At 69.5% G+C, this 43738-nt stretch carries 38 protein-coding genes and 3 pseudogenes; 19 read left to right on the top strand and 22 right to left on the bottom strand.

Features of this window, described 5'->3' with window-relative positions:
• Positions 1-141 precede the first annotated feature (141 nt).
• Both AC07GB_RS37590 and AC07GB_RS37595 read right to left on the bottom strand, forming a co-directional pair.
• Positions 142-498: a Rieske (2Fe-2S) protein gene (locus AC07GB_RS37590; RefSeq protein ID WP_078869065.1), complete on the bottom strand. Its 357-nt coding sequence runs from the start codon at positions 496-498 to the stop codon at positions 142-144.
• Positions 495-656, bottom strand: coding sequence for a hypothetical protein (locus AC07GB_RS37595; RefSeq protein ID WP_170316475.1), 162 nt, complete (start codon positions 654-656; stop codon positions 495-497). Before AC07GB_RS37595 ends, AC07GB_RS37590 begins: the two co-directional genes overlap by 4 nt.
• Before the next feature lie 131 nt (positions 657-787).
• Between AC07GB_RS37595 and AC07GB_RS37600 the strand changes: the two genes are divergently transcribed.
• From AC07GB_RS37600 to AC07GB_RS37610, 3 genes are read left to right on the top strand one after another with little or no spacing between them, the layout of a single operon-like run.
• Complete coding sequence (locus AC07GB_RS37600; protein WP_478853671.1) at positions 788-1777, top strand: helix-turn-helix transcriptional regulator; 990 nt, start codon at positions 788-790, stop codon at positions 1775-1777.
• Positions 1774-2760, top strand: coding sequence for a helix-turn-helix transcriptional regulator (locus AC07GB_RS37605; RefSeq protein ID WP_478853673.1), 987 nt, complete (start codon positions 1774-1776; stop codon positions 2758-2760). Before AC07GB_RS37600 ends, AC07GB_RS37605 begins: the two co-directional genes overlap by 4 nt.
• Positions 2761-2818: 58 nt before the next feature.
• Complete coding sequence (locus AC07GB_RS37610; RefSeq protein WP_478853675.1) at positions 2819-3793, top strand: helix-turn-helix transcriptional regulator; 975 nt, start codon at positions 2819-2821, stop codon at positions 3791-3793.
• Here the strand turns inward: AC07GB_RS37610 and AC07GB_RS37615 are convergent.
• Positions 3790-4209 (bottom strand): hypothetical protein, encoded by a 420-nt coding sequence (locus tag AC07GB_RS37615; RefSeq protein WP_478853677.1) that lies wholly within the window; start codon positions 4207-4209, stop codon positions 3790-3792. The genes AC07GB_RS37610 and AC07GB_RS37615 overlap by 4 nt on opposite strands.
• Before the next feature lie 38 nt (positions 4210-4247).
• On the bottom strand, positions 4248-4919 hold the full coding sequence (locus tag AC07GB_RS37620) for an MmyB family transcriptional regulator (protein ID WP_478853679.1): 672 nt from the start codon (positions 4917-4919) through the stop codon (positions 4248-4250).
• Between the two features lie 414 nt (positions 4920-5333).
• Here AC07GB_RS37620 and AC07GB_RS37625 point away from each other — a divergent pair, with 414 nt between their 5' ends.
• Positions 5334-6377: a helix-turn-helix transcriptional regulator gene (locus tag AC07GB_RS37625; RefSeq protein WP_478853681.1), complete on the top strand. Its 1044-nt coding sequence runs from the start codon at positions 5334-5336 to the stop codon at positions 6375-6377.
• Positions 6374-7441: a helix-turn-helix transcriptional regulator gene (locus AC07GB_RS37630; protein ID WP_478853683.1), complete on the top strand. Its 1068-nt coding sequence runs from the start codon at positions 6374-6376 to the stop codon at positions 7439-7441. Before AC07GB_RS37625 ends, AC07GB_RS37630 begins: the two co-directional genes overlap by 4 nt.
• A 219-nt stretch (positions 7442-7660) precedes the next feature.
• Here AC07GB_RS37630 and AC07GB_RS37635 read toward each other — a convergent pair whose 3' ends face one another.
• On the bottom strand, positions 7661-8167 hold the full coding sequence (locus AC07GB_RS37635; protein WP_478853685.1) for a hypothetical protein: 507 nt from the start codon (positions 8165-8167) through the stop codon (positions 7661-7663).
• Between the two features lie 173 nt (positions 8168-8340).
• Between AC07GB_RS37635 and AC07GB_RS37640 the strand changes: the two genes are divergently transcribed.
• A complete protein-coding gene (locus tag AC07GB_RS37640) occupies positions 8341-9111 on the top strand; it encodes a fibronectin type III domain-containing protein (RefSeq protein ID WP_478853687.1) in 771 nt (256 codons plus the stop codon).
• A 101-nt stretch (positions 9112-9212) separates the two neighbouring features.
• Here the strand turns inward: AC07GB_RS37640 and AC07GB_RS37645 are convergent, their stop codons facing one another.
• The 4 genes from AC07GB_RS37645 to dnaK all read right to left on the bottom strand — a co-directional run bounded on the left by AC07GB_RS37645 (position 9213) and on the right by dnaK (position 13601).
• On the bottom strand, positions 9213-9668 hold the full coding sequence (locus AC07GB_RS37645; RefSeq protein WP_144320071.1) for a heat shock protein transcriptional repressor HspR: 456 nt from the start codon (positions 9666-9668) through the stop codon (positions 9213-9215).
• Between the two features lie 4 nt (positions 9669-9672).
• Complete coding sequence (dnaJ, locus tag AC07GB_RS37650; RefSeq protein WP_478853689.1) at positions 9673-10860, bottom strand: molecular chaperone DnaJ; 1188 nt, start codon at positions 10858-10860, stop codon at positions 9673-9675.
• A 120-nt stretch (positions 10861-10980) separates the two neighbouring features.
• On the bottom strand, positions 10981-11733 hold the full coding sequence (grpE, locus tag AC07GB_RS37655) for a nucleotide exchange factor GrpE (protein WP_478853691.1): 753 nt from the start codon (positions 11731-11733) through the stop codon (positions 10981-10983).
• The gene (dnaK, locus tag AC07GB_RS37660; RefSeq protein WP_478853693.1) at positions 11733-13601 is read right to left on the bottom strand and encodes a molecular chaperone DnaK; all 1869 of its coding nucleotides are present in this window, start codon (positions 13599-13601) and stop codon (positions 11733-11735) included. Before dnaK ends, grpE begins: the two co-directional genes overlap by 1 nt.
• A gap of 313 nt (positions 13602-13914) precedes the next feature.
• Between dnaK and AC07GB_RS37665 the strand changes: the two genes are divergently transcribed.
• The 8 genes from AC07GB_RS37665 (at position 13915) to AC07GB_RS37700 (ending at position 26209) form a co-directional block, all read left to right on the top strand.
• The gene (locus AC07GB_RS37665; RefSeq protein WP_478853695.1) at positions 13915-16191 is read left to right on the top strand and encodes a (Fe-S)-binding protein; all 2277 of its coding nucleotides are present in this window, start codon (positions 13915-13917) and stop codon (positions 16189-16191) included.
• A gap of 139 nt (positions 16192-16330) precedes the next feature.
• Positions 16331-17632: an FG-GAP repeat domain-containing protein gene (locus AC07GB_RS37670; protein ID WP_478853697.1), complete on the top strand. Its 1302-nt coding sequence runs from the start codon at positions 16331-16333 to the stop codon at positions 17630-17632.
• A 101-nt stretch (positions 17633-17733) separates the two neighbouring features.
• Complete coding sequence (locus AC07GB_RS37675) at positions 17734-19161, top strand: FG-GAP and VCBS repeat-containing protein (RefSeq protein WP_478853699.1); 1428 nt, start codon at positions 17734-17736, stop codon at positions 19159-19161.
• A 65-nt stretch (positions 19162-19226) separates the two neighbouring features.
• Positions 19227-20666: an FG-GAP and VCBS repeat-containing protein gene (locus AC07GB_RS37680; RefSeq protein WP_478853701.1), complete on the top strand. Its 1440-nt coding sequence runs from the start codon at positions 19227-19229 to the stop codon at positions 20664-20666.
• A gap of 384 nt (positions 20667-21050) precedes the next feature.
• The gene (locus tag AC07GB_RS37685; RefSeq protein WP_478853703.1) at positions 21051-21620 is read left to right on the top strand and encodes a hypothetical protein; all 570 of its coding nucleotides are present in this window, start codon (positions 21051-21053) and stop codon (positions 21618-21620) included.
• Positions 21621-21754: 134 nt separating this feature from the next.
• Positions 21755-23263 (top strand): FG-GAP and VCBS repeat-containing protein, encoded by a 1509-nt coding sequence (locus tag AC07GB_RS37690; protein WP_478853705.1) that lies wholly within the window; start codon positions 21755-21757, stop codon positions 23261-23263.
• Between the two features lie 257 nt (positions 23264-23520).
• Entirely contained in the window at positions 23521-24999 is a 1479-nt protein-coding gene (locus tag AC07GB_RS37695; RefSeq protein WP_478853707.1) for an FG-GAP-like repeat-containing protein, read from the top strand.
• Positions 25000-25177: 178 nt separating this feature from the next.
• Positions 25178-26209, top strand: coding sequence for a Yip1 family protein (locus AC07GB_RS37700; protein WP_478853709.1), 1032 nt, complete (start codon positions 25178-25180; stop codon positions 26207-26209).
• Between the two features lie 223 nt (positions 26210-26432).
• Here AC07GB_RS37700 and AC07GB_RS37705 read toward each other — a convergent pair whose 3' ends face one another.
• The 10 genes and pseudogenes from AC07GB_RS37705 to AC07GB_RS37750 form a co-directional block, all read right to left on the bottom strand.
• Positions 26433-26936: a hypothetical protein gene (locus tag AC07GB_RS37705; protein WP_478853711.1), complete on the bottom strand. Its 504-nt coding sequence runs from the start codon at positions 26934-26936 to the stop codon at positions 26433-26435.
• A 110-nt stretch (positions 26937-27046) separates the two neighbouring features.
• Positions 27047-28471 carry a recombinase family protein gene (locus tag AC07GB_RS37710; protein WP_478853713.1) on the bottom strand — a complete coding sequence of 475 codons (1425 nt, stop codon included), beginning with the start codon at positions 28469-28471 and terminating at the stop codon, positions 27047-27049.
• Positions 28472-28629: 158 nt separating this feature from the next.
• A pseudogene (locus AC07GB_RS37715) lies at positions 28630-29919 on the bottom strand (replication initiator); the annotation flags it as partial.
• Positions 29920-30055: 136 nt separating this feature from the next.
• Positions 30056-30301, bottom strand: a complete 246-nt coding sequence (locus AC07GB_RS37720; RefSeq protein WP_478853714.1) for a SpdD protein — start codon at positions 30299-30301, stop codon at positions 30056-30058.
• 25 nt (positions 30302-30326) lie between these two features.
• A pseudogene (locus AC07GB_RS37725) lies at positions 30327-30522 on the bottom strand (hypothetical protein).
• A gap of 15 nt (positions 30523-30537) precedes the next feature.
• Positions 30538-30729 (bottom strand): mobile element transfer protein, encoded by a 192-nt coding sequence (locus AC07GB_RS37730; RefSeq protein WP_046260711.1) that lies wholly within the window; start codon positions 30727-30729, stop codon positions 30538-30540.
• A 13-nt stretch (positions 30730-30742) separates the two neighbouring features.
• Complete coding sequence (locus AC07GB_RS37735; protein ID WP_478853716.1) at positions 30743-31369, bottom strand: DUF2637 domain-containing protein; 627 nt, start codon at positions 31367-31369, stop codon at positions 30743-30745.
• An 84-nt stretch (positions 31370-31453) separates the two neighbouring features.
• Positions 31454-32832: pseudogene (locus tag AC07GB_RS37740) on the bottom strand (FtsK/SpoIIIE domain-containing protein).
• Positions 32832-33191, bottom strand: coding sequence for an SCO3933 family regulatory protein (locus tag AC07GB_RS37745; RefSeq protein WP_478853718.1), 360 nt, complete (start codon positions 33189-33191; stop codon positions 32832-32834). The pseudogene AC07GB_RS37740 and the gene AC07GB_RS37745 overlap by 1 nt, the downstream one beginning before the upstream one ends.
• A 169-nt stretch (positions 33192-33360) precedes the next feature.
• Positions 33361-34149, bottom strand: a complete 789-nt coding sequence (locus tag AC07GB_RS37750) for a GntR family transcriptional regulator (RefSeq protein WP_478853720.1) — start codon at positions 34147-34149, stop codon at positions 33361-33363.
• Positions 34150-34256: 107 nt separating this feature from the next.
• On the opposite strand from AC07GB_RS37750, the gene AC07GB_RS37755 reads away from it, so the two are divergent.
• From AC07GB_RS37755 to AC07GB_RS37765, 3 genes are read left to right on the top strand one after another with little or no spacing between them, the layout of a single operon-like run.
• Positions 34257-34664 (top strand): NUDIX hydrolase, encoded by a 408-nt coding sequence (locus tag AC07GB_RS37755; RefSeq protein WP_478853733.1) that lies wholly within the window; start codon positions 34257-34259, stop codon positions 34662-34664.
• A 46-nt stretch (positions 34665-34710) separates the two neighbouring features.
• Positions 34711-35139 (top strand): ATP-binding protein, encoded by a 429-nt coding sequence (locus tag AC07GB_RS37760; RefSeq protein ID WP_478853722.1) that lies wholly within the window; start codon positions 34711-34713, stop codon positions 35137-35139.
• Positions 35133-35528: a hypothetical protein gene (locus AC07GB_RS37765; protein ID WP_478853724.1), complete on the top strand. Its 396-nt coding sequence runs from the start codon at positions 35133-35135 to the stop codon at positions 35526-35528. Before AC07GB_RS37760 ends, AC07GB_RS37765 begins: the two co-directional genes overlap by 7 nt.
• Before the next feature lie 378 nt (positions 35529-35906).
• Here AC07GB_RS37765 and AC07GB_RS37770 read toward each other — a convergent pair whose 3' ends face one another.
• Positions 35907-39761 carry an NACHT domain-containing protein gene (locus tag AC07GB_RS37770; RefSeq protein ID WP_478853726.1) on the bottom strand — a complete coding sequence of 1285 codons (3855 nt, stop codon included), beginning with the start codon at positions 39759-39761 and terminating at the stop codon, positions 35907-35909.
• Positions 39762-40491: 730 nt separating this feature from the next.
• Between AC07GB_RS37770 and AC07GB_RS37775 the strand changes: the two genes are divergently transcribed.
• Both AC07GB_RS37775 and AC07GB_RS37780 read left to right on the top strand, forming a co-directional pair.
• Positions 40492-40848: a hypothetical protein gene (locus AC07GB_RS37775; RefSeq protein ID WP_478853727.1), complete on the top strand. Its 357-nt coding sequence runs from the start codon at positions 40492-40494 to the stop codon at positions 40846-40848.
• 244 nt (positions 40849-41092) lie between these two features.
• Positions 41093-41575 carry a hypothetical protein gene (locus AC07GB_RS37780; RefSeq protein ID WP_478853729.1) on the top strand — a complete coding sequence of 161 codons (483 nt, stop codon included), beginning with the start codon at positions 41093-41095 and terminating at the stop codon, positions 41573-41575.
• Between the two features lie 97 nt (positions 41576-41672).
• On the opposite strand, the gene AC07GB_RS37785 is transcribed toward AC07GB_RS37780, so the two are convergent.
• Together AC07GB_RS37785 and dcd are read right to left on the bottom strand one after the other, a co-directional pair.
• Complete coding sequence (locus AC07GB_RS37785; RefSeq protein ID WP_478853731.1) at positions 41673-42182, bottom strand: phosphoribosyltransferase; 510 nt, start codon at positions 42180-42182, stop codon at positions 41673-41675.
• Positions 42183-42190: 8 nt separating this feature from the next.
• Positions 42191-42766: a dCTP deaminase gene (gene dcd / locus AC07GB_RS37790; protein ID WP_384846959.1), complete on the bottom strand. Its 576-nt coding sequence runs from the start codon at positions 42764-42766 to the stop codon at positions 42191-42193.
• Positions 42767-43738 lie beyond the last annotated feature (972 nt).

Genomic DNA, 43738 nt, shown 5'->3' on the forward strand with positions numbered 1-43738 from the left:
CCCACCCCCCCCCCCCCCCTCCCCCCCCCCCCCACCCCCCACCCCCCCCCCCCCCCCCCCCCCCCCCCCCTTCTCCCCCCCCCCCCCCCCCCCGCTGCTGGGGGAAGCACCTGCGCGATTTACAACGACGGGGGAATCGCGTCAGGCGCTGCGGGGGGTGGCTGTGAGGGGGTCGGAAGCCGCGGAGTGCCGCTCGGCGTCGCGCTTCCGCTTCCCGATCAGCTGGTGGTCACGCTGATCGAGGTTGACGAAGACCATGCCGTAGCGCACGGCGCAGCGCACCGGCTGGGGCGCGCCGCGGGGGCGGCGCAGGCACCGGTAGGCACGGATGTCCTCGTCGTCGTCCCGTACGATGATCACCGGCTCGCCGACCAGGGTGACCATCAACGAGTCACCGGGGTGGGGGATCGCGGTGGCGAGGTCGATGAAGTGCCAGCCCGACCGGTAGGCCGTGGCCATTTCCCGGCGGAAGGTGCGGTCATCGGGAGGCGTACTCATGCCTTGTCACCCGCCGGCGTGATCCAGGCGAGGTCGGACGGCGCGGCTGTGCTCTTCGCCGGGTGGCTCCAGGCGAGATCCATGGCACTCACCGCACCCAGGCCAATCCCTGCGGAGAGAGCGGTCACCAGGACCGCGCGAAGCATGCGCTTGAACATGGTCGGCTTCGTCCTCACTTGGTAGGTTCCTCTCCCCCGGCACAACAAGACGATGTCTCAATCGAGCACGTCAAAGCCACAGGGTGGATGCATCATGTTCCTGCACGTTCAGGACCCTGGGGGGTGGAGAATTGCTCACAACTGACGCTAAACCGACACATCCTCACCCCGAGACCCCACTGTGTGGTGAAGGGGCGAGGCTGTACGCCAGCGCGCTGGGCAACGGGCGGCTCGCACGGGCCGAGGCCGAGAACGCACCGTGCCTTCTGGAGTCCGCGCTCGTGCATCCCGACCCGGATGACGCGGACTGGCTGCGCCCCGTTCCACCGGCCACGGCTTTGGCTCAACGGCTCCACCCCATCGAGCGCGAGATCCAGGACCGCAGGCGGCTCGCGGTCGAACTCACCGACACCTTCGAGCCATTTATGGCCATCCCCACGCGTGTGGAACCCGCGAGCCACGCGATCACGGTATTGGAGGGCGAGGCCCGCATCAACGAGGCGATCGAGCAGGCCACGGCCGAGTGCCGGCACGAGGTCCTGACGGTCCAGCCCGGCGGCGGCCGAAGTGAAGAGAGGTTGAATATCGCGCTCCGGCGCGGGCAGACCATCCTCGACCGCGGCATCTCCATGCGTACGCTCTACCAGCACACCGTCCGGCACAGCCGGGGCACCCTCGCCTACGCGGCCTACATGTCGCACGGCAACGTGCAGATACGCACGCTGGAGGAGGTGATCGACCGACTGATGATCTTCGACCGCAGCGTCGCCATCCTCCCGGCCCGCGCCGACCGCCAGGACGCCCTGGAGATCCGGCACCCCGCCCTGGTCGAATACCTCCTCAAGGTCTTCGAGCAGCAGTGGCAGCAGGCGACGCCCCTGCTCGACGAGGACCCGTACCCGCCCTCCACCGACGGCATCACGGGCGTCCAGCGCTCCATCGCACGCCTGCTCATCGAGGGCCACGTGGACGAGGCGATCGCCCGCCGCCTCGGTATGAACGTGCGCACCTGCCGCGCCCACATAGCCAAGATCGCCGCCGCCCTCGGCAGCGGCAGCCGCGCCCAACTCGGCTACCTGATCGCCCAGTCCGGCATCCTCGGGCAGGACAAGCCGAAATGACCCCCGACCCCCGCAGGCACCCCCACCCGCACGGACCCGACGAGCTGTGCGCGGAGGGCTCCGCCCTCTACACCCGCGCGCTGCGCGAGGGCCGCGTCGCCCAGCGGGACGCCGACTCCACCCCCTGCCTCATCGACTTCGGCCTGCTGCACCCCGACGTCGAGGACATGCGCTGGCTGCGCCCCACCGCCCCCGCCATCGCCCTGCCCCAGCTCCTGCGCGGCATCGAGGACCGCATCGCTCAGCAGCGCCGCCGCGAGGAGCGCCTCACCGCGATGTTCGAGCCCCTGATGGCGCTCGACGCCCGCCAGACCGTGGGCGCCGAGCACCAGGACATCTCCGTCCTCGACGGCTTCGACCGGATCAACGAGGCGATCACCCGGGCCACCGCCGACGCCGCCCACGAGCTGCGCACCGTCCAGCCCGGCGGCGCCCGCTCCCCCGAGATCCTCGCCGACGCGCTCCCGCGCGAGCAGGAGTTCCTGTCCCGCGGCTGCCGCATGCGCACGCTCTACCAGCACACCACCCGTCACTCCCTTCCCGCCCTCGCACACTACGAACAACTGGACGGTGACGTAGAGGTCCGCACGCTCAACGAAGTAACCGAGCGCATGGTCGTCCTCGACCACACGGTGGCATTCATACCGGCCAGCAAGGACCGCACGGCGGCCCTGGAGATACGCCAGCCGGCGATCGTCGACTACCTCATCACCACCTTCGAACGACTGTGGCGCCTCGCGACCCCCATGTACCCGCACGCGGCCCAGCTGCCCGCGGAGAACGGGGTCACGACCCGCCAGCGGGCCATCGCCGAACTCCTCGTCGAAGGCCTCACGGACACGGAGATAGCCGAGCGGCTCGGCATGAACGTGCGTACCGCACGCGAACACATCGCGAAGCTCGCCGCGATCCTCGGCAGCAACAGCCGGGCCCAACTCGGATATCTCATTGGACAGTCAGGAATCCTGAACCAGAATCACTAGCTGCTGAGCGTGGGAGCCGGCGGACCGACGCCGGCGAGCCGTGAGGAGGGGCAGCGACGTGGCGAGGGATCACCGTCCGCACGGCGCCGGGGAACTGTGCGGAGTGGGCAGGAGCACATACGTCCGCGCCCTCCAGGACGGCAGCGTGCCGGCCGCGGCGGCGGACCTGGCCCCCTGCCTGATCGACCTCGGCCTCCTCCACCCCGACCACGGCGACGCCTCCCGGCTGCTGCCCACCGCCCCGTCCGTCGCGCTGCCCCGGCTGCTGCACGCCCTCGACGCCGACGTCACCGACGAACGCGCGCGGCAGCGGCGGCTCGCCGAGGTCTTCGCCCCGCTGATGACGCTCGGGGAGCGGCAGTTCACCGGGGCCCGCGCACCGGGCGCCACGGTCATCAGGGGCGCGCCGCACATCAACGCGGCCATCGACCGGGCCGCGTCCCGTTCGAGCCGGGAGGCCCTGGCCATCCAGCCCGGCGGCAGACGGGCCCAGGAGACCCTGGAGCACGCCCTGCCGCGCGCGGACGGCCTGCTGTCCCGCGGCGGCCGCATGCGCTCGCTCTACCCGCACACGACCCTGCGCGCCTGCCCCGTGTACGCCTACTTCCAGCGGCTCGACGGCGACGTGGAGGCCCGCACCCTGACCGAACTGCCGAACCGGCTGCTCGTGTTCGACCGCTCCGTCGCCTTCATCCCGGCGGGCGAGAGCCGGGACGTGGCCCTGGAGATACACCAGCCAGCCGTCATCTCCTATCTGGTGACCACCTTCAAGCTGCTGTGGCAGCTGGCCACGCCCATGTGGCCGGACGCGGCCCCGCAGCCGCCGCGGCAGGGCATCACGCCCCGCCAGCTCGCGATCGCCGAGCTGCTCACCGAGGGCCTCACCGACACCGAGATCGCCACCCGGCTCGGGATGAACGTCCGCACGGCCCGCGTGCACATCGCCAAGCTGTCGGCCGTCCTGAACAGCCAGAGCCGGGCCCAGCTCGGCTACCTCATCGGGCAGTCGGGCATCCTCGGCGAGCGCGCCTAGATGGCCCGTTGCAGCGGCAGGCCGACCGCGCGCAGGGCCTCGCGGACCACCCGCTCCCCGTCCAGGCTGCCGGCCCCCAGGTCGAGCACCGCCGACTGCTCCCACCGCACCGACGACGGGCGCCCCATGCTCACCCGCCACACCAGGACGGGCGCGGGCCCCTCGCCCCGGGCGTCGAGGGCGATGTTCAGGACCCGCACCACGGAGACCTTCGCCACCACCTGGAGCGGGAAGTCACCGGCGAGGAGCTGTCGGTCGACGACCCAGGTCACCGGGTAGCCGCGGCCGTTGAGGTCGTCGGCGATCGCGTGCACGGCGGCCGCGTGGCCCTCGGGCGTGCGGGGCGCGGCGCTCCGCCCCGCCGCCGCGTCCCGGTCGGAGGGCTCGGCGGGCGTCCGCACCCCGGCTGCCTCCATGTCGCCACCACCTCACCGTTCAGGGCCGTACAGGGCGTTCAGGTCCCGGCCGCTTCGAAGAGCAGGACCACATGGCGCGCTCCCCGCGAGTTCACCGGTTCCGCCACCAGCATCGTGACCGTGCCGGGGCCCCGCGTGGGGTGCCGCAGGGGCCGCGCCTCGTCGTCGGAGCGCGCGCACAGTTCGGCGCTGCGCCGGTAGATGGGCCCGGCGACGCCGTCGCCGAGGACGTCGCGGTGCAGCCGGGCGAGCGTGCGGTTGCCGGGGTGCTGGATGCGGGCGAACCGCAGCTGGTTGAGGACGGCGGGCGCCCACCGCGTCGACCAGTCCATGAGCACGCCCTCCCGGGCCTGCGGGGACAGCGCGACCCAGCGCATCGCGTTCGCGGGCACCGCCCCGCCGGCGAACAGCTCCGCGAACCGCTCGTTGTACGCGACGAGGTCCCACTCGGCGTTCATCACGTACGCCATCTCGCGCTGCCCCGCGACCGCGCGCTGCCAGGCGGCGGCCGACGGCACGGCGATGCCAGCGTCGGGGGACAGCGGGTGCGGCGGGCGCTGGCCGAGCGCGAACAGGTACACCTGCGTGAACTCGTCCTCGGTCATGCGGAGGATGTGGCCGACCTGGCGGAGGTAGTCGTCGCGCGGGGACAGCCGGCCGCTCTCGAATCGGTGATAGGTGCCCACCGACCGGTTCGTGAGCAGGTCCATGTCGGGCTGGGAAAGGCCGGAGACACGCGGGCCGGGGCGGCGCGCCGGTTTGGCGCCCAGCCCGGCTTCCTCGGGCCTGATTCCGGCGCGCAGCCTCCGGAGTATTCCCCGCAGCCCGGTCCCGTCCACCCCTGCCCCCCTTCTCCACGCGCGCGGGCACGCGGTTCCGCGAGCGCGTTCCCTGCACCATAAGCCCAAGGGCGGCACCGACCAACGGAGCCGCCCGCGCGCGGGCGCGCCCCGGCATGACCACGACCGAGGGCGGCCGTTGAAGCCTGAATAATGCGCGGGCGATTGCTAGGAACAGCCCCGCCATTGAAGACAGTTGCCGCGTTGGTCACAATGGTCACTTACGTGCCGCACCGTCATGCGCACACGCTGCGCGGGCCGGATGGGAGGAGCAAGGGGAACGCCGTGCCGGACGGAGCGATGCGCGAGACGGACACCGGCCCTTCGGCCCACCCTCCGCACGGCCACGACACCCTCTGCGAGCAGGCACAGGCGCTGTACGCGCGCGCCCTGCGCGACGGCCGCGTCCCCGCCGACGCCCCCCACGCCGCCTGCCTGCGCCCCTTCGGGCTGCTGCGCGCCGACCCGGCGGGCGACACCGCCTGGCTGCTGCCCGCCGCCCCCGCCGTGGCCCTGCCCCGGCTCCTGGAGGACATCGAGCGGCGCGTGGCGCGGCACCGCGGCCGGGCCGCCCGCCTCGCCGCCGCCTTCGAGCCGTTCATCCGGGCGGAGCCGGCCCCCGACCCGGACTCGGCGGCGGCGCACCTCACCGTCCTCAAGGGCCTGCCCCGGATCAGGACGGCCGTGCGGCAGGCCCTCGCCGACGCGGGCGAGGAACTCCTCGCGGTCCAGCCGAGCCGCCCCAAGCCCGCGCTCCTGCCGCACGACGAGCCCTGGCGCATGGCCGAGTTCGTCGCGCGCGGCGGGCAGCTGCGCACCCTGGCCCAGCCGCCGCTGGCCCCCGCGCCACCGCCCCGGACGCACCCGCTGGGGCCCGCCGCCGACGGCGAGGCCCGCACGCTCGACGAGCTGCCGCCCTGCCTCATCGTCCTCGACCGGCGCGTCGCATTCCTGCCCGCGGCCGCGGGGGACGACCCCGCCGACGAGATCGCCTTCGAGGTGCGCTCGCCCGCGCTCGTCACGTACATCGCGACGGCCTTCGACATCCTCTGGCGGCTCGCGCGGCCCCTGTACCGGGAGGACGCCCCGCCCCTGCCCGACAAGGCGGTCTCACCGGTCCAGCTGGAGATCGCGCGCCTTCTCACCGAAGGCCTCACCGACACGGAAATCGCGAGCCGCACCGGCATGAACGTCCGTACGGTACGCGTCCACATCGCCAAGGTGGCCCAGGTGCTGGGCAGCGCGAGCCGTACGCAACTCGGCTTTCTCATCAGCCGGTCCGGAATACTCGAACGCCCTTCCCCACGGTGTCTCCCGACCGGCCGGTGAACGCCGCGAACGCCTCGGGTGCCTCGGGCGCCTCGGGCGCCTCGGGCGCCTGGGGACGCCACCGCCCGCACGGCCCCGACGCCTGGTGCGCCGCGGGCGCCGTGCTCTACGGCCGGGCCCTGCGTGAAGGCCGCGTCCGCGCCCGCGACGCGGAACACGCGCCCTGCCTCCTCGACTTCGGCCTGCTGCACCCGGACCTCGACGACATGGCGTGGCTGCTGCCCAGCGCGCCCTCGCACGCCCTGCTGCGGCTGCTGCGCGGCATCGACGAGGACGTGGCGCACGAGCGGCGCCGCGAGGCGGACCTGGCCACCGCCTTCGAGCCGTTCCTCGCGCTCGCGCGCCGGGCCGCGGAACAGCCCGGCGTGAGCGCGCCGCCGGACGGCGCCCCGCGGACCAGGGCGCCCGTGATCGCCGTGCACGAGGGCCTGCCCCGCATCGCCGGCGCCGTCCGCCGGGCCGCGGACGCCTGCTCCGACGAGGTCCTGACCGTCCGGCCCGGCGGGTCCCACCGCGTCCGGGACCTGGCCTTGGCGCCGCCGCGCGAGCAGCCGCTGCTGTCCCGGGGCTGCCGCATGCGCACCCTCCACCAGCACACGACCCGGCACGCCTACCCCGTGATCGCCCGCTTCGAGCGTCTGGAGGGCGACGTGGAGGTCCGCACGCTGAACGAGGTCACCGCCCAACTGGTCGTCTTCGACCGGGCGGTCGCCTTCCTGCCCGCCGACCGGGACCGCGCGCTCGCCCTGGAGATCCGCGTACCCGCCCTGGCCGGCTATCTGGCCGCGCTCTTCGACCGCCTGTGGGGCCTGGCCACGCCCCTGTTCCCGCACCCGGCGCCGCAGCCCGCGCGGGGCGGCGTCACCGCCCGCCAGCTCGCCATCGCCGAACTCCTCACCGAGGGCCTCACCGACGCGGGCATCGCCGAACGCCTGGGCATGAACGTGCGTACCGTACGCGTCCACATCGCCAAGCTGTCCAAGGTCCTCGGCAGCACGAGCCGCACCCAACTCGGCTACCTCATCGGCCAGTCGGGCCTCCTCAGCCCCGACCGCACGCGCTGAATCACGAACGTCCCCGATTGCGGCGACTTGCCCCCGCCCCCGCCCCTTGCACCGCAACAAGTTGACGGTAGCGGAGCGTGGGCACGGCGTTGCATCGTGGTGACCGCAGCGGCTCTGTTGTGGTCTCCCCCCGCGGGGTCGCGCTTCCCTAAGGTGCTCCGGCCCGCCCTCGTTCCACGGCGGGCCGGGGCCACCACGCCCCGCGCGGGCGGAGCGGGCCTACGCCTCGCCCGCCCACTCCCGCAGCAGCCGCTCGCGCAGCTCCTTGCGGGGCGTGCCGCCCTCGTGCGAGCGCCCCCACTCGGCCATCGCCGACAGCGTGGTCAGCAGCGTCGCGGCCCCCTCCGTGAGGCGGGCGAGCAGGGCGCGGGACAGGTCGTACTCCTTCTGGGAGTAGCCGTACGCCGCCGCCACGTACGCGGTCAGCTCGACCTCCGCCTCTGCGGTCTCCACGCACACGGTCATCGACGGCGCGTCCTCACCGCCGCCGAGCCCGACCGTGAGCGCCATGTCCACCACCATCCCGACCTGCCGCTTCAGCGACTTCACGGGGACGTCCTCGACGGTCAGCGCCCGTACGTCGTCCCACAGCCACAGGCCGGACTGCTGATGCCCGAGCCCGGCCACCCCCTCGGGCGTCAGCCGGACCCCGGGAGCGAGCCCGGACGGCTTCGAGCCCACGTACACATCGCCCTCGGCGATCCAGAACAGCCCCACCATGGCCATGGAGATCCAGCTTTCCCGCGGAAGAAACACGACAGCCTGCCAACTATAGGAGCGCGGCACGCCGCCTACCGTTCCCGCACGGCTGCTGGGTAGAGTGCGCAGTCCCCCACGGACCAGCAGTTTCTCCCCCCACGTCTGCGCCTCCCGTCACTTTCGGAAAGGGACTGCCAGCCGTGTCTCACTCCTCGCGGAGATCCCGTCTCCGCACCGTCGTCGTCCCGTCGGCGGCGGCCGCCGCCGTGCTCGCCGCGGGGCTCGGCCTCGGCGCCGTGCTCGACACCGGGCCCGCCCGCGCCACCGCCGCCCCCGCCTCGGGCACCGCGCCCAAGGCCCCCGAGAAGCTCAGGGCGGTGTCCGGTGAGCGCGCCAACTCGCTGACCTGGAACGCCTCTTCGGGTGCCCGGAAGTACGAGGTGTACCGGGCCGAGGCCGACGGCGCCTTCACCCGCGTCGGCACCGCGACGTCGCCGAAGTACACCGACGAGCGGGTCGTGCCCGACGTCCCGTACGCCTACAAGGTCAAGGCCGTCGGCTCCGCGGGGAAGACCTCGCCCTACTCCGCCGCCGCGCGGGCGGCGCGGGACACCATCGCGCCCCTGCCGCCCGAGCAGCTCTCCGTGGTCACGCCCGACGACGGGCCCGGGGTGGCCCTGGCCTGGCGCGACGGCACCGAGGCCGTGTCGTACACGGTCTACCGCTCGGAGTCCCCGCACGCGCCCCTCAAGAAGATCGGCACGTCCACGACGACCTCGTTCCGTGACACCCGGGCCCCGGGTGGGGACCGCCCGGCCGTCTACTGGGTGAAGGCGGTCGACGCCGCGGGCAACGCCTCCAAGGCCGCCATGACCACCACAAGGCCGACCGAGCCCACCCCGCAGCCCACGCAGCCGCCGACCAGCTCGCCGAGCCCCGGGGAGCCGTCGCCGACGCCCGGCGACGGCTGAGCCGCACCAGCGCCCCGGCACGACGAAGGCCGGGCGGTCGCGCACGAGTCGTTCGTACGCGGGCCGCCCGGCCTCAAGTGCCGCATTCCGGCGGGCTGCTGCTACTGCTCCGGCGACCTCTTCGGCCGCCACACCACGAGCGCGCTCGCCTGCTGCACGTCCTGGTACGGCACCAGGTCGCGGCGGTAGGAGGCGTGGACCTGGGCCTCGCGCTGCTGCATCGCGACCGCCGCGCCCTCGACGGCCGCCGACAGCTCGGCGACCCGGGACTGGAGCGCGGCGACCTGGTTCTCCAGCTCGATGATGCGCTTGATGCCCGCGAGGTTGATGCCCTCCTCCTGGGAGAGCTGCTGCACGGTGCGGAGCAGCTCGATGTCCCGGGCGGAATACCGCCGGCCACGGCCCGCGGTGCGGTCGGGCGAGACCAGGCCGAGGCGGTCGTACTGCCTCAGGGTCTGGGGGTGGAGACCGGAGAGCTGGGCCGCCACCGAGATGACGTACACCGGGGTCTCGTCCGTCAGCTGATACGGGTTGCGTCGGCGGCCGTCCCGCTCCATGAGGTCACGCTCCCTTCGCGGCCTTGAACAGTTCTGCCCGCGGATCGAGATCCGCAGTCGCCTTGCGGTACTCCTCCAGGGCTTCCTTCGCCTCGTCGGACAGCGTCGTCGGTACGGACACCTCCACCGTGACGAGCAGGTCGCCCGGCGTGCCGTCCTTGCGGGCGGGGCCCTTGCCGCGGACCCGCATCGTGCGCCCGTTCGGCGTGCCGGGGGGCAGCTTCAGGGTGACGGGCACGCCGCCGAGCGTGGGCACCCGCACCTCCCCGCCGAGGGCGGCCTCGGTGAGGGTCACCGGGACCGTCACCGTGAGGTTCTCGCCCCTGCGGCCGAAGACCGGGTGGGCGTCCACGTGCACGACCACGTACAGGTCGCCGGCGGGGCCGCCGCGCTCGCCGGGCGCGCCCTTGCCGCGCAGGCGGATCCGCTGGCCGTCGCTGACGCCCGCCGGGATGCGCACCTGCATCGTCCGCGAGGACTTCGCGCGGCCGCTGCCGTGGCACACCTCGCAGGGCGTCTCGGCGATGAGGCCGCGGCCCTTGCAGTCCACGCAGGGGTCGGTGAGGGAGAACCCGCCACCGCCGCCCCGGGAGACCTGGCCCGTGCCCACGCAGGTGGGGCAGACGCGCGGCGTGCCGTTCTTGTCGCCGGTGCCCGAGCACGCCTTGCAGGGGGCCTGGGAGGACATGCGCAGCGGAACCGTCGCGCCCTCCACCGCCTCCGTGAAGCTCAGCGTGACCTCGGACTCGATGTCCTGGCCGCGGCGCGGCTGCGTGCGCGTGCCCGCGCCCGTGCCGCCGCGGTTGAACAGGCCCCCGAAGACGTCACCTAGGCCGCCGCCGAAGCCGCCGGCGCCCGCTCCACCGCCGCCCGGGGCGCCGCCTCCGAAGAGGTCCCCCAGGTCGAAGTTGAACGTGCCGCCGCCCGCTCCGGGGCCTGGCCTGAATCCGCCGTTGCCGAAGAGCGCGCGGGCCTCGTCGTACTCCTTGCGCTTCTTCGGGTCGCCGAGGACGTCGTTCGCCTCGGAGATCTCCTTGAAGCGCTCCTCGGCCTTCGCGTTGCCCTTGTTGGCGTCCGGGTGGTTCTCGCGGGCGAGCTTCCGGTACGCCTTCTTGATCTCGGCTTCGGTGGCGTCCTTGGGGACGCCGAGGACCTTGTAGTAGTCCTTCTCGATGAAGTCCTTGGTGCTCATCCCCGACGTCCCTCCTTCCTCGTCGTCAGGTCGACGCCGACGCCGACCGCGGCGCGGGGCCGGTGACCATCATGGTCGCCGAAGGCCCGGCCGCGGTCGACGTCGCCGTCCGTGTCAACGTCAGCCCTTGTCCGGGCCACCGTTCTCCTTGCTCTCGGCCTGGTCGGCCTGGTCCGCCTGGGCCGCCTGGTCACTGGGCCTGGCGTCCTTGGCTTCGCCCTGCTCCGCCGCGTCCGGCTTGTCGCCCTCGGCGTCGGCCGATTCCGGCTTCACCGTCTGCGCGCCGGGCTGCGGCTCCGCGACCGCCACGCGGGCGGGACGGATGACGCGCTCGCCGATGCGATACCCCGGCTGGAGAATCGCGACGCACGTCGTCTCCGTGACGTCCGGCGCGTAGCTGTGCATCAGGGCTTCGTGGATCGTCGGGTCGAAGGGCTCGCCCTCCTTGCCGAATTGCTGGAGGCCCATCTTGGCGACGACGGTCTCCAGCGACTCGGCCACCGACTTGAAGCCGCCGACCAGCTCGCCGTGGTCCCGCGCGCGGCCGACGTCGTCGAGGGTCGGGAGCAGCTCGGTCAGGAGGTTCGCCGAGGCGATCTCCTTCACCGTCACCTTGTCCCGCTCCACGCGGCGGCGGTAGTTCTGGTACTCGGCCTGGAGGCGCTGGAGGTCCGCGGTGCGCTCACTGAGCGCCGAGCGGGCCTGGTCCAGCTGGGCCGTCAGTCCTGCTTCTCGCATTGCGTCCCCGGCCGGGGCCGCCGGGCCCTCCTCGGTGGAGGGCTCGGCGGCCTGCGGCGCCGCGTCGTCAGGGGTGGCGCCGGAGGGGACGTCGGGCCGCTCGGCGTCGCCGAAGCCCGGGGTCTCCTCCGTCATCAGGCAGCGCCGCCCTTCGCGTCACCGGGCTTCTCGTCGTCGACGATCTCGGCGTCCACGACGTCGTCGTCCTTGGACATGTTCGGCGCCTCGCCACCCGGGGCTGCGCCTTCGGCGCCGGTCGCGCCCGCGGCCTGGGCGTCGGCGTACATGGCCTGGCCCAGCTTCTGGGAGACGGCGGCGACCTTCTCCGTGGCGGTGCGGATCTCGGCGGTGTCCTCGCCCTTGAGCTTCTCCTTCAGCTCGGCGACGGCCGTCTCGACCTCGGTCTTGACGTCACCGGGGACCTTGTCCTCGTTGTCCTTGAGGAACTTCTCCGTCTGGTAGACGAGCTGCTCGCCCTGGTTGCGCGACTCGGCGGCCTCGCGGCGCGCGTGGTCCTCGTCCGCGTACTTCTCGGCCTCTTCGCGCATGCGGTTGACCTCGTCCTTCGGCAGCGAGGAGCCACCGGTGACGGTCATCTTCTGCTCCTTGCCCGTGCCGAGGTCCTTCGCGGTCACGTGCATGATTCCGTTGGCGTCGATGTCGAAGGAGACCTCGATCTGCGGGACGCCGCGCGGGGCCGGGGGCAGGCCGGTCAGCTCGAACATGCCGAGCTTCTTGTTGTACGCCGCGATCTCGCGCTCGCCCTGGTAGACCTGGATCTGCACGGACGGCTGGTTGTCCTCGGCCGTCGTGAAGATCTCGGAGCGCTTCGTCGGGATCGTGGTGTTGCGCTCGATCAGCTTGGTCATGATGCCGCCCTTGGTCTCGATGCCGAGAGACAGCGGGGTGACGTCGAGGAGCAGGACGTCCTTGACCTCGCCCTTGAGGACACCGGCCTGGAGGGCGGCGCCGATGGCGACGACCTCGTCCGGGTTCACGCCCTTGTTGGCCTCGTTGCCACCGGTCAGCTCCTTGACCAGCTCGGCGACGGCGGGCATGCGGGTGGAGCCGCCGACGAGGACCACGTGGTCGATCTCGGAGAGGGCGATGCCCGCGTCCTTGATCACGTTGTGGAACGGCGTCTTGCAGCGCTCAAGAAGGTCGCTGGTCAGCTGCTGGAACTGGGCGCGCGTGAGCTTCTCGTCCAGGTGCAGCGGGCCCTCGGCGGAGGCCGTGATGTACGGCAGGTTGATCGTCGTCTCGGTGGAGGACGACAGCTCGATCTTCGCCTTCTCGGCGGCCTCGCGCAGGCGCTGGAGCGCCATCTTGTCCTTGGACAGGTCGACGCCGTGGCCGTTGGCGAACTGCTTGACCAGGTAGTCGACGACGCGCTGGTCCCAGTCGTCACCACCGAGGTGGTTGTCGCCGTTGGTGGCCTTCACCTCGACGACGCCGTCGCCGATCTCGAGCAGCGAGACGTCGAAGGTGCCGCCACCGAGGTCGAAGACGAGAATGGTCTGGTCGTCCTTGTCGAGGCCGTAGGCCAGGGCGGCGGCAGTCGGCTCGTTGACAATACGCAGGACGTTCAGGCCCGCGATCTCGCCGGCCTCCTTGGTGGCCTGGCGCTCGGAGTCGTTGAAGTACGCGGGCACGGTGATGACCGCGTCCGTGACCTTCTCGCCCAGGTACGCCTCGGCGTCGCGCTTCAGCTTCTGGAGGATGAAGGCGCTGATCTGCTGCGGGTTGAAGTTCTTGTCGTCGATGTCGACCTTCCAGTCCGTGCCCATGTGGCGCTTCACGGAGCGGATGGTCCTGTCGACGTTGGTGACAGCCTGGCGCTTGGCGACCTCGCCGACCAGGACCTCACCGTTCTTGGCGAAGGCGACGACGGACGGCGTGGTCCTGGCGCCTTCGGCGTTGGTGATGACGGTGGGCTCGCCGCCTTCGAGAACGCTGACGACGGAGTTAGTCGTGCCCAGGTCGATGCCGACCGCACGTGCCATTTCAATGCCTCCAGATACCTACTTGAGTGGAACTGACTCAAGGATGCCCCACGGGCCCCCCTGAGTCAACAGACCTGAGTCTTGGGGGCTCAACTCTTATCCACCCCTTACGCGCAACCCCGGGATCACGGGGAGAGACGGCCCCCGGCCCGGAACGGTTGAGCCGGGACACCCGACGGCGGCAAGGGCAGCCTGAGCGACACAGATCACCGCCTGCCCGGCTGCGCGGGCGCACAGTATGTGGGTAGTCTCAGACGGACTGCATAAGTTACTGCTTAGTAATAGACGCCTCGCAGGCCTGAGGAGCCCCGAAATGCAACTCGCCGCGATCATCGTGTCGCTGGTCCTAATCGCGGTCGGCGTCGCGCTGTTCGGCCGTGCCATCCTGCAGATCTACCAGTTCGTGCGGCTCGGCCAGGCCGTGCCCGCGGGCACCAGGACCGACGCTCCCGCCGAGCGCACCCTCACCGTGGCCAAGGAGTTCCTCGGCCACACCCGGATGAACCGGTGGGGCATCGTCGGCGTCGCGCACTGGTTCGTGGCGGTGGGCTTCTTCTCCCTGCTGCTCACGATCGTGAACGCCATCGGCCAGCTCTTCAAGGCCGACTGGGTGCTGCCGGTCATCGGGAACTGGGCGCCGTACAACGTCTTCGTCGAGTTCCTCGGGACGATGACCGTCCTCGGCATCCTGACGCTGATCGTCATCCGGCAGCTGAACCGTCCCGGCAAGCCGGGGCGCAAGTCCCGCTTCGCGGGCTCCAACACGGGTCAGGCGTACTTCGTCGAGGGCGTCATCCTCGTCGTGGGCGTCTGCATCTTCACGCTGCACGCCCTGGAGGGCGCCCAGCACCACGTGGACGGCTACGAGGCCTCGTTCTTCCTCTCGTACCCGTTCGTCTCGTGGTTCTCGGGCATGGACGTCTCCACCCTCCAGAACCTGACGTACTTTTTCGCGGGCCTGAAGATCGCCACCTCCTTCATCTGGATGATCACGGTCGCCCTGAAGACCGACATGGGCGTCGCCTGGCACCGCTTCCTGGCCTTCCCCAACATCTGGTTCAAGCGGAAGGCCGACGGCTCCACCGCGCTCGGCGCGCTCCTGCCGATGACGAGCGGCGGCAAGGAGATCGACTGGGAGGACCCGGACGAGGACACCGTCTTCGGCGTCAGCCAGGTCGAGCAGTTCTCCTGGAAGGGCATCCTCGACTTCTCCACCTGCACCGAGTGCGGGCGCTGCCAGTCGCAGTGCCCCGCCTGGAACACCGGCAAGCCCCTGTCGCCGAAGCTCCTGATCATGTCGCTGCGCGACCACGCGCACGCCAAGGCCCCGTACCTGCTCGCCGGTGGCGGCAAGTCCATGGAGGGCGAGGAGAAGGCCTCGGCCGAGCAGCTCGCGGACGTGCCCGCCGCCGCCCTCGCCGAGGCCGAGCGTCCCCTGATCGGCACCCTCGAAGAGAACGGCGTCATCGACCCGGACGTCCTGTGGTCCTGCACCACCTGCGGCGCCTGCGTCGAGCAGTGCCCGGTGGACATCGAGCACATCGACCACATCGTCGACATGCGCCGCTACCAGGTGATGATCGAGTCCGCGTTCCCGTCCGAGGCGGGCACGATGCTCAAGAACCTGGAGAAGAAGGGCAACCCCTGGGGCCTCGCCAAGAAGCAGCGCCTGGAGTGGACCAAGGAGGTCGACTTCGACGTCCCGGTCGTCGGCAAGGACATCGAGGACCTCACCGAGGTCGACTACCTGTACTGGGTCGGCTGCGCGGGCGCCCTGGAGGACCGGGCCAAGAAGACCACGAAGGCCTTCGCGGAGCTGCTGCACATCGCGGGCGTCAAGTTCGCGATCATGGGCGGCGACGAGAAGTGCACCGGCGACTCGGCCCGGCGACTCGGCAACGAGCCGCTGTTCCAGCAGCTCGGCGCGGAAAATGTGGCCTCGCTGAACATGGCCTTCGGTGAGGACGACGAGGACGAGTCGACGAAGAAGCCCACGTCGGCCAAGAAGATCGTCTCCACCTGCCCGCACTGCTTCAACACCATCGCGAACGAGTACCCGCAGCTCGGCGGCGACTACGAGGTCATCCACCACACCCAGCTGCTCCAGCACCTCATCGACGAGGGCAGGCTCGTCCCGGTCACCCCGGTCGAGGGCCTGATCACCTACCACGACCCGTGCTACCTGGGCCGGCACAACAAGGTCTACACGCCGCCGCGCGAGATCATGTCCGCCGTCCCCGGCCTGCGCCAGCAGGAGATGCACCGCCACAAGGAGCGCGGCTTCTGCTGCGGCGCCGGCGGCGCGCGGATGTGGATGGAGGAGCGGATCGGCAAGCGCATCAACACGGAGCGCGTGGACGAGGCCCTCAGCCTCAACCCGGACATCGTGTCGACGGCCTGCCCGTTCTGCCTCGTCATGCTCACGGACTCCGTGAACGGCAAGAAGAACGATGGCGCGGCCAAGGAGTCCCTCCAGGTCGTCGACGTCGCCCAGCTGCTGCTGGACTCGGTGAAGACCCCGGCCGACAACCCGCCCCCGGCGGGCGAGGCCGAGGCGGAGAGCGAGCCGGAGCCCGAGCCGGTGAAGTAGCCGCACGGGCCCTCGTACGGGATTCCCGTACGAGACGGACCTTTCGGGCCGGTTCCGCCGCTGGGCGGGACCGGCCCTTCGTCGTTCGTGTAAACCTGTGGTGCTCATGACGACTACACGGTCCTGTGGGGTGGGTGGCTTGAGGAGAACCGGTGCACGGCTGCTGGCCGCCGCCGTCGGCGCCCTGGTCCTGGCGGGCTGCGGCGGCGACGGCGAGTCCCACGCCCGCCCCAGCTCCGGTGGCCTCACGGCGCGCGGCGCGCCCCAGCAGGCCGTCCCGCACGGCAAGGGCAGCGAGGTGCCCGACGACTTCAACGGCGACGGCGCCCGTGACCTCGTCCTCGACGACCTGGCGCACCGCGGGCACGGCGACGACCCCGGCATCGGCGTCGTGTACGGCGGCCGCGCCGGGCTCGTCCCCGCCGCCCGGCAGCTGCTCACCGCGCGCGCCCACGGCGCTCGTACGCAGGGCGAGCTGCCCACCGCGTTCGAGTCCGAGGCGGCGTGCGACCTGGACGGGGACGGGTTCACCGACCTCGTGGTCTCCACGGATCCGCCGTACGACGGCCAGGGGCAGCCGCCGGTGCCGCTCCAGCTCCTCTACGGCTCCCCGAAGGGCCTGACCGGCAAGGCCGTCCAGCTCCGGGTGCCCGCGCGGGCGCGGCTCGGCAACGACTGGCCGGACCAGCCGGTGTGCGGCGACTTCGACGGGGACGGCGCCCGTGACCTCGTACTGCACGCGAGCGGCGCCCATCTGACCTTCCTGCGCGGCCCCTTCAGCCGCGCGGGCGCGCCGCGGACCGCCGCCGCGCCGCTCACCGCGCCCGGCAACGAGCTGGTGACGGGCGGCCCCGCGGTGGACGTGAACCGCGACGGCTACGACGACCTGGTGGTCCGCGAGGCCGCGGGCGCCTCCCCGGGCGCCCTCGTCCTCGGCGGGCCCGGCGGGCCGAGCCGCACCGGGGCGGCACTCCCGGCGGGCACGGACACGGCCTTCGGCACCTTCCGCGGCGGGCGGGCGGTGGACGCCGCGCTCCCCGGGCCGGGCGGCATCGCCCTGCGCTACGCCGTGCCGGGCACCGCGCGGGCCGCCCTGGCGGTGCGCGACGCGAGCGTGCGGACGGGCGACCTCGACGGCGACGGCCGCAGCGAACTCGTCGTGAGCGGCGGCGGATCCGGCGAGGTGCGGCTCTACCGGGGCCGCGCCTCGGGCCTCGCGGCCCGCCCCACGGCGACGCTCGCCCCCACGGGCGCGGGCGGGACCGTCCAGGTCCTCAAGGTGGCCGACTTCGACGGCGACCGGCGCGCGGACCTGGTCGTACGGACCTCCGCGGGGCGGGGCAGGGACCGCGTGGCGGTGTACCGGGGCCTGGGGTCCGGCGTCCTGGTGGAGCGGAAGCCGGGGCTCGTCTTCTCCACGACGATGTTCAGCACGCGCTAGCCCGAAAGCCCTGATTCACCTCACAGCCAACCCCGCACAACCATTCGTACAGCCCGCCTGTCACATCCCCGGAAGCACCACTTCACCCACGGGGAGCGTACGTGCGCGTAAGGAACCTGGCCCTCACGGCGACCGCGGTCGCCCTCGCCGCGGCCGGTGTCACTCTGCCGCTGGCGGGCACGGCCGCCGCCGCGCCCAGCGTCCGCAAGGACGACTTCAACGGCGACGGCTACCGCGACCTGGCGATCGGTACGCCGGGGGCCAATTCCGTGACGGTCACGTACGGTTCGGCGGCGGGCGTCGGCACCTCACGGGCCACGACCGTCACGCAGAACACGGCCGGGGTGCCCGGAGTCACCGAGCGGGGCGACGAGTTCGGCGAGAGCGTCACCAGCGGTGACGTGAACAACGACGGCTACGCGGACCTGATCGTCGGCGCCCCCGGCGAGAGGACGACCGGCAAGCCCGAGGGCACCGTCACGATCGTCTGGGGCGGCAAGGGCGGCTTCAAGAAGGGCGGTCGGACCCTCTCCGCGCCCGCCGACAGCGAGCGCCGCTTCGGCGAGGCCGCCGTCTTCGTCGACATCGACGGTGACGAGTCCGCGAACCTCGCCGTGATCAGCGGCGACAGCTGGTGGTTCTACGCCGACGGCGTGCCCCGGGACGGCCACGCGATCGGCCTGGAGACCGACTTCCTGCCCCAGGGCGTCCGCCTGGACAACATGACCGCGGGCCACTTCACGTCCAAGGACGGCTACACGTACGTCCTCACCGGCGAGCGCGCCGAGGGCGGCGCCTACACCGCGTACATGAAGGGCGGCGCGGGCGACTACGGCTACTGGTCCGGCGTCCTCGCCGAGGGCGACGACCCGAGCGCCTCGCGCGACCCGCTCGCCGTGGGCGATGTCGACGGCGACGGCTACGACGACCTGGTCACCGGCAATCCGCGTGCGGCGAAGGGCGGTGCCGTCAGCGTCCGCCGCGGCGGTGACGCGAAGTTCCGCGCGCCCGTGACGTACACGCAGGACAGCGCGGGCGTGCCCGGGAGCGGCGAGGACGGCGACGAGTTCGGCCGTTCGGTGGCCGCAGGCGATGTGACGGGTGACGGCCGTGCGGATGTCGCCGTCGGCGCGCCCGGCGAGACGACCGGCTCCCCGGCCGTGCGGGGCGCGGGCAGCGTCGTCGTCCTCAAGGGCGGCGCGCGCGGCCTGGAGAACGGCCGGGCCTTGCACCAGGACACCCCCGGGGTGCCGGGCGTCGGCGAGGCCGGTGACGCGTTCGGCTCGAACGTCCGCCTGAAGGACGTCACCAAGGACGGCAAGGCGGACCTGGCGGTCGGCGCGGGCGGCGAGGACATCGGCTCGGGCTCCGCCGCGCGGCGGGACGCGGGCGCGGTGTGGGTCCTGCGCGGCTCGGCGGCGGGCGTCACGACCCCGCGCGCGACCTCGTTCAACGGCTCCGACTTCGGCGTGCGGCTGCCCGCGGGGGCAGGCGGTGTCGGCAAGGCCTTCGGCGAAACCCTGCGCTGACGGCGCGCTCCCAGCCCCTCCCCCTCTCAACACCCCTAGCTCTCTCAGCTCAGTTGGAGAACCCCTTGCGCAAGAAGAACCTCTCGGCCGTGATGCTGTGCACGGCCACCGTGATCGGTTTCGCCGGCTTCTCCGCGACGGCCGCCCAGGCCGCCGAGCCCCGGCCGGCCGCGAAGTCGGACTTCAACGGCGACGGCTTCGCCGACCTCGCGGTCGGCGTGCCCGGCGCGACCGTGGCCGGCAAGGCCGGGGCGGGCTACGTGAACGTGGTCTGGGGCGGCAAGAACGGCCTCGGCAAGCACGGCTCGACGACCGTCAGCCAGAACTCCGCCGGGGTTCCCGGCAACGCCGAGAAGGGCGACGGCTTCGGCCAGACGGTGACGACCGGCGACATGAACGGCGACGGCATCACCGACATCGTCGTCGGCACCCCCAAGGAGGACAACGGTACGCACCTGAGCGCGGGCACCGTCACGATCCTGTGGGGCGCGAAGTCCGGCATCAAGGGCGGCTTCACGGCCGCCAGCGGCGCCTACTCCGACAACAACCTGGGCGCCGTGCTCACCACGGGCGACTTCGACGGCGACGGCAAGCGTGACATCGTCCTGAACTCGCACTCCGACGAATCCAGCGCGCTGATGCTGCGCCCGGGCCCGTTCAAGGCGGGCTCGCCCGCGAAGCTGTCGCGCGTCGACAGCTGGCACTTCGGCGGCCCGCGCGCGGTCACGACGGGCGACTTCGACGGGGACGGGCGCGACGACCTGGCGCTGGCGTACGGCGGCATGGAGATCCTCGGCACCAAGGTCGTCAGCCGCGCCTCCGGCGAGTGGAAGACCCAGTGGTCGACGGGCAACGGGTCGACGGCCCTCGCCGCGGGCGACTTCGACGGCGACGGGACGACGGATCTGGCCCTGGGCGGCGTCCAGGCCAATCCGGAGTCGGAGGACCCGAGCGAGGCGTTCTGCCAGAACCCCGTGGGCGGCGCGATCGCCACGGTCTACGGCAAGAAGGACTCGACGCTCGGCGGACCGGTCGCCTGCACCACGCAGGACTCCCCGCAGGTCGGCGGCACCGCCGAGATCGAGGACAACTTCGGTGCGCGCCTTGCCGTGGGCAACCTCGACCGGGACGGCATCGACGAGCTGATCGTGGGCGCCGACACCGAGGCGGTGGGCGCCGCGAAGAAGGCGGGCAGCTACTGGACGCTGGCCTCCGCGGGCACCGGCAAGCCCTTCGTGGGCCCGTCCGTCAGCCAGGACTCGGCGGGCGTGCCCGGCACGGCAGAGGCGGGTGACCGCTTCGGCGCGGCGGTCGCGGTGGGCGACTACAACGGCGACACGTACCCGGACATCGCGGTCGGCGCGCCCGGCGAGGACGCCTCGAAGGGCGGCGTCTGGTACGGCAGGACCCCGAAGGACGGCCCCAACCCGGCCATGGTCACCCTCACTCCGGGCAAGCTGGGCCTCTCCGGGGCCCGCGAGTACGGCGCGGTCATGGGCCGCTAGGCACCGGCTCCCGCTGCCGGGCCCGCGCGACCGCCGCGCGGGCCCGGTGGCGCCCGGCCGCCTGACCCGGGAACGCCGATGACGTAGGGAACGCCGATGGCCCCCTCACCGATCAGTGAGGGGGCCATCGACTTCGTGGAGCGCCCGGCAGGCCTTGCACCTACATTTCCCATCGGATGATGGGCGTCTTTCCTTGGACCACAGACGCGCGACTCCGGTGCTGTGCGCCGAAGTTGTGCCTTGATCATACACAGCTCCGGGACCTTCGGTCCAACTCCGCACCTGTGGGCGGACACCCCGGCGAAAGCCTCCGCCGCGCGGGGGAGGAGAACATCGCGCGACGGCCCGATTCCGGTGCGCCGCCGGTCGACAACAGTGGTGTCCATGGCGATCGACGAAGCGAGTCCGGTGGGTACGAGTGCGGCCCACGCCGTCGGGGTGACCGAGCGGCCCGTGCCCCGCTGGGCGGAGCGCGTGGCCCGTCTGCTGCCGCTCGTGGCCCTGCCCGTATGCCTGTGGCGGCTGCCCATCGGCTTCGGCTACCAGATGGGCATGGACGTGGCGGCCGAGACATGGCCCCTCTGGCGGAGCGTGCTCTACGTGGCGTCCCTGAGCCTGCTGACCGAGGCGTTCGCCCTGTTGTGCCGGGGGTTGGTGCGGCCGTGGGGCGAGACCGTCCCCCACTGGGTGCCGCGGCTCCGCGGGCGGCGGATTCCGCCGCTGCTCGTGGCGGTGCCCGCGGCGCTGAGCGGCCTGCTGTTCACCGCGCTGCTGGTCGACTGGGTGCTCTGCACGTTCCACATCGGCGGCTTCTCCGACGTGCCGTATACGAACGGGTGGTGGCGGCTCCTCGCCGGGACCGTCAGCGGACTGTTCGTGTTGTGGGGCCCCATGGTGCTCGCGCTGACGTACGCCTACTACCGGAGGCGCCAACTCCCCATAACAGCAAGGTAACTTCACCCCGGTCGCACACAACCCTCACACCCCTTCGGGGGTCTCTCCTAGGCCAAGGTCCAGGCCAACGCACACGCAAACGCACGGCCACGTCCCGGCAAACACACCCCCAGACACGCAGGAGAGATCACCGCATGGCTCAGCGCAAGCGCACCACCTCCCGCGACACCCGCTCCCGCAGACCCGGCCGCGGCCTCCGGCTGGCCGCCGCCACGACAACCGTGGCGCTCACCGGCGGTCTCCTCGTGAGCGCCGTACCGACGGCCGCGGCAGCGCCCCGCGCCGGACTCCCGGCCACCGACGCCGACTTCGACGGGGACGGCCGCGCGGACATCGCCACCTCCGCCCCCTTCACGTACGTGAATGGAAAGAAGTATGCCGGTGCCGTCGTCGTCACGTACGGCAAGGCGAGTGGCGTCGGCCGCTCCGTGAAGTACACGCAGAACAGCCCGGGCGTCCCCGGGGACGCCGAGGCGCAGGACTGGTTCGGACTCGACCTGGCGTACGGGGACTTCGACGACGACGGCTACGACGACCTGCTCGTGAGCGTCTCCGGCGAGGACGTCGGCCGGGACAAGGACGGCGGCAGCCTCCAGATCCTGTGGGGCTCCCCGAGCGGCCTCAAGGGCGGTACCACCCTGAAGGACCCGCGGCCCTCGAAGCACGACAACTTCGGCGGGGTCCTGGAGGCCGGCGACTTCAACGGCGACGGCAAGGACGACATCGCCATGGGCACGGTCACGACGGCCGTCGTCGACGTCTACCGCGGCGGCTTCACCCGCAGCGGCAGGACGGGCGGGCACTACACCATCACGCCCCGGATCCACGGCAACGGCGAGGTCGGCGTGAAGAACCTGCACTCCGGGGACGCCAACGGCGACAACAGGGAAGACCTGGTCGTCAACGGCTACGAGAACGACACCCGGCGCGGCTACAACGCCAACTGGTGGGTCCCCGGCTCCCGTTCCGGCCTCAAGGTGTCCGCCGCGCAGAAGCTGCTCCCCGGCGTCATCACGGACCTGGGCGACACCGACAAGGACGGCTACGACGACGTCGTCGTCGGCAACTACTGGGACAGCGGCCTCCCCGGCGCGGCCAGGGGCGGCGCGGTGCACGTCGTGCACGGCGGGAAGCGGGGCCCGGCGCACGGGGACCGCGACAAGTTCACCCAGAACAGCTCCGGCGTCCCCGGCAGCAGCGAGAAGGGCGACAGCTTCGGCAACGAGCTGGACCTCGGCGACATCAACGGCGACGGCAACCTGGACCTGGTCGTCGGCGCCCCCGGCGAGACCGTCGACGGAGTGCGGGACGCGGGCGCGGTGACCGTCCTGTACGGCCGCGCGAACGGCTCCGGCATCAGCGGGCGCGGCGCGAAGCTCCTCACCCAGAACACGCCCGGCGTACCGGACAGCGACGAGAAGCACGACTTCCTGGGGACGGACGTGCACGCCGACGACCTGAACGGCGACGGCCGCGCGGACGTGGTCATCGGCGCCTACGGCGAGAACGGCGGCAACGGCGCCGTCTACCCCCTGATCTCCGGCGCCGACGGCTCCCTCAAGGGCACCTCCGGCATCTACCCCGGCACGGTGGGCGTCCCCGGCACCGGCACCCCGCGCCTGGGCGCGAACTTCGCCGACTGACGCCCGGGCCGGCCGCCGGGCGCGACGAGGGCCTGGGCCGGCCTGGGGACCCGGTCGGCCTGGGGGCCTGGGTCGGCCCGGGTCGGCCTGGGGGCCTGGGTCGGCCCGGGTCGGCCTGGGGGCCTGGATCGGCCCGGGTCGGCGTGTGGAGCCTGGGTCGGCCTGGGGGTCCGGGTCGGCCCGCCACCACAACCCTTGCCCAACCTCGCGTGTCACACAGGTGAAGACCAAGCGTCACCCACAGAGTTGGAGCACCCGTGCGCACACGCACCCTCGCCCTGGCCGCCGCCACGGCGCTCGCGGCGACCGGCCTCACCCTGCCGTTCGCCGCGGGCGCGGGCGCCGCCCCCGCCGGCGCCACCCCGCCCGCCAAGGCCGACTTCAACGGCGACGGCTACGAGGACCTCGCCGTAGGCGTCCCGGCCGCGAGCGTCGGCGGCAAGGCCAAGGCCGGGTACGTGAGCGTCGTCTGGGGCGGGCCCAAGGGCCTGCACGTCAAGGACAACGCCCGGATCAGCCAGGCCACGGCGAACGTGCCGGGCACCCCGGAGGCGGGCGACCGCTTCGGCGCGTCCGTGGCCGTCGCGGACTTCGACGGCGACGGGCTCACGGACCTCGCGGTCGGCGCCCCGGGCGAGGACGTCGACGGCAAGGCCGACGCGGGCAACGCGACCGTGGTGTACGGCGCGAAGGAAGGCTTCGGCAAGGCCAACAGCGCGGGCCGCGGCGCCAAGGCCAAGGACTCCTACGGCAACGCCCTCGCCGCCGCCGACTTCAACGGCGACAAGCGGGCCGACCTGGCCGTCGGCGGCACCGACAAGGTCGTCGTCAACTACGACCCGCGCGCCGCGAAGACCGAGCCGGGCATGGGCGAGCGCATGGGCGGCCGCGCCCCCGTCCTGTCCACGGGCGACTTCGACGCCGACGGCCTGACCGACCTGGTCGTGGCGTACTACACCAAGCAGCAGCCGTACACCCAGTCCCACGTCCACATCTACCGCTACGACAAGCAGGAGCGGCGCCTCCTGCTGTCCTGGGCCAGCAGCAACGGCGCCGCCTCCGCCCTCGCCACCGGCGACTTCAACGGCGACGGCCTGGACGACCTCGCGCTCGGCAACTGCCGCGAGATAGCCGACGAGAACATCGACGACCCCTGCGGCCCCGAAGAGCTGACCAACGGCGGCGGCGTCCACATCAAGTACGGCAACCCCAACGGCAGCCTCGGCGCCCGCGAGCAGACCCTCAACCAGGACACCCCGGGCGTCCCCGGCGTCGCCGAGAAGGGCGACGGCTTCGGCGAGGCCGTCACCGCCCGCGACATCGACAACGACGGCTACACCGACCTGGTCGTCGGCGCCCCCGGCGAGGCCATCGGCAGCAAGAAGAACGCGGGCAGCGTCACCGTCCTGTACGGCGCCAAGAAGGGCATCCTCGACGCCGACGACGAACTGGGCGACGGCAAGGCCAACGGCTACGCCTTCCAGCAGGACACGAACCACATCCCCGGCCCCGCCGAGACCGGCGACCGCTTCGGCGCCGCCCTCGCCACCGGTGACTACGACCACGACGGCAAGCCCGAACTGGCCACCGCCGCTCCCGGCGAGAACGCCTCGTCCGGCGGCATCTGGGCCTCCCCCGACGTCCTGCCGCCCGGCACCACCGTCTTCACCCCCAAGTCCCTGAAGCTGCCCGCGCCGTCGTCCGCGCTGACGTACGGAGCGGTGCTCGGCCGCTAGAGCCCCGCACCACCCGGACCACTCACGCCACTCACGCCACGGCAGACCATCTGCGCCACGGGGACCCTGAGGACAACCCCTCAGGGTCCCCCTAGGGGTTGTTACAGGTCAGCCGCAAACGGGCTCTCCTCCACAGGAGGGGCGCGACCGCCCCGCCGGACCAGGTACGTTCGATTCCGTGGCTGGATTCAGGATCGGACGCGGCGGCCGGGACAACCGCGCACAGCAATCGGGACGCCCCCAAGGACGCCAGGGGCCGGGACAGAGCCCTCAGCAGGGCCCCGGGCAGGCCCCGTACGGACAGCGGCCCCCGCACCAAGGCGGCGGCCAGGCGCCGTACGGCTACCCGCCCGCGCCCTCGCACGGGCACCCGGCCCCACCCCCGTACGGCGGGCAGCCGCCCTACGGCGGCGGCCAGCACCACGGCGGCGCCCAGCAGTGGCCCCAGCCCCCCGGCGGCCGGGACGAGCCCGAGTACTACGGCGGCCAGAGCGGGCACGGGGGCCACGGCGGGCACGGGGGCCACGGAGGTCACGGGGGCCACGGCGGCGCCCACGACCCCTACGCCGCCAACAACCCCGGCAACACCCAGGCCTTCTCCCTCGGCGAGGACCCGTACAACGACGGGGACACCTACCGCGCGGGCCAGCCCCCGGCCGGCCCCATCGGCCCCAAGCTGCACTGGAAGGACCTGCTGCGCGGCATCGTGCTCCGCCCGGGCCCGACCTTCCTCCAGATGCGCGACTACGCGATGTGGGTCCCCGCGGTCGTCGTCACCTTCCTCTACGGCCTGCTCGCCGTCTTCGGCTTCGACGAGGCCCGCGAGGACGTCCTCAACGCCACGCTGTCCACGGCGATCCCGTACGTCCTGACGACCGGGGTCGCGATCTCCATCAGCGCGCTCATCCTCGGCGTCGTCACACACAGCCTCGCCCGCCAGTTCGGCGGCGACGGCGCCTGGCAGCCGACCGTCGGCCTGTCCATGCTGATCATGGCGATCACGGACGCGCCGCGCGTCATCGTCGCCCTGTTCCTCGGCGGCGGCAACGGCTTCGTACAGCTCCTCGGCTGGGCCACCTGGCTCGCGGCGGGCGCCCTGCTCACGCTGATGGTGAGCAAGTCGCACGACCTGCCCTGGCCCCGCGCCCTCGGCGCCAGCGCCATCCAGCTGCTCGCGATCCTGTCGATCATCAAACTCGGCACGTTCTGACGCGGCCGCCCGGCCGTCGCCGGCGCGGGCATGACGAAGGCGCGGTGCTCCCGCCCGGGTGGGCAGGGGGCACCGCGCCCCGGTACGACGCGGGTCAGGCGTCGAGGACCTGCCCGTGCCGCTTCACGACGGGCGGCTCGACGCTCCAGGGATCGTTGACCTTATGAGGGACGTCACCGAAGGTGAGACACCGCAGGTCGGAGGCATGTGGCCGTGCCGATGATCACTGCCACAGGTCCTCTCCCTCAGACCCGCTGGGGTTGAGAGCCAAGAGATCTTCATGCAGGTCCGACAGGACGCGCCCCGTCGGGGCGCCATCCTCACCCAACTCCATGACGATCCAGCCGGCATCGATGCCCGACACGTTCACATCGCCGCCGGAGTCGAGCTCGCCGAGCGTCGCGAACACGGCTTCGTAGGCAACGGCTCGTGCCAGGCGGACGAGATCCTCTTTGTCCGCTCCAGCGGCAAGGAGTCGCTGAGCGGCAGGAAGCTGATCGAGCGCGCCTGGATCGGCCCAACCGTCGATCGGGCTACGCCACAGGCTCCGCAGCAGCACGAACCGCGCAAGATGCGGAAGGTCCTCGGTGATCTCCGACTTGGCCCAGCCCTCGGCATCATCCGCGCCGAGCGCCGCGAGCTGGCTACGGAGGGACTGTGCCGCTGCCCTCTGGTTCGCATCCAGACCGTTCAGCCAAGCCTGCCACTCGGATGGGGTTTCGCTCATCGCGACAGCATGCCTCACCACTGCCGAGGTCGTGCCCCGCGCGCGTGGCGCTCTGAACACGAAGAAGGCCCGGCACGAGAACGGGCCTTCCTACAATCAGTACGGCGACGTCAGCGCCAGACGGGCTCGATCAGGCTCGGATCGAACTTCCGGCGCCCCTTCCCACCGGGATGGATCAGCACGGCCGACAGGCTGTGCAAGATCAACGCCTGCTGACGCTCGATCGGGAGGGAGTGAAAGTCCTCCCCGATGTCCGCGTTCAGGGATTCGGCTTGCTGCCGTGCCTTGTTGAACCGACCGCGCTCCAGCTTCAACTCATCTCGACGCCTCTCAAGATCCGGCAGCAGCAGAAGCAGCGTCGACACGGTGATCTTCTGCGCCTTCGCAGCCTGCGTCAGCTCAGCAAGGTCGGCCTCGACGGAGGCCAGCTCAGCAGCCCGCGGCCACTGCTCAGCCGGGGCGGCTGTGCTGGCCGCAGCCCTCTCCCGCTGCTCGGCGAGGACCAGACTGATGATGAACTCGTCGACAGGTTCACCGACGCGCCCGACCTTGCCGCACCCGCCGTTGACCACCGAGCACTGGTAGGTGAACTTGGCTGCTTTGGAGCCGGGCTTCCACTGCCGGTTGGCCTGCCCACGGATCTTGGTGTGGCACAACCCGCACCGCGCGATGCCGGACAGCAGGTACTTCCGGGCGAGCATGCGCCCGGGGTCCTTCTGCTTGCGCTCGGCGACGACCGCACACACCGCTTCCCACTCCTCGACGGTGTCGATCGTCTCCCACTCGCCGATGACAGGCCGATTGGCGTCGTCGAGGAGGATCTCTCCTCGATAGGTGCGGTATCCGCACAGCCGGGGATTGGTCAGCATGTGCTCAAGGTGGTGGTGAGCAAGCCGCTTGGTCCCCGCTCGGGGATGGCCCAGCCCCCTCTTCTGCCAGTCGGTGCGGATGGTGCCGATCCGTACGCCAGCCAGCAACTGTTGCTGTGCTTCGCGGATGTGCGCAGCAGCCTCGGGATCGACCTTGATCCCACCCTTCAACCACCCGTACGGCGCCGGCCCACCGCTCGGCTTCCCAAGTCGCGCCAACTCAAGATGCTTGCGCTGAATCCTCCGCGAGGCATCGTGGGACGACTTGTTGGCGAACGCGACCATGACACGGGCCATGGTTCGACCATCAGCAGTCCCGAGATTCAGGTCGTTGGTCACGGTGGCGAAGAGGCGCCGCTTGGGCTCCTCGTATAGCTCGATCAGCCGCTCAAGGTCCTTCGGCTGTCGGGCCAGCCGATCGAGGTCGTACGCAACGACTCCATCGATCAGCCCGGCCGCCAGGTCACTCAGCATCAACTCGAACTCAGACCGACGAACGTTTCTCTTGAACGCGGACACGTCGTTGTCCTCGTACACCCTCGCGACGTCCCACCCCCGAAGGTCCGCCAGCCGCTCGCAGTCCTGACGCTGACGCGCGACACCGAGTCCGTCTCCTTCGTCGTCGCGGGAAATCCGCGTGTAGACGGCGACTTTGGATGCGCTCACTCCGCCCGCCCCTGAAGCACGTGGAGCCGACGCACCCACTCCTCATCCCGGACCGGAGCCCGGCGCAGATGCTTCGCTATCCATTCGTCCTTCGTCATCACGCGCTGACGAGACTTCGGCTCAGCCCTGCGTGTCATCGGGGTGACCTCCCATCGAGGGGTGGCAGCTCCGTCGTTCGCTCGGGTGTCGGCGGCCGATGCCGCAAGCCAGGCTTCGGTGGCGGACAGGCCCGTTCCGGCAAAGACCCAGTGGGCGAGGACGTACGTCGTGTCCGTCGCCGGCCGTCCAGCCATTGCTTGTGCTCGGCGTCATTCAGCACGGGCGTCACGGAGGGCGCCGAGGGTCGTGGAGTAGCGGCGGGACTTGGTGGAGAAGTGGCCGCGGAAGCCGAGCATGTGGGCCCAAGCGCGGAGGCGGAGGTGCTCCAGATCCTTACGGGCGCCGAGGGACCAGGCAGTTCGGACCAGGCGGCGCGCGTGGTCGCTGATGTCGAGCTGAGCCAGCTCGGCGGCGAACTTGAGCGGGCGGTCGAGAGCTCCCGTCGCTGTCTCGGCTCCCTTGGTCGCGTACTTGGCGATGTACGCGGCGACGGCTCGCTCGGTCAGCTCCTGGCCGTCGTTGAAGTCGGCGGATCGGATGGTGCGGACGTCGAGTTGCCGACCGAAGGTGAAGGTGTGAGCGCGGCCGTCGATGACCGGGCCGTCCACGCGGACCTTGGTCGCTGCGGCGTCGATGGCGTCGGTGAGCAGCTCGGCGGTGGCCCAAGCCGGGGGTGGGGTGTCTCCCCCGCCGGGGCCGTCGAGGCGTATGACCGCGTGGAAGTGGACGGCACCGCGCTTCTGGTACTCGGCGACCTTGGCGAAGGACACGCGGGCGTGGTCCCGGACCCTGCGCTGGGAGAGGCCCGCGCGCTTGGCGACCTCTCGGCGCAGGTACGTCGAGAGGCGGCGCCAGAGCTGTCCGGCGTGGGCGTTCCAGAGGACGGCCGCTTCGTAGTCGTAGGTGTCCGGGTTGAGCGGGGTGCCGAGTGTCTCGTCGTCCTGGTCGTGGTGGACGCCGCAGCGGCAGGGGCGTCCGTCGGTACGGCGGTTGTGGACCGGGCCGAAGCCGGGAGCGGTGAAGGTGGCGAACACGCGCGGGTGGGCGCCGACTTGTCCCGCGATGCCCTTGCCTCCGCGCAGTCCGGCGGTGATCAGTTGGAAGGTGTCTCGGCGGTAGACCTCGGCGCAGGCCGGGCAGCGGGTCGTACGGCGGTTGTTGCAGCGGACGAGGAGTTGGCCGGCCGGGAGGCTGGGCGAGTCGAGATGGTGGACGAGGGCGCCGATCTCGCCGGTCGTGGTGTCGACGTCGTACTCGGTGCGGTGGCCGTCGAGGCGGATCGGGTGGGTGCAGCCGCCGAGGGTGGAGAGCTGGCGGAGAATTCCCGGGAGCGTGCCTTGCGAGGCCAGGTTCGCGAGTTCCGGGAGTGGGGCCGGAGTGGTGCGGGTGAAGATGGCGTTTCTCCTTCTGGCTGGCTAGGTCGGGAGGAAGAGGCCCCGGGGCGGCGTGATGCTTAGTCGAGCGCCCCGGAGGTCAGGTGAGGGCTCAGCGCCGGTGCTGCTCACGGAGCAGGGAGCGCAGGACCACGGCGGCCACGGCAACGGAGATGGCCGTAATAGCGACAGCGGCCAGGAGCGCGGTGAGGACGACTCCGCCGACGACCAGGGCGACGACGGTCTTCTGATCGATGGAGACCGACGGGAGCGAGCGCCGTACGGGCATCGGGTCGGTCGGGGCGTGGGTGTGCGCGGGCGGCGGGGTCGGGTTGTCGGGGTACTTGGGCAGGAACACGGCGGAACTCTCCTCATCTACTCGTCTAGGCATGTGAGCCGTTTATGACGTCCACGCCGGTACGCGTGCCGGACTCGATGGGGGGGGCGAAGAAGGTCTGCGAGAGCCAGAAGCCGAAGAGGTGCGATCAGTACGACGACCCAGGTACGGACGCCGAGGAACTTGACCGCTCCCCAGGCGAAGAAGCCGAGGACGAAGACGAGCGGCAGGCTGACGGTCACGGGTGCGAGGTCCTCTCAGCGGACGGGGCAGCGGTGGGTGTTGGCGGCCAGTTCGGCGGCGGCGCGGCTGTCGTAGTCGGTGGAGAAGCCGCAGCGCGGGGCAGTGCAGGCGGCGGTGTGTTTCTCGCGGCCGCGTTGGTCGTACGAGGTGGCGACCTGGACGGGGCCGATGCGGGTGACGTTGCGGAAGCGGCGGTTGGCGGGCACGTGGCCTCTCCTTTCAGAGCTGGGCTGCGATGGCTTCGGCCATGGGCGCGGGTACGCCGAGGCGTGCGCGGAGGGTTGGGGTGTCGATCGGGATGCCGGTGCGGGTGTGGTGTTCGGTGGCGACCTTGCGGGCGTGGTCGACCAGGGCGGCCGGGACGGGTACGGCGGGGCGCTCGGGCGGGGCTTCGATGGCTGGTTGGGCGGGTGGCTCGGGGGTGGGTTCGGGCGCGTCCTCCTGGTCCTCGATGACCTCGGTATCGGTGGCCGGTTTCGTCGTCGTGGTGGAGTGGGCGAGGAGCGTTCCGCCGAGGAAGGCGACCGCGGGCCAGCCCGCGACGAGAATGCGCAGCCAGGCCGGCACCTGGTCCAGGTCGAGAAGTCCGGCGGTGGCGACGTTCGCGCCGAGGGAGGCGGCGAGTGCGATGACGAACCAGCACCACCCGGACGCTTTCGCCTCACCGGACCGGAGTCGACGCCATGCGGCGACGAGCAGCAGGTCGACGGAGACGGGGTAGGCCCACGCTTTCCATCCGTCCTGTCCGGCCGCCGAGGCGATGTCGTGGATGTGGGCGAAGGACAGCGCGGCGGCGATCAGCTCCTGGACGAGCACCGCGTCGACGCGGGCCAGTTGGGCACGCATGAGCGGCTCCTTCCGGGTTCAGGCATGGGAGGGGTAGGGACGTGGCGTGAGGCGGTCACGCCGACCGGAGCTGGGGAGGGGAGGTCAGTCGGTGATCGGGCGCGGGTGGACCTGCGGCGCCGGAGATTCGACCGGTCGTACGGGCACGTGGGGCCGGAAGGGCTTGAGCGCGGGCAGTTCAGGGACCAGATGCGCGGAGTCGCGGCAGGTCTCGGCGGCATCGCCGAGGGAGAGATACGGCGTACGGATGCGGGACCAGCCGCCGGAGGTGTCACCGGCGACGGCCAGGCCGGGGCGTTCGGGAGCGATGGCGCAGGCGGCCATGACCGCTTCCGGGGAGCGATGTCGCCGAGGGCCATCTTGGCTGAGGCTTCGTCGTTGACGCGGTGGCAGACGCGGCCGGTCAGTTGGGCGCGGAGCATGGTCGCGCCCTTGCCGAGTTCGGCGCCGAAGCGCTGCCCGCAGACCTCCAGGTAGATGCCGGCGGCGCGGCCGAGCTGGGCGAGGCAGATGAGTTGGGTGACCATCTCGTCGCGCCGTTCCTCGTCCTTCCGAGTGGCAATGAGGAAGAGTTCGGTGACCTCGTCGACGAACAGCACGATGGGGGTGGGTCGTTCGTGCTCGGGCAGGCCCCAGATGTCGGAGGTGATCTCCTCATCGGGGGTGCCGGGGGCGATGCCCTGCCGGGCCTTGATCAGGTCGTAGCGGTCCTCCATTTCCTTGACGAGCACGGGAAGCAGCTCGGCAGCCTGTTCAGGATCGGTGGCGAAGGCCGAGAGCCGGGACGCGAAGGGCGCCAGTTCCACGCCCCGCTTGCAGTCGATGCCGACCAGGGCGACCGGTTGCGGGGCGAGTCCGGTGATCAGGTGGCGCAGGTACATGGACTTGCCGGACAAGGTTGCGCCGAGGGTGAGTTGGTGCGGCATGGTGCGGTAGTCGCGCACGAAGGCGGTGGCGTCCTCGCGCAGGGCGACTGGGATACGCAGGTACCCCGAGTCGACCTTGCGCGGCATCCGCACCTGCCGCAGGACGTCGAAGCCGACGAGCCGCAGTTCGACGACACCGGGCTTGACGGTGGTGACGTAGACGGCGTGAACGCCCCAAGCGTGCCGCAGCCGTTCGGCGGAAGCGGCGACGTCGGCGGATTCCTGGCCCGGGGCAAGCCGGAGCCGTATGCGCAGGCCAGTCGTGGTGGGTCGGATGATGCCCCGGCGGGGCGGGACGGGCCGTATCTCTCGGTTCGTGGTGGCCTTGACCGCGAGGACCCGCAGCCGGGACGGCGCGACGGCCAGGCCGCATGCCTCCATGACAGAGGCGTACGAGCCGAGCAGCCGGGCGGTGGAGACCGGCAGACCGACGGTGGACCAGTAGACGGCCGGGTGCTTGGCCCGGGCGTAGGCAGCCCCGCCGCCGAGCGCGGCGACAGGACCACCTACCTCCAGGAGCGTCGCTATGTCGGTCATCAGGCGGCGGCCCCAGTAGCGGCAGCCGGGAAGGCGGCCGGTGTGATGGCGGCGGCGCGGTAGGCGATGCCGTGGCGCTGCTGGCCGTTGAAGACGCTCTCCCACGGCCGGGCGATGAGCCCCGGCAGCGAGACGGGAGAGCCGAGGGCCAGCCCGTCCGAGATGCCGCCCTCCGGGATGGTGACCTTGATCAGCGAGGACTCGCCCTCCTCGATGTAGACGACGCCGACGGTCATCAGCGGCTCACCGCTGACGGCGTCGGTGGCCCGCTCGCCGGTCTGACGGTCGCGGACCTTCGGCTCGGGGGCCTCGGTCAGCAGGATCGTCGCGGCGGCGGTCTCAACACGGATGGTACGCAAGGAAGTTGCCCTATCTACTCGTCTATACATGATTCGTCCTGCGAACCCGATCTCCCGGGCTCGCACGGACCACTCTGCCACTCAACTTGCCCACTCGTCTATACGAGTATGCCTTTTGAGGTGTACGAGTCCGAGAACCGTCCCCACGCACCACCGCAAACCATGACGATCAGGTCGCCGGAAGCTGGTACGACAGCACGTATGCGTCAGCCGCCATCACGGTGTCGCAGACCTCCACGGCTCGCCCCTCGGTGTCGAAGGCGGTCCGGACGAGGTGAATAACGGGCACGCCGGAGGCCAGACGGAGCGTCTTCACTTCGGCCGGCGAGGGCATCCGCGCGCGGATCTCCTCCTCGAAGTGGTCCAGGCGGTGGCCGAGCTCTTCGAGGCGGGCGTAGATGCCGCCGGGGCCCGGGTTCGGCTCGGCGATCTGAGTCCCGCGGGCGATGTCGAGGGGAAGGTAGGAGGTGGCGAACTCGACCGGCCGACCGTCGAGGAGATACCGGCGCCGCCGGGCGAGCACCCGCCGTACAGAACCGAGCCGGGTGGAGATGTCCTGGCTGGCCTTCTCTTCCTTCACTTCAAGGCTGTCGACCTGGGGGTGACTGCCGACCGCGTCAGCTTCCACGATGAAGGCCGACTTGCCCTGCTCGCGATGCCGCCGCGCGAACCGGTCGGAGGCGAGACGCCGCACGGGCGGCCGGGGCCGCACGAAGACGCCCTTGCCATGCTCGGCGTGCACGAGCCCTTCCCCCTGGAGGATGGAGAAGGAGTTTCGGACCGTCATACGGGATACCCCGTAATGCTCGACAAGCTCTGCCTCCGAGGGCAACTTCTCGCCTTCCCGGAATCGCCCACGGTCGATGGCCTCACGCAGTTGGTCGGCGATCTGCCGGAAGACCGCACGATCACTCGTGGGGTCGAGATCACCGAGAAGGCCCGAAGAAAGAGGGCTCACGTGTACTCCTTTAGGTATCTAGACGAGTGGGCGAGTCTTGTTGCTACGGTGGAGAGCCTAGCCAGCCGAGAGGGCCGAGGAACGTGAGCATGGACCGTCCGCACTCCGTGAGCGTCGCCGGTGTGGTCGTCGACGCCCAGGGCCGGGCCCTCCTGATCCAGCGCCGCGACAACGGCAAGTGGGAACCCCCAGGCGGCGTCCTCGAACGCGAGGAGACCGTCCCCGAGGCCCTGCAACGCGAAGTCCTCGAAGAGACCGGCATCAAGATCGCACTTCCCGCGACCCTGACCGGCGTCTACAAGAACATGACGGGCCTGATCGTCTCCCTGGTCTTCCGCTGCCAGGCCGCCGACGGCACGCCCACCACCGGCGACGAAACCCGCGCACTGCGCTGGGCCACCCGCGAAGAAGTCTCCGACCTTGCCGACGAGGCGTACGCCATTCGCGTCCTGGACGCACTCGACGCGACGTCCCCGCCGGCCATCCGCGCCCATGACGGCGTGAAACTCGTCTAGCCCGAACCCGCTGCACATGGCGGCCTACCAGCACGAAGGAACTTGTATGCACGAGTATACGAGTACAGCCCGGGTCTGGGGGCTCACTTGCCCAGGTTTCCCGGAAGAGGTGAGCCGGGCCCGCCGCTGGACCCGCGACATCCTGCGCGGATCGCCACTGGCGGAGGACGCCGAGCTGATCGTGAGCGAGCTGAGCGCGAACGCAATCCTGCACACGGCCAGCGGCCAGGACTCCGGCAGCTTCCATCTGGCAGTGGCGGTGTCGGCGCAGGTGGTCGCGGTGTCGGTCACGGATGGCGGCGGCACCGGGATGGCCCCGAAGTTCGAGCACCAGGACCAGGAGGCCGAGCACGGCCGAGGCCTGGGCATGGTCACCACAATCGCCCATCGGGTCATGGTCCACGACAGCGACGGCGGCCACACGGTCACCGCGGAACTCTTCACCGACGTACGTACGGGAGGCCACCCATGCTGACGGACCAGCCTTTGCCCGGCTTCTGGTGTGAGTGCTGGACCGAAGACCTCACCGAGGAGGCAGAACAGCCAACCCTCCGAGCGTCGTTCGACGCGTACTCAGCACCCGAGGCCGACAGGTGGGTCGCGAGCACACTCCGCACGATCACACCGGCGCTGGACCCGGACGCCTCCGACGAGGCATGGCACTGGCTGTACTTCGGTCGCATCAGGACCAGGCGAGCACTCCTACTGCTCGACCCCTGCTCGGTCTCGGTGACTCACGCCGCCACACGCATCACCTGGACGATCCGGCCCGTGCTCTTCCTACCGCTCGCACACCGCCGGGGCATCGAACTCCCAGCCTGCGCATACGACTTCAAGCCTCACACGCTCCACGCCACCGACTGAGTTACAACTTTCTCTACTGGTTCAAGGCGGCTCGCTCCGCTCCCCGCGCGCGGCCCGGCCCCCGGCCGGGCCTGCGCTCCTGTCTCCGCCCCGCTCCAGCCCGGCCGGCGCCCGTGCCGCGCTCAAAGCATGCAGCCGCCTGGCGTTAGAGAGGGGGTACGTCGTGGCTGGGGCGGTCGGCTCCGCGGCTTTACGGAGCCACTTTGGCGCGAGCCTCGAAGATCATGGCCCCAACGTCGTGCTTTACCGGGCAGGTCCACGGACTGCCCGACGCGCCGGAAGCTTACGGGGCCATGATCACTCGCGCCAAAGCAGCGCCACCCCAAAGCCGCTCCGCCGACCTCACGCACAACCTCCAAGGATCTTTCCGCGCTAACCCTATCGAGCCCGCATAGCAGCGAAATCAATCTTTATTGGAACGCTCGTCTCGTCAGCTACGAGACGTTCTATTGCCACTTCCCATACGTCGTGGTCGAGCTCGGGCAATGCATCGAGAAAACTGAACATGAGCCTCTGCTGAACGACATCATGTTGGAGATAGATCTGCATCGCAATATATTCAGGATCGATTAGTCCAGTCCTCACCGCCGCCGCCAGAACTTCAATCCTGGCGGAATAATCTTCCTCATCCCTGCATGGCCCATAGGAGCTGACAATGAGACAGACGGCCCCCCTGTGGCGAATGTCAATCGAATCATCATTTGCAATTCTTTTCCATTCGCGAGAAATTACATTGCGGAGCCTCTTGGGAATCGAGCCTACATCTGCAACACAGAGTGCAAGTCCGAGTTCAATTTGAGAAAAGTTCTTCGCCCACTCTTGATAGACAACAGGAGGGACGTGCGGCATCCAGGCAGAACCGGGATTCTCCCGCAACACCTCATTAAGCCAGGCTCCGATCCCAGCTGGAAGCTTCCGCGCGCGTGCAAGCCAAGTGAGGTCTACATGCCCTCGACCTTCCATGGCGATCTGGGAAAGTCTTTTTAGGCTCTCAATCTCCGCCATTCCAAGCTGACCTCTATCGAATACACGCGCGTTGCTAACTGTGAGCTGAGCGATGTATCCCCTTGCATAGATAGGAGAAGTGGAAAGCAGCTGAACGATTTGAGCTAGGTGGCTATCGGTGTATCCTTTACGCCGACTGTCGACAGGCGGGTCGAAGCTACGCGCCATGCCTGCTGCCAGTGGAATAAACGGAAGTCGATCGGAAACACTCGCAGCAAAGCTCTGCGCTAGGCGATCGATTGAGATCGGCTCTTGCCAAGCAGCCTCAATGCGCCGCCAAACGTCGACTTCTCCCACCTGGGAGCGGTCCCCAAGCGTGTCTTTGGATGTCACCCCGTACATCACATCTTGGAGTGCAGCAACAATCGGCCAGGGAATGAACGAGGCACCCCAGGGAATATCAAATCCAACTGCATCGATCGAAAGAGCCGCCTCTTTGAGCGACGAGGCCGACGGCTCGTCGCAAAACCGTTTCACAGCGTGCGTCCAATGGCCAGCAGGAACTCCCGCCAGATTAATACTGCGCCAAATCGAATGATCTTCAAAACCTGAGATATTGCAAGTGATCCGGCTGTCGCCGACTACGAGCGAAGGTGAAATATCGCCCTGATTAACAGGATGATCATAGACGGCGATGAAGTTAGTGATCCAATCCGGTCCTGTAACGATCTGCAAAGGCCGAGAATATGGACGCCTCCACCGAGCAGAAAGGATCGCTGGCAGATTCCGGAGCGGCACGTCCAGAAGGCGTTCACCTGCAACATTCAGCAGCTCTGACGAAGAGACTTCAAATGCAAGGCGTAGAACTCTTCCTTGCGCTGTCTCATCCATGGTCGCATAAACCGTGTCGAGGGTTTCCTTAGCCCAGGCATCGCCCCTAGCGCTTAGAGTGGCTAGAAAGACAAGAAGGGTATCGGTAGGCCGCTTCCCTTCAATAAGCCAATTTTCTACGTTTCCTTTTGCCGTTTGGAGGCCGCTATCGGACAGAGCTGGTACAAGTCGCTCGACGTCGTTGATCGATGGCAAGCTGAAAAGCTTCGACGCTTGGTCAACCAGTACAGCCTCATGTTTGGGCGCCTTTACCATTCCATCAGCCAGAATATCCAACGCGAGGCGCGAGCCCAGCGCCAGACGGCGGGTGGGGGCCTGAGGGCTTTTTGTGTGGATATTCAATTCGGCCACAACAGCACTCACCGAGTCCCGTAGATGGCGCCTCTCCGCAAAGATCTTACCCACCGCAAACAGAACGACGTTTCGCCAGTGGGAGCTAGCGCTAATCAAGCTAAGGCGATCCCGAACTTCCTCATCGCTTGCCGACATCAAGGCATCTGCAGCCCAGAACTCCTGCAAAGATCGGATCTCGAAGCCAACTTCGCCTGCGCGAGACGGCACTAGAAAAACGAGGCGATCTGTGGCCGCAAGACTGATGGCCTTGGTTAGCGAATCCAGCGATTCTCCCGTGTGCCCCTCCCCTTCAAGACGCTCTTGGATTATGGTACTGAATTCCTCAAGCCCTATCCTGGATTCCGTGTCTCCCGAGCGTTCACTTCGCGTTTGAAGCAGAAGGCCTACGTCAGCATGAATGGTGTCAATATCTGCCCTATGATCCCGCAGAAGGTTAGTCGACGCCCCCTCCTTCTCAAGCTCGCGTTCATAGATCACCCTGTAGTAGTCCTTAAAGAGCGTATAGCGATCTTTCGGCGCCTTTCCCATTCGATCAAGCAAAACTGCCATGATCGTGACCTGAAGAGGTGACGCCATGAGGCGTGCAGTTGACACCTCATCCGCTGCTTGGTTCAACCTATGCATAAGCCTCGCCGTGCGCTCAGAATCAGCACCATGGCGGGCAGTGGCCAACTTGCCGGCATAGTGAAGCGCCCGCTCTTTCCCGAGAGGCTTGAGCTCTAGGTGCAAGAAATTAGAGGGGGAAAATTCTTCCGTGTATCCTTGCGGCCGCGTGGTGGCGATGAGCATTACATCCGCAGAGACTTCATCAACGTCCATGAGGAATTCATTGACTGCCGACAATACCTGATCTCGGTTACTTGAAGCTGGAACCTCATCGAGGCCGTCCAAAAGAAGAAGCCACGGAAATGTTGCGAGCCATTCGCGAAGGTCTTGCGGGGTGATATTGACGTCGGAGGAATCCGAAGCTCGTGCGGCAATGAATTGCAGGAGAGACTTTGAGCGGCCGTGTGCCAAGTCGTCTGCCAGCTGAGTCAGTGGAACTTTTACAGGCCACCGGTGAGAGTTTGGGTTCAGGCTCTCGCGCGCCGCCTGCTCAGTGATGAGCTTTACTGCCTGCGCGACTTCTGTTGTGCGCCCAACGGAGGTTCCCTCGATGAGACGGGCACGGTAAATTTGGCAAAGGAACTGACTTACAGTGCTCTTTCCTTGCCCAGGTCCGCCTACGAGTACGTAGCGCCCGTACCTTCCTTTTCTGCGGTCGTCCGTACGCAGGGATCCCATGCTGTCACAAGAATTAATAATGCTACGCAGCACATGACCTTGCGAACCTGAATTACTTGCTCCTGGAGGACCCATAGGTAGGTCGATGAAGACATCTGCAAGTGGAATTTGCAAGTCGTCCGCAGAGCCAGCTTGGTCCAAATTAACGTGAAGATCCCGTACTAGCTCTTTGGCCAGATACCGTTGAAGCCCTTTACCGACTTCCCTTTTTCGTGCGGAAAATTGAGAGTACAAGTCTGCCAACACGTCACCCGGGAGGATCCATGCAGCATAACTTGTCCTGATATTGGCATGGACCTCCAGTAGGCGGTTTACGGTCTCTCCGTGCCAAACATACCACTTCCTAATTCCCAATGCCTCGCACTGCGTCTTGAGTTCTCTGTTTACTCGATCGAGGCCACCAGTGTTGGGTACTCCTGAAAGTGTGACGTTTGTTGTGAAAATAAGGCAGTCCGGCTTCCTGGATCGCTTGGTGGAAGTCTTCCAATCCTTGAGCTCACCGCGAATCTGGCTGATTAGCCAGGTCGCATCTTTCCTTGGGGTGGTCAGATTTTCGCAGTACTTAGCTTGGAGTACTCCGTATCCATCAATGGTCGGCCCGTCCTTACCCAAGGTGACCGGCCCCTCGAAAGTTGCCTCCCGCCCGCCATCTGGACCGGCTCCGAAGATAGTCAGGCCAGAACCGATTTCGGCGAGAGCCAGGGATTGAGTCAAATTCTCGAACTCGCGCGGCCCTAGCTTGGAGAGATCAAATTTCATAGCCGCAGTATGGCGGAAGTTGAAGGTCCTCGCTGAGTCTTTGGCGAGAAGATCGGCCTGCAGTGCCTCGGTTGCATCGCGCAACGCCTGGGGTCTGAGCTTCAGAACGCCTGGGGTCTGAGCTTCAGCCGGACGTCTGCCTGTGGGAGCATTGGGCTCCGCTTGAGACCGGAGGGCTTCCCGTCTCACTTTCCGTCTCATTCACCGGCGTTCACGGCAGTTCAGGCGAGGCCACGAGCCATGTGAGACACGGAGCTGGGGCGTCTACGAACGCAGGTGAACGCCCCTGAACCCAGGCCAAGACCCCACCAGCACAGTTGGAAAGCGTGCACACCAACGGAAGTCTGGGAGGGGGGTGGTGTCGAAGCTTCACGAAGTCCCGGACCGACATGGCTCGGGGACGTCTTCTGAGCCCCCCCCTTGGCCGCGCTCTCGCGTACGGCGACAGCAGACCGACCCCACGCTCAGTAGCGTACGGGCGAGCGCTGACAACGCCGCCGCACCACAGGCGCACCAGATCGAGCGGGAAATAGCGGGGACCCACGGTGAAAGCCGCTAGGGCCATCAGGCCACCTAGCAGCCGTCAGTCGAGGTCAGCACCCCAACCGCCCCTAATTGCTCGCAGCTTCCCAAGCTGATGGCACCCTCGGCCGAGAGACCGTCCCGGTGCCTACCCTGCCCGTTCCGCCAGCAAGGCCGGCCTGTCAGTGCGGTGTGAGAGCCTCCGGGCATGAGCTACGACTTGGCTGTGTGGGAGGGCGAGCGCCCGGCGGACGACAGGGCGGCCGGGCGAGCGTTCACAGACCTCTATGACCGCTACGTCGACACGGATGTGGAGCATCCGCCGACCGAGCGCATAGCGGCTTACGTCGCCGCGCTCCTGGCACGGTGGTGTGACCTGACCGAGGACGTGGAGAACACCTCTCCCTGGTCGACGGGGCCGTTGATCGAAGAGGCGTGCGGCCCGCTTGTCTACTTCCCGATGCGGTGGAGCATGGCTGAGGAGGCTTCCACCTACGCGGCCGCTCTCGCGGACTCAATGGGGCTGGTCTGCTTCGACCCTCAACAGAACCGGCTCAGGTCCTGAAGCTGAGCGGCGCTTCCGTCTCATTCAGCCCCGTTCGTTGCCGTTCAAGAGAGACCCGAAGCCATCCCCGCGCCGACGATCAGCCGCCCATGAACGCAGGTGAACGCCCCTGCACACGAACCATCGCGCCATCAACACAGTTGGAAAGCACACACTGCGCCCTAGCTCCGAGGGCATACCCGGAGCGGCGAGGAGCACAGCGGTAGCATCCCGCATGCCCATCCCATGGAGATCCAGCGCCCAGGTGTTCGCGCAGATCTTGAGACAGCACGGAATCGAGCCCGATGCCGCGCGCGACGTCGATGCCGTCTGGGAGGCTTTCGGCGAGTTCTGCCAGGTCGAGGTCGACGGGATCGAGCGGGCTGAGGACGACGGTGACGGCTTCATCGCCGAATGGGGCCAGTGGGACTGGAACTACGACCAGCCCTCGCTGTGCTTCGGACGGCAGCTAGCGATCACAGGGGCCGACGGGCGGGACGATCCTGACTGGCAGCAGCCTGAGTACTGGAAAGTGGAGCTAGAGCTCATCTTCGCCGAGGACCCGGCATGGGCCGATCTCGACCGGCTCGGGCATCAGGACACCGGATACGCCTTCGCCGAGATCGGTGCTCCCAGGGCCGCCGCGCTCTTGGAGGTGCGCCGGTTCGTCGAGTCCTATCCATCGTTGGCAGCCATGTGGCGAGCCGCGCCCACACACAGCGTGCTGTCTCTTGAACGAGTGGGGTAGCAGTTGCGCGCCGCGGACCAGTTACAGCGAAGCCCTCGGCGATCAGCCGAGGGCTCCCTGACTTGCCGGTGCCACCGCAGCCTGCAGTAGCCGCAGTTCAGACCGCTTCCCTGTTCTCCCTCGGCGCCTCGCCAGACCTATGTACCGGAGGCAACACACTCCACGGGAAGTTGATCCATTCATCGGTACGCTTCCACACGTACTCGCACTTCACGAGCGAGTGCGACTTCTCATAGATCACCGCGGACCGCACCTCGGCGACGTGGTCGAGGCAGAAGTCGTGCACCAGCTTCAACGTCTTGCCGGTGTCGGCGACGTCGTCGGCGATGAGCACCTTCTTGTCCGTGAAGTCGATGGCGTTCGGGACAGGCGCCAGCATCACGGGCATCTCGAGCGTCGTACCCACGCCCGTGTAGAACTCCACATTCACCAGGTGGATGTTCTTGCAGTCGAGGGCGTACGCGAGGCCACCGGCCACGAAGACACCGCCGCGGGCGATGCTCAGGACGACGTCGGGCTCGTACCCGTCGTCGGCGATGGTCTGGGCCAGCTCGCGGATCGCGCCGCCGAACTTGTCGTACGTAAGGTTCTCGCGCACGTCGTTCATGGGGGATGTCACACCTGGGTCCGATGGAAGTTGAGGAAGGAACGGGAGGCGGTCGGCCCGCGCTGCCCCTGGTAGCGCGACCCGTACCGCTCGGACCCGTAAGGGGCCTCGGCGGGCGAGGTCAGCCGGAACATGCACAGCTGCCCGATCTTCATCCCCGGCCAGAGCTTGATCGGCAGCGTGGCGAGGTTCGACAGCTCCAGCGTCACGTGCCCCGAGAACCCGGGGTCGATGAACCCGGCCGTCGAGTGCGTGACCAGACCGAGCCGCCCGAGGCTGGACTTCCCCTCCAGCCTGCTCGCGAGGTCGTCCGGCAACGTGATGACCTCGTACGTCGACGCGAGCACGAACTCCCCGGGGTGCAGGATGAACGGCTCGTCCCCCTCCGGCTCGACGAGCCGGGTCAGATCCGCCTGCTCGACGGACGGATCGATGTGCGGGTACCGGTGGTTCTCGAACACCCGGAAGTACCGGTCGAGGCGCACGTCGATGCTCGACGGCTGCACCATGGATTCGTCATAGGGATCGATCCGTACCCGCCCGGCGTCGATCTCGGCCCGGATGTCCTTGTCTGAGAGAAGCACGGGTTGAGGATACGCAGGGTGGGGGGGTTGGTCGTAATTTGTGGGCCGGGGCTGCGCTTGGCGCGGGGGCCGCGCTTGGCGCGGGGGCCGCGCTTGGGGCCGGGGCCGCGCTTGAGGCCGGGGCCGCGCTTGACGCCGGGGGCCGGCATGGAGCCCCGGGGCCGCGCTTGGGGCCGGGGGCCGCTGGGGCTGCGGTGTGCTGTCGCAGGGGCTGGGGAGTGCCGCCGGGGCCGGGGGCCGCCTTTAGCGCCGGGGCCGCGCTTGGGGCCGGGGGGCGCTGGGGCTGCCGTGTGCTGTCGCAGGGCTGGGGAGTGCCGCCGGGGCCGGGGGCCGCATTTAGCGCCGGGGCCGCGCTTGGGGCCGGGGGGCGCTGGGGCTGCCGTGTGCTGTCGCAGGGCTGGGGAGTACCGCCGGGGTCGGAGGGCGCTGGGGGCGGTGGACACCGGCCGGGGCGGTGGCTTCGCCGAGGGCTTAGGGGTGGCGCCGAAGAGGGCAGGCGCCGAACGGGATGGCGCCTGACGCCGGGGCTGATCGGGCGGCGCCGGAATCGGGGATGCCGCCTAGGCCCGTGGCTCTCGCTGGGCCCTCGGGCGCCGCCAGGGTTGGCTGACACCATCCATCGCCCGGGCTCAGGGGCACCGCCGGGGTCGAGGTGACGCTGCTCGCGCCCGTCGCTATCACTGGAGCTTCGCGCGCCGCCGAGGTTGGCCGACACCATCCGGGCCGGTGGCCATCGCCCGGGCTCAGGGGCACCGCCGGGGTCGAGGTGACGCTGCTCGCGCCCGTCGCTATCACTGGAGCTTCGCGCGCCGCCAACGTTGGCCGACACCATCCGGGCCGGTGGCCATCGCCCGGGCTCAGGGGCACCGCCGGGGCCGAGGTGACGCTGCTCGCGCCCGTCGCTATCACTGGAGCTTCGCGCGCCGCCAACGTTGGCCGACACCATCCGGGCCGGTGGCCATCGCCCGGGCT

This window comes from Streptomyces sp. NPDC045778 (assembly GCF_056431945.1).

Excerpts from the sequence above, each read along its gene's own strand:
- AC07GB_RS37590 (WP_078869065.1), bottom strand. The coding sequence starts at position 498 with ATGAGTACGCCTCCCGATGACCGCACCTTCCGCCGGGAAATGGCCACG.
- AC07GB_RS37595 (WP_170316475.1), bottom strand. The coding sequence starts at position 656 with ATGTTCAAGCGCATGCTTCGCGCGGTCCTGGTGACCGCTCTCTCCGCA.
- AC07GB_RS37605 (WP_478853673.1), top strand. The coding sequence starts at position 1,774 with ATGACCCCCGACCCCCGCAGGCACCCCCACCCGCACGGACCCGACGAG.
- AC07GB_RS37615 (WP_478853677.1), bottom strand. The coding sequence starts at position 4,209 with ATGGAGGCAGCCGGGGTGCGGACGCCCGCCGAGCCCTCCGACCGGGAC.
- AC07GB_RS37620 (WP_478853679.1), bottom strand. The coding sequence starts at position 4,919 with ATGGACCTGCTCACGAACCGGTCGGTGGGCACCTATCACCGATTCGAG.
- AC07GB_RS37635 (WP_478853685.1), bottom strand. The coding sequence starts at position 8,167 with ATGGCCATGGTGGGGCTGTTCTGGATCGCCGAGGGCGATGTGTACGTG.
- AC07GB_RS37645 (WP_144320071.1), bottom strand. The coding sequence starts at position 9,668 with ATGGAGCGGGACGGCCGCCGACGCAACCCGTATCAGCTGACGGACGAG.
- dnaJ (WP_478853689.1), bottom strand. The coding sequence starts at position 10,860 with ATGAGCACCAAGGACTTCATCGAGAAGGACTACTACAAGGTCCTCGGC.
- grpE (WP_478853691.1), bottom strand. The coding sequence starts at position 11,733 with ATGACGGAGGAGACCCCGGGCTTCGGCGACGCCGAGCGGCCCGACGTC.
- dnaK (WP_478853693.1), bottom strand. The coding sequence starts at position 13,601 with ATGGCACGTGCGGTCGGCATCGACCTGGGCACGACTAACTCCGTCGTC.
- AC07GB_RS37665 (WP_478853695.1), top strand. The coding sequence starts at position 13,915 with ATGCAACTCGCCGCGATCATCGTGTCGCTGGTCCTAATCGCGGTCGGC.
- AC07GB_RS37685 (WP_478853703.1), top strand. The coding sequence starts at position 21,051 with ATGGCGATCGACGAAGCGAGTCCGGTGGGTACGAGTGCGGCCCACGCC.
- AC07GB_RS37690 (WP_478853705.1), top strand. The coding sequence starts at position 21,755 with ATGGCTCAGCGCAAGCGCACCACCTCCCGCGACACCCGCTCCCGCAGA.
- AC07GB_RS37705 (WP_478853711.1), bottom strand. The coding sequence starts at position 26,936 with ATGAGCGAAACCCCATCCGAGTGGCAGGCTTGGCTGAACGGTCTGGAT.
- AC07GB_RS37735 (WP_478853716.1), bottom strand. The coding sequence starts at position 31,369 with ATGCGTGCCCAACTGGCCCGCGTCGACGCGGTGCTCGTCCAGGAGCTG.
- AC07GB_RS37760 (WP_478853722.1), top strand. The coding sequence starts at position 34,711 with ATGCACGAGTATACGAGTACAGCCCGGGTCTGGGGGCTCACTTGCCCA.
- AC07GB_RS37765 (WP_478853724.1), top strand. The coding sequence starts at position 35,133 with ATGCTGACGGACCAGCCTTTGCCCGGCTTCTGGTGTGAGTGCTGGACC.
- AC07GB_RS37770 (WP_478853726.1), bottom strand. The coding sequence starts at position 39,761 with ATGAAATTTGATCTCTCCAAGCTAGGGCCGCGCGAGTTCGAGAATTTG.
- AC07GB_RS37775 (WP_478853727.1), top strand. The coding sequence starts at position 40,492 with ATGAGCTACGACTTGGCTGTGTGGGAGGGCGAGCGCCCGGCGGACGAC.
- AC07GB_RS37785 (WP_478853731.1), bottom strand. The coding sequence starts at position 42,182 with ATGAACGACGTGCGCGAGAACCTTACGTACGACAAGTTCGGCGGCGCG.